Origin of the sequence: Corallococcus interemptor, from assembly GCF_003668875.1 — a bacterium.
Classification (GTDB): Bacteria; Myxococcota; Myxococcia; order Myxococcales; family Myxococcaceae; genus Corallococcus; species Corallococcus interemptor.
The window spans coordinates 1-50248 of record NZ_RAWM01000056.1 but is presented as its reverse complement, the minus strand read 5'-3'; the positions used below and the strand labels follow the sequence as shown (position 1 = coordinate 50248).

The following is a 50248-nucleotide window of genomic DNA, read 5'->3' as shown; positions in this document are numbered from 1 at the left end:
CCCGCGTTCCCGTCCCTCCGCCCCGTCTCCGACGGAGGCCTCTGGCCCGGGTCCGCTCGCGCTGCTGGAGGGGCTGCCAGAGGCCTTCCTGGGCGTGGACGCGGGCTGGCGCATCACCTTCCTGAGCCGGCGCATGCGCGAGCTGCTGGGCGCGCGCGTCCAGCCGGGGGACGACCTGCGCAAGAAGGTGGCGGACGTGCTGGGCCTGGGACAGCACCTGCGCCTGGACGCCCCCGCCACCGGGCAGTCCGCCGCCGAACCCTACGAGCACCGCTGGCACGAGGGCGGCCTGTGCTTCGAGGTGAGCGCCCGCCCCGTGGAAGGCGGCCTGCTGGTGCACTGCCGCGACATCTCCCGCGAGTTCCAGGCCCGCCATGAGCTGCAGCGCGTGGGCGAGCTCTTCCAGGCCGTGATGGAGGGCACCACCGACGCCATCTACATCAAGGACATGGAGGGCCGTTACCAGGTCATCAACTCCGCGGGCGCGCGCGCCCTGGGCCGCACGGTGGCCGAGGTGCGTGGCCGCACCGACGCGGAGCTCTTCCCGCCCGACGAGACGAAGGTCAACCTGAGGCACGACCGGGACGTGCTCAAGGCGGGCCACCCGCTCACCTACGAGGATGAGCAGAAGGACCCCCACGGGGACACGCGCGTGTGGCTGTCCACCAAGGGCCCGCTGCGCGACCCGGAAGGGAACGTGTTCGGCCTGTTCGGCATCAGCCGCGACATCACCCAGCGCAGGTGGGCGGAAGAAGAGGTGCGCCGGCACTCCGAGTTCCAGGAACACCTGATGGGCATCATCAGCCACGACATCCGCAGCCCGCTCGGCGCCATCATGAACTGGTCGCGCGTGCTGGCGGCCGGCGGGCCCGCGGAGGAGACGGCGCGCACCAGCCGGCGCATCGCCACCGCGGCGGTGCGCATCGAGCGGCTGACGCGCCTGCTGCTGGACTTCACCCGCGCCCGGCTGGTGGGCGGCGTGGTGATCGAGCCGCGCGGCACGGACGCGCAGGAGCTGCTGACGAAGGTGGCGCACGAGTTCCGCGTGGCCTACCCGCAGCGCGACATCGTGGTGGACGCCAAGGGCAACACGCAGGGGCAGTGGGACCCGGACCGCCTGGCGCAGGTGGTGTCCAACCTGGTGGAGAACGCCCTCAAGTACGGCCCGGCGGACGCGCCCGTGCGCCTGGCGACGCGCGGCCTGCGCAACAAGGTGGTGGTGACGGTCCACAACCAGGGCCGCCCCATCCCGGAAGCCACCCTGCCCCACCTCTTCGAGCCCTTCCGCCAGGGCCCGCAGCAGACGCGCACGCTGAAGATGAGCTACGGCCTGGGGCTCTACATCGTGCGCGAAATCGTCCACGCGCACGGCGGCACCATTGAAGTCACCTCCACCGAGGACGACGGCACCACCTTCACCGTCACGCTGCCGCGCCGCGCGCCACCCCGGAAGGGCCCGCCGCCCGAGCCGCCGCACCCGCCCTCGCACCACTGAAGGCGAGGGCCCGCTTCGTCAGACGAAGCGGGAGATGAGCGGCACCAGTTCGTTCAGCGGCGCGCTGCCGTTGGACAGGCCGGCCTCCGCCACCGCGCGCGGCATGCCGTACACCACGCAGGAGGACTCGTCCTCCGTGAGCACCACGCCGCCGGCGGCCCGCACGGCCTGCGCGCCCTTGAGGCCGTCCTCGCCCATGCCGGTGAGCACCAGCGCCAGCGCGTCCCTGCCCCACACCTGCGCCACGCTCTGGAAGAGCACGTCCACGGAGGGGTGGTGCGGGGTGCCCAGCGGATGGCGGTCCAGGCGCACCAGGTTGAGCGACCCGTGCCGCACGACCTTGAGGTGGTACCCCGCGCGCGCCAGCACCGCGCGGCCGGGCACCAGCTCCATGCCGTCGCTCGCCTCCACCACCTCCAGCGCGCTCTGCGAGTCCAGCCGCTTCGCCACGGCCTCCGTGTAGCCGGCGGGGATGTGCAGCGCGAGCACCACCGGCGCCGGGAAGTCCCTGGGCAGCGCGGACAACAGCCGCGTCAGCGCCTGCGGCCCGCCCGTGGACGTGCCCACCGCCAGCAGCTTCGGGGACGCCGCGGGCAGGGGCTTCATGGGCGGGGCCTCCGGGGCCTTCGCGGCCTCCGCCAGCTCCTGCGCGTAGCGCGGCACCGCGCGTCCCGCGACGCGCACCTTCTCCACCAGCTCCGCGCTCAATTCGTAGAGCCGGTCCGTGGCGAGCGCCGTGGGCTTGTGCACCAGGTCCACCGCGCCCGCCTGGAGCGCGGAGACGGCCAGGTCGCTGTCCGCGCCCGCGCTGCTCACCACCACCACGCGCGGCGCCTCCGGCATGCCGGCCAGCGCGCGCAGGAAGCCCGCCCCGTCCAGCGACGGCATCACCAGGTCCAGGGTGATGACGTCCGGCTTGAGCTCCGCCACGCGCTCCAGGGCGTCCAGCCCGTCGCGCGCGGTGCCCACCACCTCCAGCCCCTCCGCATCCGACAGCACCTTGCGCAGCACCTTGCGCGCGAACGCCGAGTCGTCCACCACCAGCACGCGCAACGTCATGGGCCCGCCTTGCTGTAGAAGAACGCGCCCCGGCGCTCCTCGCACTGAAGCGCCGTGCCGAAGCGCATCAGCGACTCAGAGGTGCCCACCACCAGGTGCCCGCCGGGCCGCAGCGTCCGGGTGAGGCCGTCCACCACGCGGCGCGCGGTGTCGTCCTGGAAGTAGATGAGCACGTTGCGGCAGAGGACGGCGGTGCAGCTCTCCGGCTCCGGGTAGCCCGGCGTGTCCACCAGGTTGAGCTGGCGCCACTCCACGCGGGCCATCAGGTCCGGCCGCACGCGGGGACGGCCGTCCACCATCTCCAGCCAGCGCCCCATCACGCCCGGGGGCAGCGCGCGCAGGCAGCGCAGGTTGTGCTCCCCCGTCCTCGCGCGCTCCAGCGCCCGGGCGCTCAGGTCCGTGGCCAGGATGGACACGTCATTCAGCACGCCGCGCGCGTCCAGCATCATGGCCAGCGTGAGGGGCTCCTCGCCGGTGGAGCACGCCGCGCACCACACCCGGGGCTTCCTGCCGGCGCGGACCTCTGGAACGAGCAGCTCGTCCACCAGCACCTCCAGCGCCTGCGGCTCGCGGAAGAAGTACGTCTCGTGGACGAGCAGCGCCTCCACCAGGGAGGCCAGCGCCTCCGGCCCCTTCGGGTCGTAGCGGAGGAAATAATAGTAGTCGAGCAGCGAGTCGAACCCGGCATCCAGCGCCCGGGAGGACAGCTTCTCCGCCAGCAGCTCCCGGTCCTCGGGCCCGTAGTGCAGGCCCGAGCGCTGCTCGATGAGCATGGACAGGATGGCCAGGACCTGCGGGGACAACGGCAGCGCGCTCATGGGCCGTGGGTTCTTTTCTCAGCGGCCCAGGGCCAGGAGGCAGGCCCGGCGCACTTCCGGGTCCTCGTCACGGTGGGCGGCCCGGTCCAGCGCCTCGCGCGCCTCCACGGTGCCCAGCGCCGCCACGGCGGGCGCGGAGGCCCGGCGGCCCGCGGGACTGGCGCCCACGAGCGACTGCATCAGCGCCGCCCGCGCGTCCGCCCGGCGCATGCGCGCGAGCGCCGCCACCAGCAGGGGCGCCGTCGCGTCGTCCGCCGCCTCCAGCGCCGCCATCAGCCCGGGCAGCCGGCCCTCCACCGGCAGCGCCAGCGCGGACACCACCTGTTCGCGCAGCATCACGTCCCCCAACAGCGACACCAGCTGCTGCGTCGCATGCGGGCCCGTGCGCGTGGCCAGGAAGCCCACCGCCGCGCTGCGCACGCTGTCGTCCCGGTCCCCGGCGGCGCGAAGCAGCGCGGGCAGCGTCTCCGGCGCGTCGTACTCCGCGACGGCGGACAGGGCCACCAGCCGCGTGGCCGGGTCCTCCGAGTGCACCGCCTCCAGCAGCACCGGCAGCGCGTCCGGCCGCCGGGCCACGCCCAGCCCCAGCAGGGCCGCGCGGCGCACGTCCGCGTCCGCGGACGAGGCCGCCCGGCGCAGCGCCGCCATGGCGCTCTCCGTGTGCATGTGCGCCAGCGCGTCCACCACCGCCACCCGCACCTGGCCCGCGTCGTCGTTGGCCAGCGCGACGATGGCGTCCGCGGCGGCCTCCTCGTTGAGCTTCCCCAGCGACTGGCACGCGTAGTAGCGCACCCACGGGTCGCGGTCGTTCAGGCCGCCCAGCAGCGTGGAGGTGATGCGCGCCTGCTTGTCCGTCTGGCCCAGCGCGCGCATGGCGGTGGCGCGCGTGCGCTCCGACTCGTGGCTGGCGGCGGCCAGGAGCGCGTCCACCGCGCGCGGGTCGTCGATGAAGGGCAGGCCGTAGATGGCCGCGTCGCGCAGCCGCTCGTCCGGATCCCGCATGGCGGCCAGCAGCGCGTCCAGGCCGCGCGGGTAGCCGAAGTACGCCACGATGCGCAGCGCCGCCCGCCGCTGACGCCCGTCCGTCGAGCGCGCCGCCTCCAGCGCCAGCGTCTCCGTCGTGTCGCTGCCCAGCGACTGGATGGCGCCCACCACCGCCTGCGACACGCGCGGGTCCTCGTCCGACAGGCGCGCGAACAGCGCGGGCACCGCGGACGTGTCACCGATGCGCGACAGCGTCTCCGCCGCCAGCGCGCGCACCGTCGCGTCCCGGTCCTCCAGGCACACCAGCACGTCCGGCACCGCCGCGGAGCGCTTGCCCACCAGGGGCAGCAGCACCCGCCGGCGGGAGCTGTCGCCTTCGCGCAGCGCCTGCAATATCTGCGCGTCCGCCTCCGCGCCCAGCTCGCCCAGCGCCGCCGCGGCCGCGCGCGACACGCCCAGGTCCTGCGAATCCAACAGCCTCAGGAGCCCCGTGGCCGCGTCCGCGCCGCCCACCCAGCCCAGCAGGCGCGCCAGCGCGGTCTTCTCCCCCGCGTCCGCGCCCGCGATGACCTGGGCCAGCCGGCGTCCAATGGGGTGCGGCTCCGCGGAACTCGAGCGCAGCACCGACGGCACCGTGCGCGCGCCGCCGAAGCGCTGCACCTGCGCGTCGTGGATTTCGACCAGCGCCACCGCCGCCACGCGCACCACCGCGTCGTTGCCGCGCTGGAGCAGGCCCACCAGCGCGGGCACCGCGGCCTCCTGGCCGGTGCGGCCCAGGGCGCGCGCCGCCTCCAGGACGTAGAAGGGGTCTGACAACAGCGCCATCAGCGCCGGCACGACGGTGGGGTCGCCCGAGCGGCCCAGCACGTCGATGGCGGGGAAGATGCGGAAGAAGTTGCCGCTGCCCAGCGAGGACAGGAGCGCGTCCACCGCCGCGCCGCCGCCCACGCGGCCCAGCGCTTCAATCGCGGCCACCGCCACGTTGTCGTCCGGGTGGACGATGAGCCGCGCCAACAGCGGCACGGACTGCCGGCTGCGGCGGCGCCCCAGCACCTGGGCCGCGTCGCAGACGATGGCCGGGTTGGGGTCGTCCCCCAGCGCCTCCACCGGCCCCTCCACCTCACCCGTGGCGGCCACCAGCGCGTCCACCGCGGCGGCGATGCGCGCCTCGTTGTCCCGGCGGTGGCGCAGCACCTCGCACAAGGACTCCACGGAAGCGCTGCCCAGGCGCGCCAGCGCGGACACCACGGCGCGGCGCACCGCCCACGACGGCGCGTCCAGGCCCGCCACGAGCACCGGCAGGCTCGCCGGACCCTGGCGCGCCAGCCGCTCCACCTCTTCCACCCGGGCCCGGTCCTCCGCGGACAGCGACAGCGGGTGTTGCTTCGCGGTTGAACCGGTCACGTGGCCTGCTCCCGGGTGTTCCGGGCGGACCCCGGCTCCGAGCCGCCCAACAGGCCGCTCAGGTGACTCAACCCCTCCACCTGTTCTCCGTGCAGCCGCGACAGCTGCCCCAGCCGGCCCGCCACCTCCTTCACCTCCTGGGCGGTGACGGCCATGGCGCGCGCCTGCTCCGCGGTGGTGCCGGCGATCTCCCGGGCGCGGCCGCGCATGTCCTCCACGGACCGGCCCAGCTGCTCGCTCATGGACGCCTGATCCACGGCGGCCTTCGCCACCGCCGCCACGCCCGTGGCCTGCTTGGTGGCGGACGCGGTGAGCAGCGACAGCGCCTCGGTCTGCTCATCCAGCGCGCGCGCCGTGGAGCGGGCCACCCGGCGCACCTCCTCCGCGCCGCGCACCAGCGACGTGAGCGCCTGGGCCTGCTCCTCCGTGGCGCGCGTCACCTCCTTGGCCAGGGTGGCCACCTGACGGCTGGCCAGCTCGCCCTGCTTGAGCGCGCGGGCCTGCTCCGCCATGGCGCGCGTGGACTGGGCCACCTCCTTGCGCGTGGCCTCCATGGCCTTGGCCACCTCCTGCGCGGCCTTGGCCTGCTCCGCGATGCCGGTGAGCGTGCGCTGCGTGGAGGCCGCCACCTCCTGCGCCGTCGCGCCCAGCGCGCCCACCTGCTGGCCCTGCGCCATCACCGCGGCGCTCACGCCCTGCACCAGCTGGCGCATCTGCGCGGTGCCCCGGGCCAGGTCCGTGGCGGCCTGCGCCTGCTCCTGCATCGCGCGCGACACCTTCTCCGCCACCTCCGTCAGCTGGTTGTTGGAGCGCACCGCGTCGCGCAGCGCCTTGGCCTGGTCCTGGGTGGCCTGGGTGGTCTGCCGCGCCATGCGCCGCATCTCCGTGCCGCTCTGGGCCAGCGCCTGCGCCGCCTGCGCCTGCTCCACCGAGGACGCGGCGATGAGCCGCCCCTGCTCGCTCACCTTCGCCGTGGCCTGCACCAGCGCCTGCACCGCCTGCACCTGCTCCGTCGACGCGCGCGACGCCTCGCGCACGTTCATTCCCAGATCGTCCACGCCCTTGAGGATGGTGCCCAGCGCGCGCTCCGCGTCGCCCGCCAGCGCCGCGCCCTCGTCCGCCGCGCGCATGCCCTCCGTGTTGGCCACCGCCGCCTCGCGCGCCGTCGTCTGCAGGCCCCGGACAATCTTCGCCACGTCGCTGCTGGCCGCCGCCGCGCGGTCCGCCAGGGCGCGGATCTCCTCCGCCACCACCGCGAAGCCGCGGCCGTGCTCGCCCGCGCGCGCCGCCTCGATGCTGGCGTTGAGCGACAGCAGGTTCGTGCGGTCCGCGATGAGGTTGATGGTCTGCACGATGTCGCCAATCTCCTCGGCGCGCCGGCCCATCTCCTTCATCACCCCGGACGACTCCACGATGGACTGGCGGATGCGGCCAAAGCCCGCGATGGAGCGCGTCACGGTGGCGCCGCCCTCGCGCGCGCTCGCGCCCACGCGCTCGGCGGCCTGCCGCGCCTCCTCCGTCAGCTGCGACGCGCGCCGCGTGGAGGACTCCAGCTGCGAGGACGCGGTGGCGCTGGTGGACGCCAGGCCGTTGATGCTCTCCGCCGCGCGGGCCACCGCCTGGGCGGAGCGCGACAGCTGCTCGATGGTGGCCGCGTTGGCGTCCACCACGGCGGCGTTCTTCTCCGCGGTGGCGGCCACCTCCTCCACGCTGGCGGCCACCTCCTGCACGGTGGACGCGGTGGTGACCGCGCTCGCCTCCAGGGTGCGCGTGTGCTCCGCGACGCCGCGCACGCTGCGGGCCACCTGCTCCGTGGTGGAGGCCGTCTCCTCCACGCTGGAGGCCATGGCGGACGCGTCACGCACCACGTCCTGGAGCGTCCGGCCCAGCGACACCACGGCGCCGGACACCTGGCCCATGCGCTCGCCCACGCCCTGCGCGTCCAGGGAGAGGCGGGTGATGCCCTTGGACATCTCTTCAATGGTGGCGGCGACCTCTTCCGTGGTGGCGGCGCTGGTCTGGTTGCGCGACACCAGGTCCTCCACCGTGGCGGTCATCTCCTGCATGCTCGCCAGCAGCTCCTCGCTGGAGGCGGCCAGGTCCTCCGCGTTGGCGCTCACGCCCTTCACCGAGCGCGCGACCTCCTCCAGCGTGGAGGCCGTCACGTCCGCGCTGGACGCGAGCGTGCCCGCTTCCCTGCGCACGCTGGACACCGACGCCGTCACCTCCTGCATGGTGCCCGCGTTGGTCTCCGCCTCCAGCTGCACGCCCTTCGCCGCCTCGCCCACGGACACCTGGCTGCGCACCAGCGCCTGCACGGCGGTGCTCGTCTGCTCCACCTGCGCGGCCACGGACTCGATGGCGATTCTCACCTGCTCGCCCGCCGCCGCCTGGTCGTTGCCCGCGGACGCGAGCTTCGTCGCCAGCTGCTCGGTGGACCTCACCAGCCCCACGCCCTCCGCGACCTGGAGCGAGGCGCGCTCCGCCAGCGCGCGAGCGTCCTCCAGCTTGCGCACGCTGCTACCGTTGTCCGTCGACATCCGCCGCCTCCTCCCCCACCACCCGGGGGAAATCAATGAGCATCACCAGCCGGGGGCCCACCTGCGCCACGGCCTTCACGAACCCCTTCGCGCCCTCCACCACCATGGGTGGGGGCGGCTGGATGGTGCGCGGGTCCAGCTTCAACACCTCGCGGGCGCTGTCCACCAAGAGCCCCACGGTGCGCTCGCCCAGCTGCCCCACCACCACCCGCGAATCCAGCGACGGCTTCCCCGCCGGCAGGCCGAAGCGCACGCGCGCATCCACCACCGGGATGACCCGCCCGCGCACCTGCACCAGGCCGGCCACGTGGGAGGGGGCCCCGGGCACCGGCGTCGCGCCGGTGAAGGACTCCATCTGCACCACGTCCGCCGCGGGCATCGCGTACTCCGTCCCGTCCACCTTGAACAGCACGTGCAGCACGTTCATGTCACCCACTCCCCAGACCGCGGCGCCCGCTTGCGGCGGCCCGCGCGCGCGGCTCCCAGCGCGCCCAGGTCCAGCACCAGCGTGGGCTGGCCGTCACCCAGGTCCGTGGCGCCCGCCACGCCCGGCACGCGCACCAGCGGATCCTCCAGCGGCCTCAAGACAATCTCCTGCTGTCCCACGAGCCGGTCCACCGCGAAGGCCACCGGCTCCCCGCGCTGGCGCACGATGAGGGCCTTGGCGCCCTGCCCCACCGCGCCCGGGTCCACGGACGCGTCCAGCAGCCGCGCCAGCGACACCAGCGGCACCGCCGCGCCCCGGCGCTCCACCAGCCCCACGCCGTCCGCGCCCGCGGGCCGCACCACGCCCACGACGTCGATGAGCTCCTCCACCGTGCCCACCGCGACCGCGTACCGGCGGCCCGCGCACTCGAAGACGATGGCGTCCATCAGCGTCACCGTGAGGGGGACGAACACCGTGAAGGTCGTGCCCACGCCCTTGCGCGTGTCCATGCGCAGCTCGCCGCCCAGCTGCTCCACGACGATGCGCCGCACGATGTCCATGCCCATGCCGCGGCCACTGGTGCGAGTGACCTCCTGGCGCGTGGACAGGCCGGGCCGGCACAGGAGGTCCAGCAGCGCGTCCGCGGAGTCCGGCACGGGGGCGTTCGCCGCCTTCGCCACCGTATTCGCGTCCACGCCGCGCCCGTCGTCGCGCAGGGTGAGCTCCAGCTGGGCGCTGGCGCGCGTGTGGCAGGTGAGGCGCACCAGTCCCTCGGGGGGCTTGCCCGCGGCCTGGCGCTCCTCGGGGGACTCCAGCGCGTGGTCCACGGCGTTGCGCACCAGGTGCACCAGCGCGGGCAGCAGCCGGTCCGCCACCGCCTTGTCCAGCTCCGCGTCGCCCACGTCCAGCTCCAGCCGCACCGCCTTGCCCGTGGCGCGGCGCAGGCCGCGCACCAGCAGGGGCAGCCGCTCCAGCACGTCGCCCACGCGCACCATGCGCAGCCGCAGGATGGCCGAGCGCAGGTCGCGCAGCTGCCGGCCGTTCTCCTGGAGGATGGCGTTGAGCTCCCGCGTGGGCGCGCCCGCCTGGGTGAGCGCCGCCACCGCGCGCGTCAGCCGGGAGCGGTTGACGACCAGCGCCGCCAGCCACTCCATGGCCTCGTCCAGCCGGGACACCTCCACGCGCAAGAGGCCCCCGCCCCGGCGCACCTCCGGCTCGTCCAGCTCCTCTTCGAGGATGGCGCCGCCGGGCAGGCCGCCCGCGTCCGGGGCCGCGTCCGAAGACGGGCCTTCCTCGGGCGCGGGCGCCTCCAGCGAGCGCACCACGGCGGGCGGGCCGCCCACGGCGTCCAGCAGCGCGGCGTCCTCCGCGCGGGTGATGATGAGGAGCGCGAACGCGAGCGACGCGCCCCCCGCGGCGGCGCCGGACAGGGGCAGCACCTTCACGATGTCCGCGAGCTTCGCCACCCGCTCGCGCACGGTGTTGATGTTGAGCCCCTTCGCGGCGCGCTCCGCCGAGGGCACGAAGTCCAGCCGCAGCGCGCGCTGTCCCCCCGCGAGCCCGCCCTCCAGCTGCTCGCGCTCGGACGGGGCCAGGCGGGAGGCGAACGCGGCCTCCGCGTCCAGCTTCACGGCCCGCGCGCGCCGGGGAGCGGCGTCCCGCACCTGCGGGCCCAGCGCCTCCAGCCGCTCCAGCAGGTTCGCGGGCGCGGGCGACGCGGCCTTGCCGGCGCCCAGCTGCCGCACGCGCAGCTCGATGGCGCGCAGGCCCTCCACCAGCGGCTCCACGCTGGACTCGGGCAGCCGGCCGCCGGCCTGATCCGCCAGCCTTAAGGACGCCTCCATCCAGTGCGACAGGGAGACCACGGGCTCCACGTCCACCATGGCGGACAGGCCCTTCAACGTGTGCAGCGCGCGGAACAGCTCGCGCACGGCGCGGGGCTGGGCCTGCCCCTTGCGTACGGCCTCCTCCACCGCCAGCAGGTCCTTCTGCGCGGAGGCCAACAGCTCATCCGCCTCCGCCAGGTACGCGGGGAGGAACTCGGCGAACTCCCCGGAGCCGCTCACCCGCGTGACGCCTCGGCCGGCGACTTCTCCAGGAGCGCGCGCGCGGCCCCCTGGATGGAGTCCGGCGTGAAGGGCTTGGTCATGAAGCGGTTCGCGCCCGCCTGCAGCGCGCGCTCGCGGGAGGCCTCGTCGCCTCGCGTGGTGACGATGATGATGGGCAGGTTGCGCAGGTGATCCTGTCCGCGCACGAACTCCACCACCTCGATGCCCCCGATGTCGGGCATGTTGAGGTCCAGGACGAGCAGGTCGTAGGGCTTGAGCGACAGCTGCTCGATGGCCTCCAACCCGCTGGACGCCTGGGTGAAGTGGCTGTCCGGATAGGGCCGCAGGCAGGCGACCACCATGTCGCGCATCACCTTGCTGTCATCGACGACGAGTACCTCGGGCATGGCGTCCTCTGGAAACGGCCGGCCAAGCTAGATCGATTCCGACCCGCTGAAAGAAATGAGTCATCTCGCGGGCGTTGAACGTTGGCTTGTCCACGCCTGCATTGAACGATGTGCCACGGCGGGCGACGAAGCGCCACGCCCGCCCGCACATCCGGCACCCTGCGCCTGCTGATATTTCCGCTCGGGGAATTGAATTCCATCCATGCGCCCGCCTCCTCCGTCCGACGCCTCCTTCCCCCGCCCGCCAGGACTTCCCCTGCTTCCCCCCGAGCCCGCACCATATGTCTGGGTGGTGGACGACAGCGCCAGCGAAGCGCGCTTCATCAAGACCGCCCTCGGAACGGGCTTCCAGGTGGAGACGTTCCCGGACGGCGCGGCGATGCTCGAAAGGCTGCACACCGGGCGGGCGCCGGACGTCGTGGTGTTGGATTGGGAAATGCCAGGGATGTCCGGTCCGGAAGTCTGTCAGTTCTTGCGCGGACAGCGTGAAACCCAGGCATTGCCAGTGCTGCTGCTCACCTCGCACGACCGGCCGGAGGACCTGGTGCAGGGGCTGCGCGCGGGCGCCAATGACTATGTGTCCAAGCCCTTCCGCACGGAGGAGGTGAGGGCGCGGGTGGACGCGCTCGCGCGCACCAAGCGGCTGGTGGACGACGTGCGCCGCTCCACCGAGGAGAAGGCGGAGGTGTTCGCGCAGCTGGACGCGCTGCTCACGTCCTCGCCCGTGGGGATGTCGCTGTTGGACCGGGACCTGCGCTTCGTGCGCGTCAACGCGCGCATGGCGCAGCTGGACGGGCTGTCCGTGGACGCCTACCCGGGCCGGACGCTGGCGGAGGTCCTGCCCCGGTTCGCCGAACGGCTGGAGCCCCTCCTCCGCCGCGTCATGGAGACGGGCGAGGCCGCGGAGGAGCTGGGCTTCACCCTGGAGCACCCGGACGCGTCCCACGGCGAGCGGTACGTGATGGCCGGCTACCACCCGGTGCGCACCATCCGGGGCGAGGTGGTGGGCGTGGGCGCCGTGCTGGTGGACGTCACCCGGCTCAAGCAGGCGGAGGCCGAGCTGCGCTCGACCGCGGAGTTCCGCGAGCGCTTCCTGGGCATCGTGGGCCACGACCTGCGCAACCCCCTCAACTCCATCCGCATGGGCGCCAGCTTCCTCGTCGCCAGCGAGCAGCTGCCCCCGGCGCTGGAGCGCACCGCCAGCCGCATCATCAACAGCACGGACCGGATGACGCGGATGATCACCGAGCTCTTGGACTTCACCCGCAGCCGGCTGGGCAGCGGCATCCCGCTGACCCCGGAAGCCACGGACCTGGGCCAGGTGGCGCGGCAGGTGGTGGAGGAGCTGGAGCTGGTGCACCCGCACCGCACCGTGCGGGTGACGGCCACCGGCCCCCTGACGGGAAACTGGGACGCGGACCGGCTGGCGCAGGTGCTCTCCAACCTGCTGGGCAACGCCCTCCAGTACAGCCCGGCGGACACCATCGTGGAGCTGGAGCTGCTGGGTGAAGCGGAGCAGGCCATCGCGCGGGTGACCAACCCCGGGCCGCCCATTGCCCCGGAGGAGCTGGAGCTGCTCTTCCACCCCTTCCAGCGCGCGCGCACCGCGGCCCACGTGCCGTCCGGGCTGGGGCTGGGGCTCTTCATCTCCGATCAGATCGCCCGGGGCCACCGGGGCTCACTCACGGTGACGTCGGATACGAAGGCCACGGTCTTCACCCTGACGCTGCCGCGCGGCGAGACATGAGTCACGAGGGACGCACGACGCCCCGCTCCCGTGCCTCCCGGCCGTCCAGGCGCACGAGCCCCCTGGTATCGCCGGGACCCGTGCCCTACCGTGCAAGCGTGTCCATTCCGCAACACCGCGTCACCCTGCTCCTCGTCGAGAACAACGAAGACGTCCGCGAGGCGCTGCGTGAAATCCTCCAGTCGGAGGGCTACCAGGTCCTCACGGCGGTGAACGGCCAGGACGCGCTCCACGTGCTGAGCCGGCAGGAGCGGATGCCCTCCCTCATCCTGCTGGACCTGGTGATGCCGGTGATGGACGGCCACGCCTTCATCGAGCACCTGCGCAACACGGGCGCGCTCGCGCTGACGCGGGTGCTGGTGCTGACGGCGCACCCCACCCTGCCGCTGCCGCAGGGCGTGGCCGGGCGGCTGGGCAAGCCGGTGAAGCTGGAGGCGCTGCTGGACGCCATCGCCGTGCACTCCGTCCGGGAGTGAGCCGCGCGCCTCAGGCCGCGGGGCAGTGCCGCGCCACCATGGCCAGCAGCTCCGCGATGTCCACGGGCTTGCGCAACAGGCCCACCGTGCCCGGCGGCGCCTTGGCGGAGAAGTGCGCGGTGAGCATCAGCACGGGCAGCGCGCGGTAGCGCTCGTCCTGTTGGATCCGGTGGAGGAACTCGTGTCCGTCCATCACCGGCATCATCAGGTCCAGCAGCACCAGGCAGGGCTGGTCGTCATGATGAGCGGCCAGGACATCCAGGGCGGCCTGGCCATTGGCGGCCTGGAGCACCGTGTAGTCCTCCATCTCCAGCAGCTCCGCCACCACCTCGCGCAGGTCCGGTTCGTCGTCGACGATGAGGATGATGGAACGCGGAGGGGTGCTGCTCACGGCCAGCAGCCTACGCAGGTATTGCTACGAGCGCCAAGGAAGACGTGCCTCCCTGCCGGGCGTGGCTTCTGGCGGATCCGCACGGGTCGTGCGCCCGGCAGGCCGGCTGTCTGGAATCACGGGTGAAAAAGGGTGGGTCCATTGCGCCTGGGTGCCCGAGCCCCTACCCCCTTCTCTACGGGCCCATGAACCTCGTCGCGGACTTCATCGAAGCAAATCTGGACGTCCTGGTGCGGCGCTTCGCGGAGGCCGCGCGCGGGCTGGAGAGCACGCAGGGACTGAAGCCGTCCGAGGTCATCTCCACGCTGCCGGAGTACCTGCACGTGGTGGCGGCCATCTGCCGGCACGGCGCCACGCCGGAGCGGCTGGAGAGGCGCGAGCGCCTGGAGGAAGCCCACATCAACCTGCGGCTGCGCGTGGGCGCCACGCAAGAGGACGCGACGGACGAGTACGCGCTCCTGGGGCGGCTCATCCCCCAGCTCTGGGAGGACGCCCAGCCAGAGCGCAAGCCCAGCGCCAGCGGCATGCACTGCCTCTTCCAGCAGCTGGAGGAGGCCATGGACCACGTGGTGGTCCTCTTCTCCGGCTACTCGCTGGAGGACCGTCAGCGGGAGAAGCGCTTCCTGCGGCAACTGGACGCGCTGGCGCCCCGCGCGCTGGCGCCTGGCGCGGACCTCCAGGGCCGGGTGAAGCCGATGGTGGAGCTCATCGTGCGAGCGATGGAGGCCACCGGCGCGGAGCTGTTCCTCGTGGACGCGGGCGGGCGGAGGATGGTCCCCGTCGCGCACACCGCGCACCTCGTCCCGCCTCCGGGCCGGCCGGTGGACGCGCAGGGGCCGTCCTTCCTGGGCCGCGTGGCGCGCTCGGAGGAGCCGCTGGCGCTCACGCAGGCGCGGGGCCTGGAGGCCTTCGAGCGCGACGGGCTGGAGGCCGGCGGCTGGAGCACGCTGCTGGGCCTGCGGCTGTGGCCCCATGGCGATTTGATGGGCGTGCTGTGCGTGGGCTTCGCGGAGGCGCGGCCGGTGCCGCCGCAGACCAAGCGCTTCCTGGAGACGCTGGTGGAGTACCTCTCCGGCATCCTCGACCGCGCGCTGTTGATGGGCCAGCTGCATGAGGTCAACGCGCGGCTGGAGGCGTCGGAGACGCGCTACCGGCTGGCCAGCCAGGCCGCGGCGGACACTGTCTGGGATTGGAACCTGCGCACCCGGGAGGTGACCTGGAGCGGGGAGACGCGCCGGCTCCTGGGCTTCGCGCCCGAGGAGATGGGCCCCCTGGTGGACTGGTGGGTGGCGCGCATCCACCCGGAGGACCGCGAGCGGGTGGAGACCGGCATCCACGCGGCCATCCAGGGCACCCAGGCGCGCTGGCAGGACGAGTACCGCTTCATCAACCGGCGGGGCGAGGCCATACGGGTGCTGGACACGGCCGTCATCCTGCGCGACGCGACGGGGCGGGGCCTGCGCGTGGTGGGCGCCCTCCAGGACGTCACCTCGCGGTGGGAGGTGGAGCACGGGCACGAGCGGTTGCTCAGCGAGGCCCGCACCGCGCGTCTGCGGGCGGACACGGAGCTCAGCCAGCTGCACTCGCTCCTGCGGCAGGCACCCGTCGCGCTCGCCATCCTCCGGGGGTCCGCGCACGTCGTGGCGCTGGCCAACGACCGCGTCTGCCAGCTCTGGGGGCGTCCCATGGAGCAGGTGCTGGGGAGGCCCGTGCTCGAGGCGCTGCCGGAGGTGGAGGGCCAGGGCATCCGGGAGATGCTCGACGGGGTCCTCGCCACGGGGATGCCCTACGTAGGCCAGGAGGTGCACGTGCGGCTGGCCCGGGCCGCGAGCGGCGCCCTGGAGGACGCGTACTTCAACCTCGTCTACCAGCCGCTGCACGTGGCGGAGGTCGGCATCGAGGGCATCCTCGTCGTCGCCAGCGAGGTCACGGAGGCCGTGCAGGCCCGTCAGCGGGCGGAGGGCCTGGCCACGACACTCCAGGCCAGCGAGGAGCGCCTGCGGCTGGCGCTGGACGCGGCGGACATGGGCAGCTGGGACATCGAGCTGGCCACGGGCCGGGGAACCTGGGACGCGCGCTTCCGCGCCATGCTGGGCCTGCCCGCGCAAGGCGAGGTGCTGCTCGACGAGGCCATGCAGTTCGTCTTCGAGGAGGACCGGCGCCTGGTGGAGCACGCGATGGCGGAGGCGGCCCGGCCCGGAGGCTCCGGCGAGTACGCCAGTGAGTTCCGCGTACGGCCTCCGCGGGGCGGCCAACCGGTGCGCTGGATTTCCGGCCGGGGCCACGTGCACTTCGCGCCGGACGGGCGGCCCGTGCGCTTCGTGGGCACGGGGCTGGACATCACGGAGCGCAAGCTGGCGGAGGAGGCGGCGCGCCAGCGCGCGGAGTTCGAGCAGTACCTGGTGGGCATCGTGTCGCACGACCTGCGCAACCCGCTGAGCGCCATCACCCTGGGCACGTCGTCGCTGCTCAAGCGGGAGGAGTTGAGCGAGCACGCGACGAAGGCCGTGCTGCGCATCCAGAACTCGGCGGAGCGCGCGGTGCGGATGATCCGCGACCTGCTGGACTTCACCCAGGCGCGCATGGGCGGCGGCCTGCCGGTGCAGTGTCAGGAGTTGGAGCTGGGGGCGCTGGTGCGCCAGGTGGTGGAGGAGGTGCGGATGACCGCGCCGGAGCGGGACCTCCAGCTGTCGCTGCCCCAGGCCGGGCTGCGGGGCTGCTGGGATCCGGACCGCGTCACGCAATTGCTCATCAATCTATTGGGCAACGCATTGAAGTACTCGCCGGAGGACACGCCGGTGGCGCTGCGTCTGAAGGAGGTGCCTGGGGCCGTCGTGCTGGAGGTGCACAACGGCGGAGCGCCCATCGCGCCGGGCCTGCTGCCGCGCATCTTCCAGCCCATGCAGCGAGGGGTGCCGGGCATGGACGCGGCGACCCGCAGCGTGGGCCTGGGGCTCTACATCGTGAGGACCATCGTGCACGCGCACGGAGGCACCATCGACGTGACGTCCACCCGGGTGGCGGGCACGACCTTCACGGTGAGGCTGCCGCACGTGGACGCGTAAGGACCGGGGTGGCGAAGCTTCGGCTGGAATGGCCTGACAGACCGCACTGCTAGCCTTTGCGGCCTATGCGGAAATTCCTGTCGTGCGGCCTGTGGGTGTTGCTTCTGGGAGCGTGCGCGACTCCAACGGCACTCCTGACGCAATGGGAAGAGGCGGAGGTGGAGTGCGGCGAGCCCGCCGAGGATCACTGCGTCGCCCTGCTGTGCGGGGATGACGCCTGTGGCTTCTACCGCTGCGAGGACGTGCCTGGAGACGTGGTGCTGGTGCGCGGTCTGCCACCACGTCCGCCGCCCGCCGTCGCAGCGCCCGCACCGGGAGGTGGCCCCCAGCGCAACTGGGGCAGCGCCATGAACCTTCCCGGCGGCGGGGAACCCATCATGGTGTTCCCCTGGTACGGCACGCCCAGGCCCGTCCCGCCCCAGCGCCAGCTCCCAGCCGGTCGCTTCGAGAAGCATCACATCTTCCCCCAGGCGCCTGAACTGGCGGCGTGGTTCAAGGAGAAGGGCATCGACATCCACCTGTACACCCTGCCCATCCCGCGCCACATCCATCAACGCATCCACAACGGAGGACCGCGAGGCGGGGAGTGGAATCAGGCCTGGAAGGACTACAAGAACGCCCATCCGGAAGCCCCGCCCGTGGAGATCTTCAAACACGCGGGAGAACTCATCTATCGATTCCAGCTCCTGGGCGGCCCCATCCAGAAGTACAACTGACGCCTCAGCGCGAAGGAGCCAAGGGGTGGATCCGTTTTTCTGGGTGACCGAGGACCGCGACGTGGCCAGGCGCTACAGCGGGGATTTGAACGCGCGTCACCCCTGGGGTCTCCCGGGCATCAAGAGTTGCCCGGGATGTGGCCAGACCTGGAGCAACGCCGGCCACGAGTATCCTTGCGTGGACCTCGGCGCACTCCCGGAGCGAGCCTCTTTCGAGGAACCCCGCGCGGAGCCCTTCCATGAATTCGCCCGGCTTCGCGAGCAGGTCCGGCCCTGGGCTCCCTCGGGCGCATCTCTTCCTCCTGGGACGAAGTTCGGCCCACTGACGGGCACCGCCACGGGACGCTTCGCCCCATGTGTCTGGATGGGAGATGCGCTGCTGATGATGACCCGCGATGCCTTCGAACACATGCAGACGCAGGGCGTGCGCGGACTGATGGGCTGCAAGGCGATGCTCCGGTTCCGGAAGCAATCCCCCCAGGAACTGATGGAACTCCAGGTGGAACCCCAGGGACGGCTCCACCGGGACTGCCTTCCGGACGACCTGCCGCCTCCCTGCACCACATGTGGAAGAACGGGACTGAGCCGGCCGGAGTCTCCCCTCCTCGAAGCGGCCTCCTTGCCCACGGGCGTGGACCTGTTCCGCGTGGGCAACTTCGCCACGATGATCATCGCCACCCATCGCTTCCGCGAAGCCGTGCTCACCCGGGGCCTGGAAGGCATCACCTTTCGCGAGCTGCCAACCCGCTGAGCCTGCCCGCGGGGTGGCGCCACCCGGCACCCCGTGTTAGTGAAACCGCAGCCACTCGACGCCCCGATGGCGGCACGACCCTGCGTCGTGACCGTAGGGGGTCCTCGGGTGGCATTCGTGCGTCTGGCGCCTCCCGAGCATCACTCTCGTTGCTGGAGGCCCGCATGCCCGCGTCCGAACTTCCCGTCCTCGATTTCGTCCTCACGAACTACAAGAACTTCAACGCCCGCGCGACGCGTGACGCGCTCCTGTCCTACTGGGAGCACGTGTCGGACGGTGGCCGGATGTTCTGGAGCGTCGCGGGCGCGATGTCCTCCGCGCAGCTGGGCATCACGCTCGCGCCCGCCATCCGCGCGGGGTTGATCCACGGCCTGTCGGTGACGGGCGCCAACCTGGAGGAGTCGCTCTTCCGGCTCGTCGCGCACGCGGCGTACAAGGACTTCCCCGAGTACCGCTACATGACCAAGCAGGATGACACGCGCATCCTGGATCAGCGGATGCGCCGGGTCACCGACACGAGCATCCCGGAGGACGAGGCGTTCCGGGCGGTGGAGAAGTTCATCGTCCCCATGTGGAAGACCGCATCGCGAAAGGGCGAGCGCCGCTTCTGGCACGAGTACTTCTACGAGCTCATCCAGGTGCTGGAGCCCTCGGCGTACGAGGGGGACCCCGAGGCCTGCTGGCTGCTGGAGGCGGCGAAGCGCAAGCTGCCCATCGTGGTTCCCGGCTACGAGGACTCGACGTTCGGGAACATCTTCGCGTCCTACGTGAAGACGGGCGAGTGCGGCGCGAGCATCGTCAAGTCAGGCATCGAGTACATGGCCGACTTCTACGACCGCTACGCGGAGCTCTCCGCGGGGAAGGGGGTCGGCTTCTTCCAGATTGGAGGCGGCATCGCCGGGGACTTCCCCATCTGCGTGGTGCCGTCGACGAAGTACGACCTGCAACAGCCGGTGAAGCCGTGGGCGTACTTCTGCCAGATCAGCGACTCGACGACGTCCTACGGCTCGTACTCGGGGGCCACGCCCAACGAGAAGATCACCTGGGACAAGCTCACGGAACAGACGCCGATGTTCGTCATCGAGTCGGACGCCACCATCGTCGCGCCGCTGATGCTGAGCGCGCTGCTGGAGTGCCAGCGCCAGCCGGAAGCGGCGAACGCGCTCATCGCCAGACACCGGCGCTGACGTGACAGCCCGCCCGCCGTCGCATCAGACGGCGGGCGTCGGCAGGTGCGGCACGCTGGCAACTCACCCCCATCGCTTGAAACCAGGACAGACCTTGTGAGTCGATGGGCATCAGCACAAAGTCAGGATACCGCACCTCCTGGTTACTGGAGGATACAGTCGGGGGTTCCATGAGGCTGGTCGGAGTCATCGCCCTGCTGCTGATTTCAGGCTGCGCCACCACCCGTGTTGTCCATATCGATGCCGGAAATGGACAGCGAGTCATCCACGCGTCCGTCGACGTCGATCCGGTCGAAGTGACTGAGAAGGAATTCAAGGCGGCCCTCACGCAACTCATCCTCGACATGCGCATGGAGGTTGCATTCCGCGAGTCAGATGCGGCGGGCCAGCGAGAGTGGGTACGGTCCAGGTCCCTACTCGCGTCCACGAAAGGCCTCGCGGATTCCAACTGAGGAAGTTCACCTGAGTCACTGTACGCGCGCATCTGCCCCGATTCTGACGAATGCTTGTCCCTGGTGGGCGGAACGGGACTGACTTTCTCGCGCAAGGACCGGACGCTGATGGCCCTGTCCTTCGCGCTCGATACCGTATGGGAAAGTGTCGAGGCCGAGGTTGGCAAGATGCTGAACCCGGTGATGCTCCGAGCGATGGTGACGTCTGCCGCCATGACCGTGCTCCTCACCATGGCGATTCCCGAACCGGTCACCAAGGTCATCGCGGTGGCACTGACCGCGGCGATGGTGGCCTATCTGGGCGTGGTGCCAGTCTGGGAGATTGGCCAGGGCTTCGTCCGGTTGTGGGATGACGCGGAGAGAGCAACGAGCGTCATTGAATTGCAGGACATCGGTCATCGCTTCGGAAAAGTGCTGGGTATGAATGGCACACGCGTCCTGGTGTTGCTCGTCACCGCGTCACTCGGCGGGAAAAGCGCGATGGCAGCCCAGGGCCCGAAACTGCCAGGCTTCCCCCTGGCCGCGCTTCGAGCACAAGCAGAAGCTGGATTCCCGCTGGGGGCGGCTCTGAATGGTGGAGTGACGTCCATCGCATTGCCCGCTGCGGGCGTGCTCAACGTCTCGCTTGCGCCAGGGGCCGTTGCAGCTCTTGGGATGTACTCGAACAACCAGATTCCAGGTGATGCCGAAGGGCCGGTTCATCACATCTGCACCAACAAGAATGCCACCTCCGCGGCAACGGGTGGTCCCTGGACGCCGATCTGCGAGGAAATCTTCGAGAAGGCGGGCATGAGTCTGGAGGACGTGGCAAACAAGGTGCGGCTCAAGGGGCACGAGGGGCCGCACTCCGCAGCATACCACCGCGAAGTGGTGGGACGCCTGCAAGATGCCGTCAGTCCATGCAAGACCCCTGAGACCTGCCGGGCCGAGTTGTTGAAAGAACTCGCGAAGATTGCAAATGAGCTGCTGACGCCGGGCTCGAAGTTGCGGCGTCAAATCGTGAAGGCGGGAGAGTGAAGTGGAACGTCATTTCTATTGGGTGGACATCGCGGATGTACCCCAGTGGTACATCACGACTCCCGTCCCTGCATCCGGAGGGACCTTCGAGGCACCTTGGATGTTCACCACGGGGCGTGTTCTTCCCCACCCTGGTCCCATCAAGGCTCGGGTCCGGAATCAGGGAGTGAGACGCGCCTTCATGTTCGCGGGGGTAGAGCGAGTGCCCATCGTCAGCCAAGAAGTAGCGGATGCCTTCAAGATGCTGGCTCCTGATGACGTGCAACTTTTCCCGGTGACGGTAGAAGGTGCGCCAGAGCGCTACTGCATCGTCAATGCACTCAAGACCGTTGATTGCATTGATGAAGCGAACTGCGAGGGACTACAGCCTTACGAGCAGGACGACCCTCATCCTGAGCATCAGGGTGCGTACCGTTGGATCTCCGGATTGAGAATCGATTCGGCGAAGGCCGAGGGTGCTCTCGTTCTCAGGCCAATGAAGTTCAAGACCGCCTTTATTGTTTCAGAAGCGATCAAGGATGCACTCGAACAGATTGGCAATCTGGGCATTTCTTTCGAGCGTGTGACGGGGCCGCGCAAGAAGAAGGGCGGGCACTGAGCATGTCCGAGGACATCGACTGGGACCCGGTGCGGCAGTTGGCTTCACGTCTGGAGGCGGGCGAAGCACTGGTGCTCACCCCGGAGGTGCGCGAGTTGCTGCTGCGCACGGCCCGGCAGGTGGGCATCCCCGAGCCCGATGCTCAGGCAGCCGTTCAGGGCGTGGCCACCGCGACGGCCCTGCTTCGCGAAGCGCGCGGGCGGATCCGCGAGGGCTCCATCCGGCTGAACATCACGGAGATGAGGGCGCGGGACCTCGTGCGAGCGGGTGACACGCCTGGAGCGCGGAAGCTGCTGGAGGACCTGCTCGCCATGGAGGTGGTGCCGCTCTACCGCGAGCAGTTGGAGCTGGCCCTGGAGGACCTGGGCGACTGACAGCATCGGAGAGCGTCACGTCGGCGCTGTGGCGGGGCCAGGCGCTGAAAGGCACACGGAGGTCGTCGCGGCACCGCACACCCCGGTGCGCCGCCTTCGTTCGAGCACGGACGAACGCGCCTGCACGGCTGGATGCCAGGCGCCCCCGTGAAGCAGGCCACGCATCTGGACGCCAGCCGGGCGGTCCGGATAGGAAACGACCCACCCCTGATGTCTCCTGCTCCCCTCAACACGTCCACCCCGCGTGCTCCGCGGGTCTGGCTGCTGGAAGACTCCCCGACGGAAGCGCTCGCCGCTCGCTCGGCGTTGGCTCCCGTGTGCGACGTCACCGTGTTCTCCGACGGGGCGGTGCTGGTGGAGGCCTTGAGCATCCAGACGCCCCCGGACGTGTTCATCCTGGACCGGGAGACGCCGGGCCTCACCGGCCTGGAGGTCTGCGCCTTCGTCCGGGGCAACGCGGCCACGGCGATGCTCCCCGTGCTGCTGCTGACCTCCCACCAGCGCGCGGAGGACGTCATCGAGGGCCTGGGCGCGGGCGCCAATGACTACGTCTTCAAGCCGTTCCGTTCCTCCGAGCTGGCGGCCCGCGTGCTGGGGCTCGCACACTGGAGCTGGCGGCAGCGCGAGCAGGAGGCGCTGTCGAACGCGGCGCTCAACACGACCCGCCGGAGCCTGTCTGACGAGCAGGCCCGCCGCACCCTGGCGGAGAGCGCCCTCGCGGAGGTCCGCGCCGCGGAGTCGCGAGCCTGGAACAGCGATCAGCGCTTCCGGCTGGCCGCGCGTGCCACCCAGGACGCCATCTGGGAGTGGGACTCCCAGACGGACACCCTGGAATGGAGCAGCGGCGGCCGGGACCTGCTGGGGACACTGGAAAACCCTCGGGTGTCGCGCCAGGACTGGTGGCACGAGCGCATCCACCCGGACGACCTCGCGACCGTGCGGCGGAGCTTCCGGGACGCCATCGCCGGGGGCGAAAACCTGTGGCGCAGCAGCCACCGGTTCCTTGACGCACGGGGTACCTGGCGGGACGTGGAGGATCAGGCCCTCATCGTCCGCGACGGCGCGGGCGCGGTCGTCCAGGTGGTGGGTGCCCTGCGGGACGTGACCGCGCGAAAGCAGTTGGAGCGGGAGTCCCACCAGAACGCGGACTTCGAGCGGCAGCTCATTGGCATCGTGAGCCACGACCTGCGCACCCCCCTGTCCGCCGTCCTCCTGTCCGCGTCGCTGCTGGAGCGGACCTCCCTGGACGAAGCACAAGAGAAGCGCGTGCGCCGGATCCGCGCCTCCGCCGAGCGCGCCGTGCGGATGATCCGCGACCTGCTGGACTTCACCGTGGTGCGCCACGGCGGCCTCACCCTGCATCCCCAGGACGCGGACTTCCACGCCCTGGTGGACGCCGCCGTGGAAGAGGTGCGGTCCCAGGCCCCCGGACGCGTCCTGCTGCATTCATGGACAGGGGACGGCGCGGGAACGTGGGACGCGGACCGGCTGGCCCAGGTGGTGAGCAACCTGTTGGGCAACGCGCTGGCCTACGGCGACCCGGCCGCTCCCATCCAGGTGGTCAGCCGGGGTGAAGCCGACGGCGTCGTGCTGGAAGTGCATAACGCCGGAGCCCCCATCCCCGAGGACCTGCTGCCGCGCCTCTTCGCCCCCCTGGAGCGGGGCACCCCGCACCGGGAGAACCGCGCGGACCGCAGCATCGGCCTGGGGCTCTTCATCGTGCGGCAGGTGGTGCAGGCCCACGGCGGCACCGTAAGCGTGACGAGCACGGCGGAGGCCGGCACCACCCTCACCGTGCGTCTGCCTCGACAGCCCCCCGCTTCGCCGCCAGCGAAACCGCCCGGGTGAACTGGTCGATGTCATAGGGCTTCAACAGCAACTCGATGACATCTGGCCCCGTGTACTCCTGCGCGCCCTCCCGGTTGGTGGTGGTGAGCACGAAGGGGATGCCCGCGGCGGCGGGGGTCGCGGCCAGCTTCTGGAACGCGTACCAGCTCAGGTCGAAGGGCACGCTGATGTCGTAGACGATGACCGCTGGCGTCGTCTCCCGCACCAGGGTGGCGAAGTCCAGGGGGCCGCGGAGGACGTCCTGGACGCGCACGCCCTTCGTCTGGAAGCCCGCCTCGTCCAGCACCTCTTCCAGTGCCTCGATGAGATCCTCGCTCCCGTTGAGCACCAGCACGGTGGGTCGTTTTCCCATGCGAAGGAAGTTGCATCCTCCGCATCCGGTGAAAAGCGTCCCAGGGTCCGCCACTGTGACTCACCCGACAGAGCGCCGGCCAGCCGGACGACCGCCTTTCAGGCGTGGCCCACCGGAACCACCGGAGGCCCCGCGAGGGGCAGCCGCACCTTGAAGGTGGCGCCCTGGCCCGGCGTGCTCGTCACCGCCACCTCGCCGCCGTGCGCCTCCACGATGCGATGCAGGCGGTACAGGCCCAACCCCAGCCCGCCGTAGTTGCGCGTGGGCACCGCCCGCTCGAAGCGGCGGAACAGGCCGTCCACCCGGTCCGGCGCGATGCCGATGCCGTGGTCGCGCACCACCAGCAAGGCCTCGTCCCCGTCCGCCCGGACCTCCAGCTCCACGGGCTTGCCCGGACCGAACTTCACCGCGTTCACCAGCAGGTGCGTCACCACCTGCCCCAGCCGCAGCGCGTCCCAGCGGCCCACCGCGGACGCCACTTCCCGCACCACCAGCAGGCACCCCGCGCGCGTCGCCATCTCCTCCGAGCGCACCACCACGTCCCGCACCACCTGCCCCAGGTCCACGTCCTCCAGGTTCAGCCGGGGCGCGTGGCCCTGCATCTGCGACACGTCCAGCAGCCCCTCCACCAGGTCCGCCAGCCGCTGCACCTGCCGGTCCGCCGCCACCAGCGCGCGCTCCAGCCGCTCCGGCGCCACCGGGTGCTCGTGCTTCAGCGCCGCCGCCGAGCCCTGCACGCGCAGCCGCAGCGCGGCCAGGGGCGTGCGCAACTCATGCGCGGCCACCGCCAGGAACTCGTCCCGCACGCGCACCGCCTCACGCGCCTCGCGGTACAGCCGCAGCTGCTCCGTCACGTCGCCAATGATGCCCGCCATGCGCACCGGCCGGCCCTGCGCGTCGCGGAGGGCCCGGCCCCGGCTCACGCACGAGCGGTAGCCCCCGGCCTCGTGCTTCAGCCGGAACGACACGTCGTAGGGCGTGCCCTGCTCCAGGTGCCGCGCCAGCGCGGACGCCACCTCGTCCCGGTCCTCCGGGTGCACCCGCGCGAGGAACGCCTCGGACGTCCCCGGGAAGTCCTCCGGCTTGAGCCCCAGCATCTCCAGCAGGCGCGGGCTCCAGTACATGCGCTGGTTGCGCACGTCCCAATCCCACACACCGTCATAGGACCCGGCCACCACCAGCCGGTAGCGCTCCTCGCTCTCGCGCGCGGTGCGCTCGGCCTGCTCCAGCAGGCCCACCCGCCGCTCCAGCTGGCGGACCATCGAATACAGGTGCGTCTCCGTGGACAGCTCGCCGGGCACGGGGGCGGGCAGCGGGCCCTCCGCGCGCGCCTCACGCAAGAGCGTGGCCACCAGCTCGTCGTCCCCCTGCGTGCGCCGCACGAAGCCGTTGGCCCCCACGTTGGCCGCCATGCGCAGGTCCAGTTCGTCCGGCGCGGTGGCGTGCGTGAGGATGACCGGCAGGCGCGCGAGCTTCGGATCCTGGCGCAGGGCCAGGCACAGCCGGAAGCCGTCCAGGCGGGGCATCAGCACGTCCGCCAGCACGATGTCCGGCGGGTGCCGCCGCGCCAGCTCCAGCGCGGCCAGGCCGTCCTCCGCCTCCATCAGCTCGAAGCGGAAGGGGGCCAGCGCCAGCTGCAGGAGCTTGCGGTAGACCGGGTCATCCTCCGCCACCAGCACCCGCAACACGGTCCGGCGGCCCTCCGCCTCCCGTGCCTCCGCGGGCAGGGCCTGACGCACCGCCTCCACCCGCGCGCCCAGCGACAGGCCCGGCGACAGGAAGCCCGTCACCGGCACCCCCAGCCTCCGCAGGGCGTCCTGCTCGGCCGCGGGGGCCTCCACCCAGAGCCGGGCCCCGGACGTGGCCAGCGCCCCGCGCAGCGCGTCCACCAGCCCCGCCACCGAGCTCAGCAGCGGCCCCGCCGCCAGCACCAGGTGCACCGGCGGGGACTCGCGCAGCGCGTGCGACAGCGCCTCCACCCCCGCCGCCAGCAGCACCCGCCAGCCCTGGCTCTGGAACGCCAGGGACAGGAGCTCCCGGTGCGGGCCCGGGGCTTCGACGAGCAGCAGGGAGGGCTTCATCAGGGAGGAGGGAGAAACGGAAGGACGGGCGCGGACGACAGGTCGTTCTGGAAGGCGGGACCCCAACGGCCCGCGCGACCAGGGTGTGCAAAGGGCGCAGTCTGGTGACAGGGGCCTTTGAGTCAAGGCAACCCTTTGGAAGTGTTGGAAGTTGGAAGGCCTCGGAGCAGGGGAACGCGCCGCTGGCCTGCCGCGTCACTGGTACAACCGGGCTACAGGTACACTTCGTTTGCAGCGGCGTGGGGACGTGGCGGCGGCGGTGTGTTATTCGACCGCGCATGGGTGCAAAGAGAGTCGCGGCGCAGGAGAAGCTGACCGGGTTCCAGGACCGGATTCGCGCCGCGGGGTTGCGCAGCACCGCTCCCCGCGTGGCCGTGCTGCGCAAGCTGGAGACCGCCACCGCCCCCATGAGCCACGCGGACCTGGTGGAGGAGCTGGGGGGCGAGGGCTACGACCGCGTCACCATCTACCGCAACCTCACCGACCTCACCGAGGCCGGCCTCGTCGTGCGCGCCGACCTGGGCGACCACGTCTGGCGCTTCGAGCTCAAGCGCGCCGGCGCCACCGAGCACGCCAACAACCACCCCCACTTCACCTGCACCGACTGCGGCACCGTGTCCTGCCTGCCGGAGGAGTCCGTGCGCCTCACCACCGCCCGGGGCGTCCCCCGCGCCGTGACCCAGCGCGCCGTGGAGATCCAGCTGCGCGGCCTCTGCGACCGCTGCGAGTAGCCCCCGCCAGGACGTAGGGCAGCCCGTCAGGCGAGCCCATGGCGTGGATGTGCTCACTGGTAGGCACACGCCTACATCCCAGCTTCCGCTCTCTCATTCCCGGGTACAGATTCGTGCTGGCGAAGGCGGGGACCCGCCGTTCCGGCTCGGGGAACGGCGCGGGTGCCCCAGGGTTCGCAGGGGGATTGGGATGGAAGCCCATCACACGTTGCTGGTCGTCGACGACGACATGGACATCCGGGATGCACTCCAGGACGCGCTGGAGCTGGAGGGCTACGCCGTACAGCTGGCGGCGGACGGGCTGGAGGCGCTGGAGCGGCTGCGCTCGTCGGAGCCCCGGCCCCAGCTCATCCTCCTGGACCTGATGATGCCGCGCATGGACGGCATCGCGTTCCGCGAGGCGCTGCGCCACGAGCGCGCGTGCTCGGACATCCCGGTGGTCGTGGCCAGCGCGGACCTGGACGTGCGCGACACGGTGGATGGCATGGGCGTGGCGGGCTACCTGCGCAAGCCGCTGGATTTGTCCGCGCTGCTGTCCACCGTGAAGCAGCTGTGCCTGCCGGTCTGAACGCCTGCCTGCCCCACCTGCGGTGGGGCGGCGTGGGTGCGAGGGTCCGGTTGGCGCCGGAGCCAGGCCGCCCCACCCTTGAGCACAGACGCGAAACCCATACACGAAAGGGAGCGGGACCATGAAGAAGCTCATCGTCGCGGCAGTGATGTGCCTGGGGACGGCTGCCTTCGCGCAGGACGCCACCGGCACGCCGCAGAACCCGTCGAAGGAAGCGCCCAGCGCGCGGCAGATTGACGGCCCGTCCACGGGCATCGAGGCCCAGGAGGTGGGCCCCGCCATCGGTGACACCGCCAAGAAGGTCGTGGGCAAGGACACCTCCAAGGAGGCCGCGGGGAAGACGGGCGTGTGGACGGGGAAGCACGCCTTCGACCTGGAAGGCACCGTGAAGGCCAAGGAAGGCGACGACATCACCCTGGCGCGCAAGGACACGCTGCCGGAGGTGAAGCTGGACGTGCGCGACCAGACGAAGGTGACCCTGGACGGCAAGGCCGTGAAGGCGAGCGAGCTGCCCGAGGGCGCCACCGTGCGCGCGAAGTTCCAGCTGGAGGGGGATGACCCCATCGCGCTGGAGCTGAAGGCCACCTCGCCCAAGGCCAAGAAGTAGTCCGACCGCCGGACAGGTTTTCTTCGCCGGGCCCGCTTCCACCCCTGGAAGCGGGCCCGGTTTTTTTTGCGCCCTTTCAGGGTCGCCTGCTGCCCTGGGTGGGAAGGAAATTGCCCTGTCTCCAGGGAATGGCGCACGGGAAGCCTGCTCTCCGGGGCGGGTACGCCGCTTGCTTAGGTGGCGCGTACGCGTAGGGAGACCATGGTGAATCGACGACTGCTGGGGCTGGGCGTGTGTGCGGGAGCGGTGATGCTGTCGGCGTGGGGTTGCGGCGGGTCGGATTCGCCGACGACTCCCATGGATGACACGGACACCATCAATCCAAGGCCAGGGGTGGATGCGGGGACGGGCGGTGACACCGACGCCGGGACGGATGCGGGCACGGATGCCGGCACGGGTGGCGAGGTGGATGCCGGCACCGACGCGGGCACCGGTGGCGAGACGGACGCGGGCACGGATGCCGGCACCGACGGCGGCACGGACGCGGGCACGGTGGATCCATGGCCGGCGGATCCGGTGACGAACTACTCGGACCGCTATGGCATCGGGAAGGTGAAGTCGATTGGCATGGACCTGGGCAAGAACATCTGGGTGCTGGACGGCGACCGCGTCGGCGTCTTGCGCGCGGACACGAAGAAGCTGGTCTGGGTGCCGGGCCCCGTGGGCCAGGCGAAGGAGGGCCAGCGCTCCACCGTCATCTGCGGCGGTGAGGCGGGCCGCGCCTACGTGGGCTACGACGCGGAAGACCTCCAGCAGGACCCGGAGTGGCCAACCATCCACACCAACTTCATCGTCACCAACAAGCCGTGCGAAGTCCCGGTGAACGAGACCACCTGCTTCCCCTTCAGCCCGCGCCGGCTCAACTTCTACAAGCAGGGCGACGTGGACGCGGTGAAGCTGGACGCCAGCGGCCAGGTCGCCTTCGAGGGCCACATCAACCAGTCCCGGCGCGCCAACAAGGACGCGAACGGCAACCCCTTCATCCAGACGGGCCCCAGCGTGGTGGACGGCGTCAGCCTGGGCATCCGCAACAGCAACGACCACCACTTCGACGAAGACCGCGCCATGCTCAGCTGCGCGTCCGTGCTGCACGGCCCGAACAAGGGCGACGTCTTCTTCGGCACCAACCACGGCGTCGTGCGCCTGCGCGGCCTGACGTACAACGCCCACCGGCACCCGGTGTGGTTCGACGCGGACGGCTCGCAGTACGCTGGCTACACCTACGGCCTGGGCATCGCGCCCAACGGGGACGTGCTCATCGCGAACGAGTGGAACTTCGGCACCGTCACGCCCGACACGAAGCTGGAGACCTGGGACGACACCACCACGCCGGGCATCAACCAGCAGAAGGTGAAGTCCTCCTACCTGCAGGACCTCAACTCGCAGGAGGCGTTCGACTACTGGCGCGCCTTCCAGCAGACGACGGACGGGGCCTACTACCTGGGCAGCAGCAGGTACGGTTTGTGGGAGATGACTCCTGGCTCCGCCGGCAGTCCCTCCCAGCGGGGCACGCGCATCGGTGAGGGCGTGCTCGACAGCAGCATCAGCTCGCTGGCCGCCACCAACGACGGCTCGCTCTTCATCGGCACGCCCCAGGGTCTCTACCGGCTGACCCCGGCCAAGTCGCTGGAGAAGGTGACGAGCGTGCGCGGCGGCATCGGTCAGCTCGTGTACGACGGCTCCGGCACCTCCGGCATGCTGCTGGTCCACTCCAGCGCGGGCCTCATCGTCCTGCGAGGCTACTAGGCGGCGGACTCCCACCCTGACGCCGGGGCGGTGCGCATGTCGCACCCGGCGTCACCGGCGGGAAGGGCGCGGAAATGTTCTGGAAAGAGGCCCGGTTCTGCTTCCGCCCTCCTGCCTTCGTGCAAGGGGGCAGGCGGGCCGGGCCCCCGGGCTTCACGGCCCTCCGGACCGTTCACTACAATCTCCCCCTGCCCCGCCGGAGGAATCCGAACGCATGCGCCTGAGACTCGCCCGCCGCCGTCACGCCGCTGGTGCCGCCTCCACCCTCGCCGTCGCTGAAGTGGTGGAGCCCCACGGACGCAACGAGCTCCAGGCGCGAGGCCCCGACCCCTTCCGGCCGGACCGGCGCCTGCGCTGGCGGGACCACTTCGTCCTCACCGAGCACCTGCTCCAGCTGGACAGCATCCACCCGGGGCATGACGGCCTGCGCATCGCGCAGCTGTCGGACGTGCACGTGGGGCAGGCGACCAGCGACGTGCGCATCCGCCGCGCGGTGGCCGCGGTGAACGAGGCCTCGCCGGACCTGGTGTTCCTCACCGGCGACTACGTCACCCACAGCCCCAAGCCGCTGCCGCGCGTGCGCCAGCTGCTCCAGGGCCTCAACGGCCCCGTCTTCGTCGTCCTGGGCAACCACGACCACTGGGTGGACGCGGCCTACCTGCGCGCGGGCTTCGAGGACCTGGGCTACACGGTGCTCCAGAACGAGCACCGCGTGGTGCACGTGAAGGGCGCGCCGGTGACGGTGCTGGGCATCGACGACGGGCTCACCGGCATGGAGGACGTGGAGGCCACCTTCCGGGGCGCGCCCACGTCCGGCACGCGCCTGGTGCTGGCCCACACGCCGCCCACCGCGGAGAAGCTGCCCGCGCACGCGGGGCTGGTGCAGTTCTCCGGGCACACCCACGGCGGGCAGTTCATCGTCCGGGGCCTCACGGAGGCCCTCTTCCGCCGCGCGGGCCAGCCGTACATCCGCGGCCACTACCGCGTGAATGGCAACCACCTGTACGTGAACCAGGGCCTGGGCTTCGGCTTCGGCGGGCCGTACCTGCGCCGCGGCAGCACGCCGGAGGTCGCCTTCTTCACCCTGCGCACGCAGCAGGCCGCCTACGTCGGGGCGACCTGATCCACGCGAGCAGGACGGCGCGCCCAGCTTCAGCGAAGGGGCGCGCCCAGCTTCATCCCGCCCAGGCCCGCCTCGCGCTTCTTGCGTGACAGGCTGAAGGGGCCGGGCCCGAAGTAGACGATGAGCAGGGCCCCCCCCGCCATGGAGAGGTTCTTCATGAAGTGGATGAGGTTGTTCTGCGCCTGCACCGGGTCATCCATCTTCCAGAAGTGGTGGACCATGAAGGCGGACGCCACCAGGAACACGGCGAGCATGGCCGCGCCCAGGCGGGCGAAGGCGCCCAGGAGGACGCACAGGCCTCCCACCACCAGCACGCCGCCGGACACCAGCACCGCCGTCCTCGGGTCGGGCACGCCTGACGCCTGGGCGTAGGCCGTGAGGGCCTGGAGCTGGATGAAGTGATTGAGCCCGCTGGTAATGAAGATGACCGAGAACAGCAGCCGTCCCAGCGGTGCGAGCAGCCCCATGAATGACCTCCATGCCTCCGGCGTGTCCTCCCTCAACGCGGACGGGTCGGTGTCATTCTCCAGATAGGCACGGATGGGCGGGCGGACAGCCAGCCCCCGCTCCCCCGCCCGCTTTCCGGGCCAGTGGACAGCCGGTCCGTTCCCCGGGTGACGCACCGGCGGCCTGCGACAACTCGCCACAGGGCGTGAGGACGGGGGGACGCTAGGGTGCCCACGCCTTGAAGACCCTCCCCCTGGCCCTCCTGAGCGCCGCGCTCCTCGTCGTGCCCGCCTCTCCGGCGTGGGCCTGCGCGAGCTGCGCGTGCGGGGACCCCACCCTCACGTCCATGGGCGGCGAGCAGCCCTTCGAAGGGCGCCTGCGGCTGTCCACGATGATGCGCGCGTGGGGGCACACGGAAGGGGTGACGGGCGTGGACGCGCAGCGCCTGCGCGAGCTGCGCATGGACGTGGCGGTGGCGTACGCGCCCAGGCCCTGGCTGGTGCTCGCGGTGAACCTGCCGCTCCAGGCGCGCGAGGTCCAGGACGTGAGCCTGGGACTGGAGCGCGGCTGGGGGCTGGGCGACATCGACGTGAGCGCGAAGGCGTTCGTGTGGAAGGACAAGGAGTTCTCCCCGGACCAGCTGATCAGCGTGGTGGGCGGGGTGAAGCTGCCCACGGGCCCCCGGCTGCACGCGCGGGACGGCACGACGCTGGGCATCGACGCGCAGCCCGGCAGCGGCTCGGTGGATCCGATGGCGGGGCTGGCGTGGCAGGGCTTCAAGGGCAACTGGTCGTTCCTCGCGAGCGCCCTGGGCTTCCTGCCCTCGCGCGGGCGTGACGACTACCGGCTGGGCGCGTCGGTGCGCACGCAGGTGGCGGCGCAATACCAGCCGTCGCCCACGTGGGCGGTGCGGCTGGGCGTGGACACCCGGGTGGAGAAGGCACCGGACACGAACGGCACGCCAGAGGAGTCCGGTGGAGGCTTCATCGGATACGTGTCGCCGGACGTCCTCTTCAGCCCGGGCATGGACGTGGTGGTGCAGGCCGGGGTGCGCATCCCCGTCGTCAACCAGCTGCGCCGGGTGTCGTCCACGCCCATCGCGGTGCTCTCGCTCGCGTACGACCTGTGATGATCCGTTCCTCGTGTCTGGGATTGGCGCTGTTGGCCCTGAGCGCGTGTGGTGAGCGCGTGGACGGCATGACCGTCACGCTGGGCCTGGAGCACCGGGCCGCCGCGCAGGGCGTGCAGGCGGCGGGAGGCGAGCGTTCGTTCACGAGGGCCGATGGACAGGTCCTCACGCTGACGCGCGGCTACGTGGCGCTGGGCAGCGTGGAGCTGAAGCCGTGCGAGGAGGCGCTGGGCTGGCGGCTGTTGAAGGCGCTGTCGCCCATCGGGACGGCGCACGCGCACTCCGTGGGGTCGCCGTTGAAGCTGGGCACGCCGCACGTCAGCGGGCTGGAGCGGCCGGACGGGAGCGTGCTGACGCTGGGCACGGTGCGGCCGCCACCGGGGCGCTACTGCCGCGCGAGGCTCACCTTCGAGCCCGCGGACACGGACGCGGAGGGACTGTCGGACGTGGCCAGTGGCGTGGACATGCTGGAGCGCACGCTGTGGCTGGAGGGCACGCGGGTGCCGGCGGGTGGCGGTGAGCCCCAGCCCTTCCGGCTGGTGACGTCCAACATCGCCACGGTGGACGTGGTGTTGGACGGGCTGACGCTGTCCGAGGACGAGCCGTCAGCCGAGCGCACCTTCGTGCTCGCCTGGGATACCTGGCTGGCCACGGTGGACCTGGAGTCGCCGGGGGCCGCGGCCTCCGCGCTGGACACGGTGGCCCGCTCCGTGGCGATGTCCTCCGCCACGCCATGACGTCCTCGCCGCCGCCCTCCTCCTCCGAACCCTCGCTCCGGGCCCGCATCAACCTGGTGTGGCTCTTGAGGCTGCGCTGGGGCGTGCTGGTGGGGCAGGCGGTGCTGGTGGCGGTGGCGGCGTGGGGCCTCAAGCTGGTGTTGCCGGTGCCCGCGCTGGTGGCGCTCTTGGGCATTGAAGCGCTCACGAACGCGGCGGTGCGCGCGGGGCTCGCGAGGGCGCGTCCGGTGGCGGAGGCGGCCATCTTCGGGCTGATGCTCTGGGACACGCTGGTGCTGACGGGGCTCCTGGCCCTGAGTGGCGGCACGCACAACCCCTTCACCGCGTTGTACCTGGTGAACGTGGCGCTGGGCACGGTGCTGCTGCCGCCGCGCCGCACGTGGGCGATGTTGGGTTTCACGCTGGTGGCCTTCGGGTCGCTGTTCGTGTTGCAGGACGTGACGCTGCCGGGGCTGGAGCGGCCGGACCACGCGGAGCTGATGCGGCTGCACCTGAGCGGCATGTGGGTGGCGTTCGCGGTGGCGGCGGGCTTCATCGTGTATTTCATCCAGCGCGTGACCCGGGCGCTGGCAAGGCGTGAGCAGGAATTGGAGCAGGCGAGGGCCCGGCACGCGCGTCAGGAGAAGGTGGCCTCGCTGGCGACGCTGGCGGCGGGAGCGGCGCACGAGTTGTCCACGCCGCTGTCCACCATCGCGGTGGTGGCGAAGGAGCTGGAGCGGGCGCTCGCGGCATCCCAGACTTCTGAGTCCGTGAGAGAGGATTTGAGGCTCATCCGCCAGCAGGTGGACCGCTGCCGGGACGTGCTGGTGCAGATGTCCGCGGACGCGGGTCAGACGACGGGAGAGCCCTTCCAGCCCATCCCGCTGGAGCGGCTGGTGGAGGAGACGCTGTCGGAGCTGTCCGGCCGGGAGCGGGTGCGGGTGGACGTGCCGGAAGCCATGAAGAAGCACCCGGTCCACGGACCGCCGCGAGCATTGGCGAGGGTGCTGCGAGGCCTGGTGAAGAACGCGCTCCAGGCGACGCCCATGGGCCGGGGCGTGGAGCTGCGGGTGGTGCCGGAGGGGGCGGGAGCACGGCTGGAGGTGCGCGACGAAGGCCAGGGCATGCCGGAGGCGGTGCTGGCACGCGCGGGCGAGCCGTTCTTCACGACGAAGGCGCCGGGTGAGGGCATGGGCCTGGGGCTGTTCCTGGCGCGTTCATTGGCGGAGCAGCTGGGCGGAGCGCTGGAGCTGCGCTCGAAGGCGGCAGAGGGCACGACGGTGAGCCTGAGCCTGCCGGGCGAGGACGCGAAGGAGGCAGCGGCATGAGCAACACGGCTCCAGTGGATCAACGTCCCAGCCTGCTGCTGGTGGACGACGACAGCACGCTGCGTGAGCGATTGGCGCGAGCCTTCCGCGAGCGAGGCTGGGATGTAACGACGGCGGGCAACCACGATGAAGCCATGGCAGCGGCAAGGCGCGAGTCACCGGAGTACGCGGTGGTGGACCTGCGCATGCCGGGCCACAGCGGCCTGGAGCTGGTGAGGGACTTGCTGGCGGTGGACGCGTCCACGCGAGTCATCGTGCTGACGGGCTACGGAAGCATCAGCACGACCGTGGATGCCATCCGGCTGGGAGCGGTGAACTACCTGCCAAAGCCCGCGGACGCGGACGACATCCTGGCGGCGTTCGCGAGGGCGGAAGAAGCCCCCAACGTCGCGGCACCGGAGACGCTCCAGGCACCGTCACTCGCGCGAGCAGAGTGGGAACACATTCATCGAGTGCTCGCGGACAGCGCCGGAAACATCTCCGAAGCCGCGCGCAAGCTGGGCATCCACCGAAGGTCGCTCCAGCGGAAGCTGCAGAAGTACCCGCCATCGCGCTGACGCGGAGTCTTTGAACTTCAGACTCTATTAGCCGTAACCTGCGACCCAAGCCTGCTGGTCAACGAGCGCGATATTTCCCTCGGACAATGCCCTCCAGAGAGACACGACCGTCTCGCGCGAAACTCCCCTCATGTGTCGAGGAACAAGATCCTCCTCGATGTTCTCCCACACCAATCGTCCGGACGGATACGCACTGAGGCACCATTCCGTCTCATGTTTCACGGGCACCGTCTGATGCTCGCCATCGGCATCCTCTAGTTCGCGCCACAGTTCAAAGAAGGTATCGGGGGAAGGATCCTTCTCAAACTCGCCATTGAGGTGAGCAACAGAAAACCCCATGACAGCTCCCAAGTCGCATCCGTCGTTTTGCGTCCAGCCCATGGCTGGGCTACTTACCGCGCTCAGCCTCAAGCAGCGCTCGGTCTTCTCGGCTCACGAGGCAACGGGCCAAGCTCTCAGCCCCACAGACTGCGGCGTAGTTCCTCGAACGAAAGAACCTCGCGCCCCGCCTGCAGGTCGTAAACGCGCATCCCTCTTCGATTCAGCACGCCGAGTATCACGACCAACTCTGCCCATACGTCCTCAGAAGCAGCACGAAGAGGCACAGAGATCCCAATGGCGTCGCTCTGGCCCGTCTCGGCGGGAACCGGGAACAACTCAACAAGCCTTCTTGCGCTTGCGAGTTCGGAGTGAAGCTCCTGCCACTCGGCCTGTATCTTGGCCTCAGCAATGAGATTGAAAGCCACCTACGACCTCTCCGACGCAAAGGTGACGCCCACCACGTAAGGCGCGAGAGCGGATTTAATGCTCTCGCGGGCAGCACTCGCCAGCACCTGCCCTCGGTCATCGAACCTGACGGCATGCCTCGTGTCCTCGGGCAATTGGAGCCTGAGCCACCGGACCCGTCCGATTGCAAAGCGGATGCTCTTACGCACGGACTCCTCGCTCGTGAGGTCATGATTGAAGACGTGCACGGCAAGCCCGCGCTCCGGGCTGTAAAGCTCAACGGTAGCGGGCCCCCACTCCATCGCCAGCGGGTCAGCGTTCATTTGGCACTCCGGCCGTCGTCTCTGATGACGATGAGGTAGAACGAACCGACGGGCCTCTACGAGGTGGTCCACCGGATGCACGAGCGCCGCAGCACTGTCATCACTTCCAACTGAAGGCGACAGCGACCGCAATCCGCCACCCGCCCGGCGCAGGAAGCCCTCTGCGGCCGAGGCGCGTCAGGCACTGGGGCGATCTCCGCTTGGCCGGCCCTCACGCGGTCCATGTCCCTTGTCCTTGACACGGAAGCGACTCTTGCCGACGGCTTACTCTCCAGCCGACTCAAAGGAAACTGGAGAGCCGCCCCCATACAGGACTTGAGCGTCTCCCCTTGAAACGCGCTCAGACAGGCTCCGGCCGACGAAAATGGGGACCTTGTCCTTGGAAACGAGGGGACTCTCCTTTTCAACAAACGCCAGGAGCTCCTTCATCATGTTCTTCAGGCGCCTTCCCTCCGCGCCCCCACCGGGCGACGCATCAAGATAGAACCGCCCTGGAATCACATTGCGGTCCCGCGCCTGTGCTCGGGTCCACTCCAAACACGCACCAGCCTTGGGATAGACATGGAACTCGCCATCCCGCCCGACCACGGGAGCAACGCGCCCCTGGACAAGAGCCAGCAGGTCTGCCGGAAACACGACCTGCTCGGGACTCGAACATTGCCCGACCGGCACCGCCTCTAGCTGAGGGTTCATTGAAAACCGTGGTGCGCACATGGCCTGCCAGCGGTCCCTCAGAAACTCACAGAGCCGTTGCTCGTCGCGCTCATCAACTGCGATTCGAAACTGAGTGCTCATGGCTGCCGATTCCCTACTGGACCCCAGCTACTTTGTTCAGACTACCAATCTGGTGAATCTCGCCGGGGCCAACGGCATCTGCAGCTCGGTTTCCGAACGGCACGTCCCGTCGGCAGAAGCCCTTCAGCAACGGCTCAAACAGCCGCTACTGCGCGTCCTTGAGGTCCGATGGGTCGTGCTTCTCCATCTCCTCACGGTGCTCACCGCGCTGAGGCTCAACAACACCCTCTCACGCTTGACTAAGCGCTGCCTCCAACGCTTCGGGCTCAGCCGTGAGCTTTGACAGATCTACATCCAGCTCACCTGACCACCACGCCGGAACAAGTGCTGTTGCATGTTCGTACGAACGGCAAGTACTGCACCACTCCCAGCTCGCTCCGCGCGACACGTACAACTCTCCATCAGCCACGACCTCAACCTTCTTTCCATGCTGATAATACCGATGAAGTGTTCGTGCGCCACAGACCGGGCATGGCGAGGACAAGTTCAAGCCCTCTCTTGAGCCTGCGAAGACAGCATACCACTCCCGCAGGCACTCTTCCGGCACACCCCGCAAAGCCTGACCATGACCGGTGCTCATCTTTCACCTCGAATACGCGGAAGAGAGCCTGCAGTTTCGGCCCCACCGCTTCGCGTTTCGATTCGTCTTCAGCACTCAGACGATCAATCGCCCAGAGGACATAGCGCTCCAACATCCAGATCAGAATCTGGAGTGAGGCGTCCACCGCGTGATTCCTCTCGATCAGCCAGATGGGTCGATTCCCAATCAGGATCCCACACGAACCACAAGTTGATACGCCAGGGGAACAGCCTCCGACAGCCACCACTCCCAGAATTGAAGCCGGCGCGCGGAGTCGGACGATGCATCCCAGGCAGGCCCACCCGCGTAGGCAGCCGCAGCGAACATGGACGCATCCATGTCTTCCGCATCGACCTGGTCGTCGCGCAGGCGCTCATCCACTCCCAGCAGCACAAATGCCTCGTCGTCGATGCACGTGCGCAAGGCCTGCACCGCCGAGAGTCCCGCCGCTACTCCCCGCGAGCCCTCATCCGAGAACGACAGCTCCACCATGTGGTCCCAAGCTTGCTGCCAGATGGCACGGGCTTCGCCCTTGTCGAGACTCCCCACTCGCATCGCTTCCGCCGAGTCCAGCACCGTGTGCGTCGTGCGGTTCTCCGGGTACGTCAGTTCCCAAAGTGGCAGCACATGCCGTGCGGTCGCGAGCGCAAGCGCCACACGCCGGGCATACCCTGGCCCAAACCCCAGCCCAGGCCCTAGCGACCTCCAGAGTTCCCGCCGCATGCCCAATGCGAGATCGTGCACGGGGTCCGCTCGCACTGATTCAAATGCCCGTTGAAGCAGCGAATCCAACACCTCGGGCACACCCATCTTCAAGCCCCGCCTTCCGCCTTTACGGCCTCTCCTGCGTCCGCCGCATCGTGGGTGCAAGGCCCCAGACAACGTCACCCATGTCGAATCGCCTGTGCTCCAGGACACCAATATCCACCTGGAAACCAACCTCCCTCAGGCACCTACAGGCACTGCATTCAACCAGTCCCACGAATTTATTATACCTGCCCATTGCGCCACCCCAACCTCTTAGCCCCAGAGACTGCGGCGCGTCCCTCGACAACACATCAGCACCCGTAAACCGAACGAAAAGACGACACCTCTCAACACAGCCCCTAATCACTCCAAAGGCCGATACACAACACGCGACTTCGGATCAGACTGACGCCACTCAACCCCCGCACCTTGCAAAGCTACCGCAGATCGCGTGTACCAAACATCCCTATACACAGACTCTGCGCCGAGCATTTCGTTTCTTCCTACAACCCCACGCTGGACAAAGTCGCTATTCTTGAAAGATTCAGCAAGCCAACGCACCCACCTTCCAGGCTTTTCGACCGAGCCTACCCTATCCTCACCATGCAACTCACTGATGACGAGCCGTCGCTTGGCATCCAAAACACGAAGCCCTCCTGGTCGAACATTGATCCATCCCCACTCGCGCTGCCGGACATCGCCCACCCCACGAACGCCCACAATGCGTCCGGGGACGTCAGTACCAAGAAACGCCTGAAATACGTCCCCCCAATCGACAGAATCATTCAGCAAGCCAACAATGTCCGGCGATTCCGCCCCCCGTCGGAACACCACGCACGAAAGTGAAAACTTCACGCATATTTCCCTGACCCACCGAACCAACTCCGACTCGTCACAGAAAACTCTCAAATCCGCCATCACGTCCTCGTCCCGGTCCCAGCCCCCGAATCCATCTATCCTATCTTATTCTTTCTTCTTGGAAGCCTCCGACGCTTCGGTCGAGCCATGAGGCTTTCCGGCTTTCGATGCATCCGGACGATACGGCGTAAAGGCCGGCCTCACCCCCGTCGTCCCCTCCATATCATCCAACGCATCCTGCTCACGTGGCATTGGCAACCCTGTCGACGTCTGCCTTCCCACGTTTTCATTGTAAACCTCGCCCGTGAGCCTGTTTTTGAATGTAATATCCATTCGCCTGAAACTTTTCTCACCTCCCGGCGTATCATAGGAGACTTCGGTCAGTTCGCCACCACCGACGTGCTCCCAGTCAGGGCCAAGGTCTTTTTTCAATTCATCGATTCTGCGCTGGATGGTCTGATTGTGCGGACCGTAAGGCCACGGCTTGGGTCCTCGTTTCGCAGCCTCCATCTGTCCGACGCCATCAGTCCCTGCGGGCTCCTTCATGGCAGGCGCTCCCTCCGCCGCAGGCGCGAACGCAGGCGCGCCATTGACCTCCGGAGCCTTCAGCGGAGCATTCTCGCTCTGCGTCGAGGGAGCAAGAACTGGCACCACACTTGGTGCACCAGGGGCCTCGATAATCTCTCGCTCCCTGCGTTCCAGCGCCTTTGCTCGGAGCGCAGCAAGACGATCCGCCGTGTAGTACTCAGCAGGCTCTTGATGTTCCCGCCCCTGAAAATCTGCCATCGCCTCCATTGACTGTTGGTCAGAAAGCGTCTTCAGCCCAAGCAGGATCAACAGTCGGTCCCATCCTGCAGGCGGTTGGGGCCCGACAGGGGGTTTCGTCTTGATGGCTTTACCCACACCTTCCGCTGCGCGACTCATGGCACCCTGGCATTGCAACAGATGAGAGTCACAAGTGTTCGTCGGAAAAGGATTCACAATGGGGTCAGCGCTGAATCCGTTTGTGTCGATGAATCTCAGCGGATTGCCGTGCGCATACGCGTACCTGTGCAGACTCGGCGCATCGTTCAACTGCCCCTCGTACGAGTCCCGCGAGATGAACCGTCCCAGCTCGCTGTCGTAGTACCGGGCCCGGGCATAGGTGAGCCCCGTCTCCACGTCGTACTGGTGCCCCGTGTAGCCAAGCTTGAACTCACTGGCCGTGGGCGCGGAGCCACTGCGGGGGGTGCCCCACGCGTCGTACTGACGGGCCACAGTGACATCTCCCGTCGTGGACAGCGCGTCCGTCACACTGCCCAGCGCATCTGTTCCCAGGAAGTTCGTCGCAGCGGAAGCCGCCTCGCTGACAGCCAGTGGGCCTCCGCCATAATGGTAGCGCCGCTTCGACGGATGCGACGCCTGGGCTCCATCCAACTCCTGCAGGATGAAGCCGTCATCAAGCACATACGCGACGTCTTCTGTCGCCGTGTGCCTTTGCGTCCGCTGAAGGTTGCCGTCGTAGTCATACCGTCCCACCTCCTGCCCGTTGTCATAAACGGCAGTGAGCGTGTTGCGGATGTCCCAGGCGAAGGTGCGGGTGCCGGCCTGCGTCGCCTTCTCCTCCAGGTTGCCCACGAGGTCGTAGCGCAGCACCGCCTTCAGCTTGGCGCCTCTCGCGTCCTCGAACCCTGTCAGCCAGTCCACCCGGTTGAAGGTTGCGGTGACATCGCGCGTGAGCGCCTTGGGTTCCACACTGACGTAGGCATCGGGACCAAGGCCCCTCGTCCATCGAACCCTGGCCTGCCTCTCGCCCGTGCGGTTACCGACGGCATCCAGCCGATATAACGTGTTTTGGAAGTCAGGTGCAGCAACCCCCGTAAGCCGATTCAAGACGTCATAGCCGTACCGGGTCGTCCCACTGACGCCCAGCGCCTGCGTCGAAGGGGACGTGCGCGTCTCCACCTGCGTCAACCGATTCCCGTTGGCGTCATAGGTGTAGACGAACTGGCTGACCACGGGCCCGCTCGCCTGGCACGTATCGCTGACAGTGCCCCGTGCAGTGACCTGCTCCACCAACCGCCCGGCCGCGTCGTAGCAGCGCCCTTCCGACACGCCGTTGGGCCACACCACGCCCTTGAGCAAGGAGTCCGGCCAGTACCGGTACTCCACGACGCCGACCGGAAGTGTCGCCTGCTTCAGGCGCCCCAAGGCATCGTACTCGTACCCCGTGGCGACTCCGTCCGAGTCCGTCACGCTCGTACGGTGCCCCATGGCGTCGTACCCGAAGGAGAGCTGCTTTGCGTCCTGCTCCCGCAGCCGCGTCTTCACGCGATCGAGCACGTCATACGTGTACGTCGTCGCCTCCTCCACCACGCCGCCTGGCGTCTGCTTGAGCAGGGTCGCACGCTCCAGGTTCCCGTTGCCGTCATACGCAAAGCCCTCCGCGTCCACCGACGGCAGCTCTCGCGGCTGCACATGCTGTGAATAGGTGCGTGCCGCCAGCCGATCGAGGAGCCCATACCCATGCACCGTCACCTGCCCCTTCGGGTCGGTCATGGAGTCCGGGTTCCCGTTCGCGTCATACGTGTGGCGCCACGTCAGCGTGCCCACACTGCCTGACGGCGTCGCGCCTGCTTCGAACAACGGCACCTGGCTCCGCTGGTCCGCCGACAACCGCGCATGCGCGTCCAGGTGCTGGTGCTCGGCCGTGCGCAGGTTGCGCACGTCGTACTCGTAGGTCGTGAGGTTCCCGTTCGCGTCCTGCTTCGCCACCAGGTTGCGGGCGGCGTCGTAGACATAGGACGTGAGCCCACCGGCGGCATCCGTGACGGACAGCAGCTTGCCCTGCTCGTCATGGGCGTACCACGTCACATACGTGCCCGTGCAGACCTGCGCCTCCACATCCGCCAGCGTCAGCCCGGCCGCCTCCCCATGTCCAAGCGCGGGAGCGCCGAGCGGCTGCTTCATGCACACACGGTTTCCCGCGGCGTCATGGGCCCATGCCGTGACCTGCCCGAGCGCGTCCTCCTCGCGCACGCGCCGCCCCAGGTCGTCGTAGGTGTAGAGCACGTCGAAGGGAACGCCCGTGGCGCGGGGCCCCTTCTGCTGTGTCAGTTGACCGGCGGCGTCGTACTGGAACGCAGTCGTCGCCGCTTCCGGCGTTCCGGCGCCCCGGGTCTCCTCGACCAGGCGCGCTGCTCCATCGTAGAGCCGGGTGGTCGCGTAGCCATTCGCGTCCACCGCCAGCACCGCCTGCCCCCCGGCGTTATAGGCCCAGGACTCCTGCGCCACGTCCGGACCCTGCCCCCGCGAGGCGTACACCTTGCGGCCCAGGCCATCCTCCCGGTGCACCGTGGGAACCTGGCGCCGGTCCCAGTGTGTCCGCTCGCGGGTCGCGTCTGTGTACTGCCAGCTCTGGCTGTAGGCCGCCGGGCTGCTCACCGATGCAGCTTCCGACTGGCTCAGCACCCGGCCCACGGCGTCGTAGGTGAAGCGGGTGAGGTGCCCCTTCGCGTTCTTCTCCGCGCGCTTGTAGAGCGCATCAAACCAGGTGTCCGAGGCGTATCCCGCCGCATCCTTGTGGCGTACGACGCGCCGGAGTCCGTCGCGGTACGTCACGGTGAGATGCCCCCGCGCGTCCCGTACCTGCTCCCGCGTCAGGGCCTCCGTGTCCGGAGCATCCACGTACGTCCGCTCGCTCACCGTCAGGGCCTGTCCCTCCTGGGACAGACTCTCCACCAGGGTCTCGCTTCGCAGCCGTCCCAAAGCGTCGTAGGTGAAGCTGCGCTCCACACCGCGCCCATCGGTGGAGCGGATGACATGGCCTTCCCCGTCATGCTTCTGGCTCTCTGAGACGCCCATGGGCCGGTGCACTTCCACCAGCCGGCCCAGCGCGTCGTGGACTGTTTCCGTCCGCCGGCCGAGCGCATCCACCCGGGCGAACTCATGGCCGTACCGGTCGTACTCCACGGTGTGGATCAGGTTGAGCGCGGGCCCCACCCTCGGGTCGTCCGGCTGGCGCGGCAGCGGTCCATTCGCGGCGTCCTGCCCCCCCTTGAAGACGCGTCCCAGACCATCCAGGTGCCGGGCCTGGACGAAGCCCCGTGCATCGAGCGTCCAATCGACATGCGCCACGTCGTCATGGACGGTCTGCGTCGTGTAGACCGTCTCCCCGGCTTCCGTCGCCACGCGCTCCGTCACCGAGAGCACCCGGCTCAAGCCGTCATACGCCGTGGTCTGCTTCCGCTGCTGGACGCCTCCCGCCTCCCTGCGAACCTCTGTCACATTGCCGCGCCCGTCGTATACGCGCCGCTCGACCCGGCCGGCGGCGTCCGTCTGGACGGTGGCACGTCCCAACAGGTCGTACTCCACCGTCTGGGCGTGGGCATTCCCATCCACCTGCCGCACCCGATGGCCGGTCAGGTCATATGCGGATGTCTGCGTATAGCGCAGGGCCGGTGCGTCGAGGTCCGCGCCCCGAACCTCGGGGCTCTGCTCCTCCACGACCCGGTAGAGCGAGTCCAACCGATAATGCGTGTCGAACCCGGACAGGTCCTCTTCCGCCACCTTGTTGCCAGCGGCGTCGTAGGTCACATGGGAGAGTGTGCAGGTCCGGCTCACGTCGCCGCTGTGGCCCCCCTGGGCCACGAACCGTGACGCATCCGCCACAGACACCCGCACATCCACCGGGCGGTCCGCGAAGTCATACACCGTGGTCGTCAGGACTCCCCGCCGGTCGATGACAGTCGTGCGATTGCCTGCATCGTCGTATCCATAGCGGGTCTCCAACGAGGCAGTGAGCCCGCCTCCGGACTCGACAGTCCGGGATCGCCGGCCGGCGGCATCCAGCCAATGCTCGCGGATGAAGTCCCCTCCCAGGGTCTCGTAGTGGAGTTGGCCGCCCGGGTAGTACAGCGCCGTGCGCACCCGTCCCTCACCGTGAGGGTTCACCCACTCCTCGCGCTTCACCCGGTCCAGCCCATCCCACTCCTGGATCCGATGACGTCCCAATCCATCCTGCTCATCCTCCAGGCGCCCACGGGCGTCATGGAGGGTCTGCACCGTCACAGTGGCTGTCCGGTTCACCTGGATCGTCTTGGTCCGCGGCTGGCCGTAGGCGTCGTACGCCGTGGCCTTCTCCCGGTGACCATCCGCGCCCACGCTCTCCACCCAGTCTCCAGTGACGGCCAGCGGCGGGCAGGCCGCGCCTTCAACCCCGCAGTAGCGCCAGCTCAGCACGACGTCCTGGGGGGACTCCTGCAACGAGGCCATGGCCTCTTCACAGGTCGCGGCGGAAGCCAGCACGGCACGCGGCACCCGGTTCACGTAGCGCCGGGTCTCCAGCAGGCGCCCCGTCCCCACCGGGAGCACGTCCTCGGGCGCGTCCCCGGAGGAATCCACCCGGGAGACCGTGGCGTAACCCTCCGCGTCCACGTGACAGACCTGCGCGTTGAAGCCCGCCTCGTAGCCCCACTTCTCCACCACCTCCGCGACAGGCTGCCCCTGCGCGTCGAGCACGGGCAGCGTGGCCGCCACGGGCCCCATGGACGGGAGCGCAGCGCCCTCGATGCGGCGCTCCACGAGGTTGCCTCGCGCGTCGTAGGCCAGGTGCGTGACGCGTCCGCGGGCGTCCATTTCCGCCTCGCGGACCCGGTGAACCGAGTCCCAAAGCGCGCGGGTCCGGGCCACCACACCGGCGGACAGCGGCTTCTCTGTCTCCACGACGGCGCCCGTTGCCATCATCCAGTAGTGGGTTTCGGGGACCTCGGCCCGAGGACCCTTCACCGACGTGCGGTACGTGGTGAGCGACTGCCCCAGCACCGTCCGCGTCTCAGGGGCGATGCTGTAGGTGAACGAGGTGATGGCCTCCCTCAGCGGGGCCGTCTCCATGACCTCCACCACCTGCTTCACCCGCTCGTCCTTGCCCATCAGCAGCAGGAAGTCGTCCTCGCCGGGCATCGACTCCGCAGCGCCGTAGTAGGTGTAGCGGGTCACTTCACCATCAGGCCCCGTGTACCGGCTCAGCCGTGTCCGCCCTGCCTCCAGCACGCCATCCTCATAGGCGTACGACTCGGTCCGCAACGGGGCACCATTGCCGCAGGCACCGTCGTAGCGCGAGACGGAGGCCAGACGTTGCTGGGTGTCGTAGGTGTACTGAATGCAGACATCGAGGAAGGTCGTGGACGTCGCATCCACCGAGGAGGCGTGATGCAGCGCCACCGTGCGGAGTCGTAGAAGGCCTGCCTCGCGGACATGGCCCAGTTCCAGCAGCCGCCCGCTCGCCTCATCGAACACGCGCGTCAGCGCACCGTCGATGCTGGTATCGCCGTACCGCATCAGCACACGGTGCCCCGTGGGCGCCACGACGGAGGTGAGGCGGTACTTCGCGGGGAAGCTCGCGCTGTCGAGCCTGCCGTGCCGGTACTCGGTCCCATCCTTCGCGCGGAAGATGAACTCCCGCGCGGCCCCCATGCCCTCCACGCGCAGCGTGCCGTGGTACCCGCGCTGGGCCACACATTCCGTCCCCTCCCCCGTGCAGGTGAAGACCTGCCCGCCGCCCTCACCGCTGGTGACCGCATAACGGAAACCACCGCCGAGCAACGGCTGCACGGCGCCTTCGTACGCGTGCGTCCAGCCCAACCCCAACACGCCCTCGTCGGAGCCACCGCTGGCATAGGCGCGCTGCCAGGAGAGCCCCAGGCCCCGGCTGGGGGTCTCCACGTCCACGGCCTGTTTCACCAGGTGGCCGTCCACCACGCTGACGCCCTTCACGAAGGTATGGCCCACCGGCAGCCTGCCCACCGTTCCCACGGTCGTCGTGAGCGTGACCTCCTGGTTCAGGGACGCTTGATTGGGATTGTCCGGGATGAGCGTGATCCGGACGGTCTCCGGTCCCACCGCTCCAGGCGGCATCTCCATCACCGCGAGGCCTCCCTGCCCCAACGCGATGGCGACACCTCCAAGCCAGGAGACCTGGGTGATGCCCGTTGCGTTCGCCAGCACCTGCGCGCTGGCGATCTCCGTCTGTCCGCGGCGAACCTCCAGCCTTCCGTTCCCAAAGACCTTCAGGCCCAGTGGCGCGCCGTAAGCGATGGGTGCCTGCGCGTCATCCGGCGGCGGCTCACCGGGTGTCACTTTTAGCGCGGACACAAAGTCCCACACTGGCAGAACCCAGCGGGCCCTCAGCGGAAGCCCCGCGAGCAAGAGGCCGGGCTCTGGCGGCAGTACCTCCACCTCCTCGGTGGCCTGCAACACCTTCACGGTGGACGTCGCGGAATAGTCCTTGGCATACAGCTCGAAGCGGACGTGCCCACCCTGCGTTCCATCCGCCAGCGGGAGTATCTGTTGCGCGGTGGTGGAGACAGGGACCTCGAGGTCTCCATCCGCGTCCCGGACGACCGAGGGAGCCAGGACAAGGACTCCATCTCCCTCGATGTTGGGCTGAATCGTCAGCCGGACATACAGCTTATCCGAGCTGCTGTTCACCACCCGGGAGCCCAGCCCCGAGTCCGACGTTGACGCCTGTCCGCCAGCCTGGACCAGCGCGCCCCCCTGCACCTGCCGGAGGGCTTTCAGGGTGGGAATGGTTGAGTACTGCCAACCGTAGAGGGGGCGGTTGCAGCACACCTTCACGAGTTGTCCGTTGGTATTGCGCTCGTAGGCCCGGCCCTCGAACCACAGCTGCTGCCACCCCTCGGCCACCAGGTACCTGGGCCGGAAGGCCACCGACACCTGATCATCCAAGGGTTCCGGTCCCACCGAAACCGGGGCCGCCATGGTGACAGCAAGCTCGGTCCCATCCTGCGCCTTCGTCCAAATACCAACCGCAACATCCTCCAATCCCTCTTCGTCACCCCGGACGGGAACCCAGCCCGGCGCGCCCAGCGGCCAGTGCAGGATCTGAGCAACCGTCACTTCCGGGCTCGACGTCAGGTAGACACCGTTGAAATCGCCGTTGTGCGTCATCCGGAACGTGTAGCGCGCACTGGGAACAATGGCCGACACGCCGAACTGGCGCGACAAGGTGCCGACCGTCGCGGTCACGAGGTAGTAGCCAGCCGTCGTGCCCGGGATGTATCCAGCATCCAGCCACCCATCCATGTCAGACCATTGCTGCAGGGTCTGCATTTGCATGGGACTGCTGGGATCCAATACCTGGGGGGCCGTGATATCCGCGTAGTGGTAGAACCGTCCAGTCGAGGGGGACTGCGTCCATGTCACCTGCTGATTGGCCAGGGCATTTCCGTATCGATCCAGGACCTTCGCCGCGAAGGGGGCAATCATCTGCAGTCCCGCTTCGGTCTGAGAGGGGACACTGCCCTGGGGCTGGATTTGAGAGGGCGCGTCCGGCAAGCCCACCTCTACGAAGGGCGCAGCCAGCACGAAAGTCTGGGTGCCATTGGAGGTCTCCGCCGTCACGGCGTTGTATCCCAGCCGCTGGGGGAAGTGCGGTCCCACCCGCAGGAACGAGAAGCGGGCGATGTTGGTGTCAGGCACCACCTGGACCGCCGCCAGGCCATTTTCATCCGTGGTCGCCTGCAGTTGGGCCTGGGCCTGCCCCGCACCACCGACGGGAAGGAATCCAGGCTGGGAACCGAGTGCGCGCTTGAAGGTCACGACCGCGCCGGACACGGGGTCCCCGTTGACCGTCGTCACTCTCACCGCCACAGGTTGCGCGAGAGGTTGCCCGACAACCCCCTCCTGCAGGTCGGTCATCACCACCTTCTCGATATTGGCGACCTGAGTCACGTCTTCCACGACAACGTCCACATCCAAGCGGGAAAGGCTCTCTTGCAGCTGCGCCATTCCCTCCTGAGGGAACCGCCCCAGGGCCATTTCCCAAGCCCGGGAGAAGACGCCATCCCTCAACGTCTCGAGCAATTCCACCTGCCGCTCGATTGCCAGCAGCAAGCGCTGCCTGCGCGCCTGACCCGCTTCATCCTCGAGCTTGACCTTCTTGAGGAGCTGTTTTGCTCGCAGCAGCTCATCCTTGGAGCGCTCAAGGGATGCCTTCTCGGCATCACTTGCGGCCGGAGAGTGCCAGAATCGCTTCCACCAAGCGGGGCTGTCGCCGAGCTCGGCGCGAGCCTTCCCCAGCGATTGCGCCAGCTGTTCTTGGGGAGCATCCCGCTTCGCTTCCCATGCGAGACGGGCAGCCTCGAAGGATTGCGTCTGGTCGATGGGGATGACTTCGCAGGAGCGCTTCGAAGGACCGAAGTCCTCCTGCAGCGGAGTCTTCTCCCAGGAGGGCACCCGGCTCCGCCACCCTTCCGCCCTTGCTCCCCATGCCCCAAGCAACACCAGAACCACGACCACCCATCGACCCGCCTGCATCAAACGCCCCCTCATGACCAACGACTCAAGACACCTCACTTCTCAGTACATGCCCATCCCAAACACTGTCAACACAAGACATTGGCATGGAACTTCCACCCAGGCGCTTCACGCCCCATGAGCCGGAATTCACCACGCCCACGCCGAAGTTCCGTTTGCCCTTGACGTTGTGAGCGCCCCCTGGATTTGAACCCGCCGCCGTCTTGTGAATGGATGGCCCCTGGCGGTCATCCGCCTGTGGCGTTCCGGCCTGGCACCAACTGGGGAGGAAGCAAATGCAGAGGCATTGGCTTGTCATGGCACTGGTCTTGATTTCCGTCAGCTGCGCCCATTCGAAGCGTGCACCCGAAGCAGAGCTGCCCAAGTACGAACATGTCTTCCAGAAGCCGCTGACAGAGGCGCTCGCGGTCACGCGCCAACTGCTGGAAGAGCAGGGCTACACGTTCGAAGACACGGAGGATCCGAACCAGCTCGTCACCACCTGGTCCGAGCCGGACCGGGCCGGCTCGCGCAACACCACGTTCACGCGCTACCTGGTGACCGGCATCGCCGTGGCCCCGCGCCAGTCCGTCGTTCGCATCTTCCGCATGACCCAGCAGACGACCGGCAACGACGCCGAGTGGAAGAAGCTGTGGTGGAAGGTCTACCTGGAGCGACAAGAGCAGGTGTCCAATCCCTTCGTGAAGGACGTGAACTTCGACCAGGACGACGCGCAGACCAAGCGTCTGTCCATGCTGCGCGGCGCCCAGCACGGCACCCGCGACCTGGACCTGGAGCAGGCCCTCACCCTGCGCCTGGAGTCCGCGCCCTCCGTGGAAGTCCTCGCCGGCAACGTGGCGGAAGACAAGCGCCCCACCGCCGTGCGCGCGCCGGAGTTCTACCTGGACCGCTGGCAGGCAGAGGCCCCCGTGGAAGGCCCTTGCACCACGCCCGTGCGCGGACTGCCGGAGCTCCTGCACCCGGGCCTCACGCTGCTCATCGGCGAGCAACTGGGCAGCAACGAAGTGCCGGACGTGGTGGGCCACGTCGTGTGTCAGGCCGCGCAGACCGGGCTCGCCGTGGTGCTGGGCCTGTCGCTTCCGGAGACGGAGCAGGCGCGGGTGGACAGGTACCTGGCCAGCCCTGGCGCCCCGGCGGACCAGGACGCGCTGCTGGAAGGGCGCTTCTGGACGCGCACGTACCAGGACGGCCGCAGCAGCCGCGCCATCATGGACCTCATCGACCGCGCACGCGCCCTGCGCGCGGCGGGTCTGCGCGTGACGGTGGTGGCCTACGACACGGACGTGCTCAACGGCAGCGCGCGCGACGCGGCCCAGGCCGGCGTCTGGACGAAGCGCCGCGCCGCGAAGCCGGACGAGGTGCAGGTGGTGCTCGCGGGCAACACGCATACGCAGCTGGAGAAGGGCACGCAGTGGGACCCCTCCTTCACGCCCATGGCGCATCTGATGAAGGAGGACCGCTCGCTCGTCGTGCTGGAGATGAGCTACGCGCAGGGCACACGCTGGGGCTGCGACCTGGACCGTGACAGCAAGCTGGTCTGCGGCATCGTGGGCGCGACGCCCGCGCCCAGGGTGGCGGCCCGCGCCGGGCTGAGCCCCTACATCCAGTTGAGGGAAGGCTCCGCCACCGAAGGCCTCCAGGGCCTGCTGTACGTGGGGCAGCTCACGCCTTCCCTGCCGGCCCTCCTCGGCCCCCGGGCCGACCCGCCCAAGGAC

Annotated in this window: 38 protein-coding genes and 1 pseudogene; 22 read left to right on the top strand and 17 right to left on the bottom strand. The window is 69.4% G+C overall.

The window, feature by feature from the left end; all coding sequences use genetic code 11:
- Positions 1-1495, top strand: a 1495-nt coding sequence (locus D7X96_RS20690; RefSeq protein WP_121770526.1) for a sensor histidine kinase, incomplete at its 5' end; no start/stop codon positions are given.
- A gap of 18 nt (positions 1496-1513) precedes the next feature.
- Here D7X96_RS20690 and cheB read toward each other — a convergent pair.
- From cheB to D7X96_RS20655, 7 genes are read right to left on the bottom strand one after another with little or no spacing between them, the layout of a single operon-like run.
- Positions 1514-2554, bottom strand: coding sequence for a chemotaxis-specific protein-glutamate methyltransferase CheB (cheB, locus tag D7X96_RS20685; RefSeq protein WP_121770521.1), 1041 nt, complete (start codon positions 2552-2554; stop codon positions 1514-1516).
- Positions 2551-3372, bottom strand: coding sequence for a CheR family methyltransferase (locus tag D7X96_RS20680; RefSeq protein WP_121723004.1), 822 nt, complete (start codon positions 3370-3372; stop codon positions 2551-2553). Before D7X96_RS20680 ends, cheB begins: the two co-directional genes overlap by 4 nt.
- Before the next feature lie 18 nt (positions 3373-3390).
- On the bottom strand, positions 3391-5760 hold the full coding sequence (locus tag D7X96_RS20675) for a HEAT repeat domain-containing protein (RefSeq protein ID WP_120549088.1): 2370 nt from the start codon (positions 5758-5760) through the stop codon (positions 3391-3393).
- The gene (locus tag D7X96_RS20670) at positions 5757-8300 is read right to left on the bottom strand and encodes a methyl-accepting chemotaxis protein (RefSeq protein ID WP_121770520.1); all 2544 of its coding nucleotides are present in this window, start codon (positions 8298-8300) and stop codon (positions 5757-5759) included. The genes D7X96_RS20675 and D7X96_RS20670 overlap by 4 nt, the downstream gene beginning before the upstream one ends.
- On the bottom strand, positions 8281-8727 hold the full coding sequence (locus tag D7X96_RS20665) for a chemotaxis protein CheW (protein ID WP_120549086.1): 447 nt from the start codon (positions 8725-8727) through the stop codon (positions 8281-8283). The genes D7X96_RS20670 and D7X96_RS20665 overlap by 20 nt, the downstream gene beginning before the upstream one ends.
- Positions 8724-10793, bottom strand: coding sequence for a chemotaxis protein CheA (locus D7X96_RS20660; RefSeq protein WP_121723006.1), 2070 nt, complete (start codon positions 10791-10793; stop codon positions 8724-8726). Before D7X96_RS20660 ends, D7X96_RS20665 begins: the two co-directional genes overlap by 4 nt.
- A complete protein-coding gene (locus D7X96_RS20655) occupies positions 10790-11182 on the bottom strand; it encodes a response regulator (protein WP_120549084.1) in 393 nt (130 codons plus the stop codon). The genes D7X96_RS20660 and D7X96_RS20655 overlap by 4 nt, the downstream gene beginning before the upstream one ends.
- 202 nt (positions 11183-11384) lie before the next feature.
- Between D7X96_RS20655 and D7X96_RS20650 the strand changes: the two genes are divergently transcribed.
- Together D7X96_RS20650 and D7X96_RS20645 are read left to right on the top strand one after the other, a co-directional pair.
- Positions 11385-12929: a sensor histidine kinase gene (locus D7X96_RS20650; RefSeq protein ID WP_121723007.1), complete on the top strand. Its 1545-nt coding sequence runs from the start codon at positions 11385-11387 to the stop codon at positions 12927-12929.
- A gap of 80 nt (positions 12930-13009) precedes the next feature.
- Positions 13010-13405: a response regulator gene (locus D7X96_RS20645; protein WP_233609779.1), complete on the top strand. Its 396-nt coding sequence runs from the start codon at positions 13010-13012 to the stop codon at positions 13403-13405.
- 10 nt (positions 13406-13415) lie between these two features.
- On the opposite strand, the gene D7X96_RS20640 is transcribed toward D7X96_RS20645, so the two are convergent.
- The gene (locus D7X96_RS20640) at positions 13416-13796 is read right to left on the bottom strand and encodes a response regulator (protein ID WP_120549081.1); all 381 of its coding nucleotides are present in this window, start codon (positions 13794-13796) and stop codon (positions 13416-13418) included.
- 185 nt (positions 13797-13981) lie between these two features.
- Here D7X96_RS20640 and D7X96_RS20635 point away from each other — a divergent pair, with 185 nt between their 5' ends.
- The 8 genes and pseudogenes from D7X96_RS20635 to D7X96_RS20600 all read left to right on the top strand — a co-directional run bounded on the left by D7X96_RS20635 (position 13982) and on the right by D7X96_RS20600 (position 23804).
- Positions 13982-16861, top strand: coding sequence for a sensor histidine kinase (locus D7X96_RS20635; protein ID WP_121770519.1), 2880 nt, complete (start codon positions 13982-13984; stop codon positions 16859-16861).
- Positions 16862-16926: 65 nt separating this feature from the next.
- A complete protein-coding gene (gene sitA6, locus D7X96_RS20630) occupies positions 16927-17577 on the top strand; it encodes a SitA6 family polymorphic toxin lipoprotein (RefSeq protein WP_120549079.1) in 651 nt (216 codons plus the stop codon).
- A 25-nt stretch (positions 17578-17602) separates the two neighbouring features.
- A complete protein-coding gene (gene sitI6 / locus D7X96_RS20625; RefSeq protein ID WP_120549078.1) occupies positions 17603-18328 on the top strand; it encodes a SitI6 family double-CXXCG motif immunity protein in 726 nt (241 codons plus the stop codon).
- 164 nt (positions 18329-18492) lie between these two features.
- Positions 18493-19515, top strand: coding sequence for a deoxyhypusine synthase family protein (locus D7X96_RS20620; RefSeq protein WP_120549077.1), 1023 nt, complete (start codon positions 18493-18495; stop codon positions 19513-19515).
- Positions 19516-19685: 170 nt separating this feature from the next.
- A pseudogene (locus tag D7X96_RS20615) lies at positions 19686-20984 on the top strand (AHH domain-containing protein).
- A 202-nt stretch (positions 20985-21186) separates the two neighbouring features.
- Positions 21187-21582, top strand: a complete 396-nt coding sequence (locus D7X96_RS20610) for an imm11 family protein (RefSeq protein ID WP_244219668.1) — start codon at positions 21187-21189, stop codon at positions 21580-21582.
- Positions 21583-21584: 2 nt separating this feature from the next.
- Positions 21585-21956: a DUSAM domain-containing protein gene (locus D7X96_RS20605; RefSeq protein WP_120549075.1), complete on the top strand. Its 372-nt coding sequence runs from the start codon at positions 21585-21587 to the stop codon at positions 21954-21956.
- A gap of 210 nt (positions 21957-22166) precedes the next feature.
- A complete protein-coding gene (locus tag D7X96_RS20600) occupies positions 22167-23804 on the top strand; it encodes a sensor histidine kinase (protein WP_120549074.1) in 1638 nt (545 codons plus the stop codon).
- Here D7X96_RS20600 and D7X96_RS20595 read toward each other — a convergent pair.
- Positions 23746-24156, bottom strand: a complete 411-nt coding sequence (locus tag D7X96_RS20595) for a PleD family two-component system response regulator (protein WP_147442772.1) — start codon at positions 24154-24156, stop codon at positions 23746-23748. The two genes, D7X96_RS20600 and D7X96_RS20595, sit on opposite strands and share 59 nt — an antisense overlap.
- A gap of 98 nt (positions 24157-24254) precedes the next feature.
- The gene (locus D7X96_RS20590) at positions 24255-26237 is read right to left on the bottom strand and encodes a sensor histidine kinase (protein ID WP_208647347.1); all 1983 of its coding nucleotides are present in this window, start codon (positions 26235-26237) and stop codon (positions 24255-24257) included.
- Positions 26238-26515: 278 nt separating this feature from the next.
- Between D7X96_RS20590 and D7X96_RS20585 the strand changes: the two genes are divergently transcribed.
- From D7X96_RS20585 to D7X96_RS20565, 5 genes are all read left to right on the top strand, one after another.
- Positions 26516-26968 (top strand): Fur family transcriptional regulator, encoded by a 453-nt coding sequence (locus tag D7X96_RS20585; protein WP_120549072.1) that lies wholly within the window; start codon positions 26516-26518, stop codon positions 26966-26968.
- A 190-nt stretch (positions 26969-27158) separates the two neighbouring features.
- Positions 27159-27536 (top strand): response regulator transcription factor, encoded by a 378-nt coding sequence (locus D7X96_RS20580; protein WP_120549071.1) that lies wholly within the window; start codon positions 27159-27161, stop codon positions 27534-27536.
- A gap of 121 nt (positions 27537-27657) precedes the next feature.
- A complete protein-coding gene (locus tag D7X96_RS20575; protein WP_121723924.1) occupies positions 27658-28143 on the top strand; it encodes a hypothetical protein in 486 nt (161 codons plus the stop codon).
- A gap of 201 nt (positions 28144-28344) precedes the next feature.
- Positions 28345-29889 (top strand): hypothetical protein, encoded by a 1545-nt coding sequence (locus D7X96_RS20570; protein ID WP_121770518.1) that lies wholly within the window; start codon positions 28345-28347, stop codon positions 29887-29889.
- Positions 29890-30103: 214 nt separating this feature from the next.
- The gene (locus D7X96_RS20565; RefSeq protein ID WP_120549068.1) at positions 30104-31012 is read left to right on the top strand and encodes a metallophosphoesterase; all 909 of its coding nucleotides are present in this window, start codon (positions 30104-30106) and stop codon (positions 31010-31012) included.
- A gap of 29 nt (positions 31013-31041) precedes the next feature.
- Here the strand turns inward: D7X96_RS20565 and D7X96_RS20560 are convergent, their stop codons facing one another.
- On the bottom strand, positions 31042-31479 hold the full coding sequence (locus tag D7X96_RS20560) for a DoxX family protein (RefSeq protein ID WP_120549067.1): 438 nt from the start codon (positions 31477-31479) through the stop codon (positions 31042-31044).
- Between the two features lie 218 nt (positions 31480-31697).
- On the opposite strand from D7X96_RS20560, the gene D7X96_RS20555 reads away from it, so the two are divergent.
- Genes D7X96_RS20555 through D7X96_RS20540 form a run of 4 tightly spaced genes read left to right on the top strand, consistent with a single transcriptional unit; the run spans position 31698 to position 35189 of the window.
- Positions 31698-32588 (top strand): transporter, encoded by an 891-nt coding sequence (locus tag D7X96_RS20555; RefSeq protein WP_208647346.1) that lies wholly within the window; start codon positions 31698-31700, stop codon positions 32586-32588.
- The gene (locus tag D7X96_RS20550) at positions 32588-33325 is read left to right on the top strand and encodes a hypothetical protein (protein ID WP_147468358.1); all 738 of its coding nucleotides are present in this window, start codon (positions 32588-32590) and stop codon (positions 33323-33325) included. The genes D7X96_RS20555 and D7X96_RS20550 overlap by 1 nt, the downstream gene beginning before the upstream one ends.
- A complete protein-coding gene (locus D7X96_RS20545; RefSeq protein WP_121770516.1) occupies positions 33322-34632 on the top strand; it encodes an ATP-binding protein in 1311 nt (436 codons plus the stop codon). Before D7X96_RS20550 ends, D7X96_RS20545 begins: the two co-directional genes overlap by 4 nt.
- Positions 34629-35189, top strand: coding sequence for a response regulator transcription factor (locus tag D7X96_RS20540; RefSeq protein WP_120549064.1), 561 nt, complete (start codon positions 34629-34631; stop codon positions 35187-35189). Before D7X96_RS20545 ends, D7X96_RS20540 begins: the two co-directional genes overlap by 4 nt.
- A 27-nt stretch (positions 35190-35216) precedes the next feature.
- Here the strand turns inward: D7X96_RS20540 and D7X96_RS39615 are convergent, their stop codons facing one another.
- The 3 genes from D7X96_RS39615 to D7X96_RS39610 form a co-directional block, all read right to left on the bottom strand.
- A complete protein-coding gene (locus D7X96_RS39615; protein WP_147468357.1) occupies positions 35217-35570 on the bottom strand; it encodes a hypothetical protein in 354 nt (117 codons plus the stop codon).
- A 74-nt stretch (positions 35571-35644) separates the two neighbouring features.
- Positions 35645-35935, bottom strand: coding sequence for a hypothetical protein (locus D7X96_RS20535; protein WP_120549063.1), 291 nt, complete (start codon positions 35933-35935; stop codon positions 35645-35647).
- A 567-nt stretch (positions 35936-36502) separates the two neighbouring features.
- The gene (locus tag D7X96_RS39610) at positions 36503-37033 is read right to left on the bottom strand and encodes a hypothetical protein (RefSeq protein ID WP_147442769.1); all 531 of its coding nucleotides are present in this window, start codon (positions 37031-37033) and stop codon (positions 36503-36505) included.
- On the opposite strand from D7X96_RS39610, the gene D7X96_RS20525 reads away from it, so the two are divergent.
- Positions 37032-37316 carry a hypothetical protein gene (locus tag D7X96_RS20525; RefSeq protein WP_120549061.1) on the top strand — a complete coding sequence of 95 codons (285 nt, stop codon included), beginning with the start codon at positions 37032-37034 and terminating at the stop codon, positions 37314-37316. The two genes, D7X96_RS39610 and D7X96_RS20525, sit on opposite strands and share 2 nt — an antisense overlap.
- 130 nt (positions 37317-37446) lie before the next feature.
- Here the strand turns inward: D7X96_RS20525 and D7X96_RS39605 are convergent, their stop codons facing one another.
- From D7X96_RS39605 to D7X96_RS20510, 3 genes are all read right to left on the bottom strand, one after another.
- On the bottom strand, positions 37447-37758 hold the full coding sequence (locus D7X96_RS39605) for a hypothetical protein (protein WP_147442768.1): 312 nt from the start codon (positions 37756-37758) through the stop codon (positions 37447-37449).
- Positions 37759-37799: 41 nt separating this feature from the next.
- Entirely contained in the window at positions 37800-38423 is a 624-nt protein-coding gene (locus D7X96_RS20520) for an Imm5 family immunity protein (protein ID WP_279637400.1), read from the bottom strand.
- Between the two features lie 900 nt (positions 38424-39323).
- Positions 39324-48452 (bottom strand): RHS repeat-associated core domain-containing protein, encoded by a 9129-nt coding sequence (locus D7X96_RS20510; RefSeq protein WP_244219667.1) that lies wholly within the window; start codon positions 48450-48452, stop codon positions 39324-39326.
- A 377-nt stretch (positions 48453-48829) separates the two neighbouring features.
- On the opposite strand from D7X96_RS20510, the gene D7X96_RS20505 reads away from it, so the two are divergent.
- Positions 48830-50248 (top strand): hypothetical protein (locus tag D7X96_RS20505; RefSeq protein WP_208647345.1); only part of this gene is annotated, 1419 nt, incomplete at its 3' end.

Bases quoted from the DNA above. Each gene is read 5' to 3' on its own strand.
- cheB (WP_121770521.1), bottom strand. From the start codon at position 2,554: ATGACGTTGCGCGTGCTGGTGGTGGACGACTCGGCGTTCGCGCGCAAG.
- D7X96_RS20680 (WP_121723004.1), bottom strand. From the start codon at position 3,372: ATGAGCGCGCTGCCGTTGTCCCCGCAGGTCCTGGCCATCCTGTCCATG.
- D7X96_RS20670 (WP_121770520.1), bottom strand. From the start codon at position 8,300: ATGTCGACGGACAACGGTAGCAGCGTGCGCAAGCTGGAGGACGCTCGC.
- D7X96_RS20665 (WP_120549086.1), bottom strand. From the start codon at position 8,727: ATGAACGTGCTGCACGTGCTGTTCAAGGTGGACGGGACGGAGTACGCG.
- D7X96_RS20655 (WP_120549084.1), bottom strand. From the start codon at position 11,182: ATGCCCGAGGTACTCGTCGTCGATGACAGCAAGGTGATGCGCGACATG.
- D7X96_RS20650 (WP_121723007.1), top strand. From the start codon at position 11,385: ATGCGCCCGCCTCCTCCGTCCGACGCCTCCTTCCCCCGCCCGCCAGGA.
- D7X96_RS20635 (WP_121770519.1), top strand. From the start codon at position 13,982: ATGAACCTCGTCGCGGACTTCATCGAAGCAAATCTGGACGTCCTGGTG.
- sitA6 (WP_120549079.1), top strand. From the start codon at position 16,927: ATGCGGAAATTCCTGTCGTGCGGCCTGTGGGTGTTGCTTCTGGGAGCG.
- D7X96_RS20620 (WP_120549077.1), top strand. From the start codon at position 18,493: ATGCCCGCGTCCGAACTTCCCGTCCTCGATTTCGTCCTCACGAACTAC.
- D7X96_RS20605 (WP_120549075.1), top strand. From the start codon at position 21,585: ATGTCCGAGGACATCGACTGGGACCCGGTGCGGCAGTTGGCTTCACGT.
- D7X96_RS20600 (WP_120549074.1), top strand. From the start codon at position 22,167: ATGTCTCCTGCTCCCCTCAACACGTCCACCCCGCGTGCTCCGCGGGTC.
- D7X96_RS20595 (WP_147442772.1), bottom strand. From the start codon at position 24,156: ATGGGAAAACGACCCACCGTGCTGGTGCTCAACGGGAGCGAGGATCTC.
- D7X96_RS20590 (WP_208647347.1), bottom strand. From the start codon at position 26,237: ATGAAGCCCTCCCTGCTGCTCGTCGAAGCCCCGGGCCCGCACCGGGAG.
- D7X96_RS20585 (WP_120549072.1), top strand. From the start codon at position 26,516: ATGGGTGCAAAGAGAGTCGCGGCGCAGGAGAAGCTGACCGGGTTCCAG.
- D7X96_RS20580 (WP_120549071.1), top strand. From the start codon at position 27,159: ATGGAAGCCCATCACACGTTGCTGGTCGTCGACGACGACATGGACATC.
- D7X96_RS20575 (WP_121723924.1), top strand. From the start codon at position 27,658: ATGAAGAAGCTCATCGTCGCGGCAGTGATGTGCCTGGGGACGGCTGCC.
- D7X96_RS20570 (WP_121770518.1), top strand. From the start codon at position 28,345: ATGGTGAATCGACGACTGCTGGGGCTGGGCGTGTGTGCGGGAGCGGTG.
- D7X96_RS20565 (WP_120549068.1), top strand. From the start codon at position 30,104: ATGCGCCTGAGACTCGCCCGCCGCCGTCACGCCGCTGGTGCCGCCTCC.
- D7X96_RS20560 (WP_120549067.1), bottom strand. From the start codon at position 31,479: ATGGGGCTGCTCGCACCGCTGGGACGGCTGCTGTTCTCGGTCATCTTC.
- D7X96_RS20550 (WP_147468358.1), top strand. From the start codon at position 32,588: ATGATCCGTTCCTCGTGTCTGGGATTGGCGCTGTTGGCCCTGAGCGCG.
- D7X96_RS20545 (WP_121770516.1), top strand. From the start codon at position 33,322: ATGACGTCCTCGCCGCCGCCCTCCTCCTCCGAACCCTCGCTCCGGGCC.
- D7X96_RS20540 (WP_120549064.1), top strand. From the start codon at position 34,629: ATGAGCAACACGGCTCCAGTGGATCAACGTCCCAGCCTGCTGCTGGTG.
- D7X96_RS39615 (WP_147468357.1), bottom strand. From the start codon at position 35,570: ATGGGCTGGACGCAAAACGACGGATGCGACTTGGGAGCTGTCATGGGG.
- D7X96_RS20525 (WP_120549061.1), top strand. From the start codon at position 37,032: ATGGCTGCCGATTCCCTACTGGACCCCAGCTACTTTGTTCAGACTACC.
- D7X96_RS39610 (WP_147442769.1), bottom strand. From the start codon at position 37,033: ATGAGCACTCAGTTTCGAATCGCAGTTGATGAGCGCGACGAGCAACGG.
- D7X96_RS20520 (WP_279637400.1), bottom strand. From the start codon at position 38,423: ATGGGTGTGCCCGAGGTGTTGGATTCGCTGCTTCAACGGGCATTTGAA.